The 54,631-nt window shown below is 71.7% G+C and carries 57 protein-coding genes and 1 pseudogene (1 of these 58 running past the window's edge); 27 read left to right on the forward strand and 31 right to left on the reverse strand.

The annotated features are described in order from the left end of the window. From NH2_RS14565 to NH2_RS14595, 8 genes are all read right to left on the reverse strand, one after another. Positions 1 to 637 carry the 5' portion of an NAD-dependent epimerase/dehydratase family protein gene (locus NH2_RS14565; RefSeq protein ID WP_067653753.1) on the reverse strand. The gene continues 437 nt to the left of window position 1, outside the view, so only the first 637 of its 1,074 coding nucleotides appear in the window; its start codon is at positions 635 to 637; the stop codon falls past the left edge of the window. A gap of 282 nt (positions 638 to 919) precedes the next feature. Next, positions 920 to 1,021, reverse strand: a complete 102-nt coding sequence (locus NH2_RS28195; RefSeq protein WP_003402602.1) for a 30S ribosomal protein bS22 — start codon at positions 1,019 to 1,021, stop codon at positions 920 to 922. A 159-nt stretch (positions 1,022 to 1,180) separates the two neighbouring features. Continuing rightward, positions 1,181 to 1,477, reverse strand: coding sequence for a helix-turn-helix domain-containing protein (locus tag NH2_RS28200; RefSeq protein WP_439951752.1), 297 nt, complete (start codon positions 1,475 to 1,477; stop codon positions 1,181 to 1,183). 145 nt (positions 1,478 to 1,622) lie between these two features. After that, complete coding sequence (gene proC, locus NH2_RS14575; RefSeq protein WP_067653757.1) at positions 1,623 to 2,441, reverse strand: pyrroline-5-carboxylate reductase; 819 nt, start codon at positions 2,439 to 2,441, stop codon at positions 1,623 to 1,625. A gap of 29 nt (positions 2,442 to 2,470) precedes the next feature. Next, positions 2,471 to 3,358: a thioesterase family protein gene (locus tag NH2_RS14580; protein ID WP_084505551.1), complete on the reverse strand. Its 888-nt coding sequence runs from the start codon at positions 3,356 to 3,358 to the stop codon at positions 2,471 to 2,473. Positions 3,359 to 3,452: 94 nt separating this feature from the next. Next, complete coding sequence (locus NH2_RS14585; protein ID WP_067653760.1) at positions 3,453 to 4,319, reverse strand: sugar phosphate isomerase/epimerase family protein; 867 nt, start codon at positions 4,317 to 4,319, stop codon at positions 3,453 to 3,455. A 13-nt stretch (positions 4,320 to 4,332) separates the two neighbouring features. Continuing rightward, positions 4,333 to 6,420 carry an Rv0497 family membrane protein gene (locus NH2_RS29410; RefSeq protein WP_067653761.1) on the reverse strand — a complete coding sequence of 696 codons (2,088 nt, stop codon included), beginning with the start codon at positions 6,418 to 6,420 and terminating at the stop codon, positions 4,333 to 4,335. Continuing rightward, positions 6,417 to 7,445 carry a Ppx/GppA family phosphatase gene (locus NH2_RS14595; protein WP_067653763.1) on the reverse strand — a complete coding sequence of 343 codons (1,029 nt, stop codon included), beginning with the start codon at positions 7,443 to 7,445 and terminating at the stop codon, positions 6,417 to 6,419. Before NH2_RS14595 ends, NH2_RS29410 begins: the two co-directional genes overlap by 4 nt. A 66-nt stretch (positions 7,446 to 7,511) precedes the next feature. Between NH2_RS14595 and NH2_RS14600 the strand changes: the two genes are divergently transcribed. Further along, positions 7,512 to 8,375: a DUF3109 family protein gene (locus NH2_RS14600; RefSeq protein WP_439951750.1), complete on the forward strand. Its 864-nt coding sequence runs from the start codon at positions 7,512 to 7,514 to the stop codon at positions 8,373 to 8,375. 53 nt (positions 8,376 to 8,428) lie between these two features. Next, positions 8,429 to 8,794, forward strand: coding sequence for a hypothetical protein (locus NH2_RS14605; protein WP_067653765.1), 366 nt, complete (start codon positions 8,429 to 8,431; stop codon positions 8,792 to 8,794). A 327-nt stretch (positions 8,795 to 9,121) separates the two neighbouring features. Here NH2_RS14605 and NH2_RS14610 read toward each other — a convergent pair whose 3' ends face one another. The 8 genes from NH2_RS14610 to NH2_RS14645 all read right to left on the reverse strand — a co-directional run bounded on the left by NH2_RS14610 (position 9,122) and on the right by NH2_RS14645 (position 17,949). Beyond that, positions 9,122 to 9,811, reverse strand: a complete 690-nt coding sequence (locus NH2_RS14610) for a winged helix-turn-helix domain-containing protein (RefSeq protein WP_067653767.1) — start codon at positions 9,809 to 9,811, stop codon at positions 9,122 to 9,124. Positions 9,812 to 9,875: 64 nt separating this feature from the next. Further along, positions 9,876 to 11,105: a sensor histidine kinase gene (locus tag NH2_RS14615; protein WP_067653769.1), complete on the reverse strand. Its 1,230-nt coding sequence runs from the start codon at positions 11,103 to 11,105 to the stop codon at positions 9,876 to 9,878. Between the two features lie 109 nt (positions 11,106 to 11,214). Further along, positions 11,215 to 13,269: a CocE/NonD family hydrolase gene (locus tag NH2_RS14620; RefSeq protein WP_067653771.1), complete on the reverse strand. Its 2,055-nt coding sequence runs from the start codon at positions 13,267 to 13,269 to the stop codon at positions 11,215 to 11,217. A gap of 143 nt (positions 13,270 to 13,412) precedes the next feature. Further along, positions 13,413 to 14,150 carry a phosphoglyceromutase gene (locus tag NH2_RS14625; protein ID WP_067654154.1) on the reverse strand — a complete coding sequence of 246 codons (738 nt, stop codon included), beginning with the start codon at positions 14,148 to 14,150 and terminating at the stop codon, positions 13,413 to 13,415. Beyond that, complete coding sequence (locus tag NH2_RS14630; RefSeq protein WP_067653773.1) at positions 14,147 to 15,121, reverse strand: ROK family protein; 975 nt, start codon at positions 15,119 to 15,121, stop codon at positions 14,147 to 14,149. Before NH2_RS14630 ends, NH2_RS14625 begins: the two co-directional genes overlap by 4 nt. Positions 15,122 to 15,172: 51 nt before the next feature. Further along, positions 15,173 to 15,667, reverse strand: coding sequence for a type III secretion system chaperone family protein (locus tag NH2_RS14635; protein ID WP_067653775.1), 495 nt, complete (start codon positions 15,665 to 15,667; stop codon positions 15,173 to 15,175). Further along, positions 15,664 to 17,073 carry a D-inositol-3-phosphate glycosyltransferase gene (gene mshA, locus NH2_RS14640; protein ID WP_067653777.1) on the reverse strand — a complete coding sequence of 470 codons (1,410 nt, stop codon included), beginning with the start codon at positions 17,071 to 17,073 and terminating at the stop codon, positions 15,664 to 15,666. The genes NH2_RS14635 and mshA overlap by 4 nt, the downstream gene beginning before the upstream one ends. Before the next feature lie 54 nt (positions 17,074 to 17,127). Then, complete coding sequence (locus NH2_RS14645; RefSeq protein WP_067653780.1) at positions 17,128 to 17,949, reverse strand: alpha/beta fold hydrolase; 822 nt, start codon at positions 17,947 to 17,949, stop codon at positions 17,128 to 17,130. 89 nt (positions 17,950 to 18,038) lie between these two features. Between NH2_RS14645 and NH2_RS14650 the strand changes: the two genes are divergently transcribed. Together NH2_RS14650 and mscL are read left to right on the forward strand one after the other, a co-directional pair. After that, the gene (locus NH2_RS14650) at positions 18,039 to 18,773 is read left to right on the forward strand and encodes an SDR family NAD(P)-dependent oxidoreductase (RefSeq protein ID WP_067653782.1); all 735 of its coding nucleotides are present in this window, start codon (positions 18,039 to 18,041) and stop codon (positions 18,771 to 18,773) included. 73 nt (positions 18,774 to 18,846) lie between these two features. After that, positions 18,847 to 19,329: a large conductance mechanosensitive channel protein MscL gene (gene mscL, locus NH2_RS14655; protein ID WP_067653784.1), complete on the forward strand. Its 483-nt coding sequence runs from the start codon at positions 18,847 to 18,849 to the stop codon at positions 19,327 to 19,329. On the opposite strand, the gene NH2_RS14660 is transcribed toward mscL, so the two are convergent. Continuing rightward, the gene (locus NH2_RS14660) at positions 19,326 to 20,471 is read right to left on the reverse strand and encodes a L,D-transpeptidase (protein WP_174552835.1); all 1,146 of its coding nucleotides are present in this window, start codon (positions 20,469 to 20,471) and stop codon (positions 19,326 to 19,328) included. The genes mscL and NH2_RS14660 overlap by 4 nt on opposite strands. Before the next feature lie 83 nt (positions 20,472 to 20,554). Continuing rightward, the gene (locus tag NH2_RS14665; RefSeq protein WP_245650593.1) at positions 20,555 to 21,646 is read right to left on the reverse strand and encodes a UDP-N-acetylmuramate dehydrogenase; all 1,092 of its coding nucleotides are present in this window, start codon (positions 21,644 to 21,646) and stop codon (positions 20,555 to 20,557) included. Positions 21,647 to 21,686: 40 nt separating this feature from the next. Between NH2_RS14665 and NH2_RS14670 the strand changes: the two genes are divergently transcribed. The 3 genes from NH2_RS14670 to NH2_RS14680 all read left to right on the forward strand — a co-directional run bounded on the left by NH2_RS14670 (position 21,687) and on the right by NH2_RS14680 (position 23,639). Further along, on the forward strand, positions 21,687 to 22,172 hold the full coding sequence (locus NH2_RS14670) for a DUF2505 domain-containing protein (RefSeq protein ID WP_067653789.1): 486 nt from the start codon (positions 21,687 to 21,689) through the stop codon (positions 22,170 to 22,172). 160 nt (positions 22,173 to 22,332) lie between these two features. Then, complete coding sequence (locus tag NH2_RS14675; RefSeq protein ID WP_067653791.1) at positions 22,333 to 22,851, forward strand: DUF2505 domain-containing protein; 519 nt, start codon at positions 22,333 to 22,335, stop codon at positions 22,849 to 22,851. Beyond that, positions 22,821 to 23,639, forward strand: coding sequence for an O-methyltransferase (locus tag NH2_RS14680; protein ID WP_245650580.1), 819 nt, complete (start codon positions 22,821 to 22,823; stop codon positions 23,637 to 23,639). Before NH2_RS14675 ends, NH2_RS14680 begins: the two co-directional genes overlap by 31 nt. Before the next feature lie 218 nt (positions 23,640 to 23,857). Here NH2_RS14680 and NH2_RS14685 read toward each other — a convergent pair whose 3' ends face one another. Beyond that, complete coding sequence (locus tag NH2_RS14685; RefSeq protein WP_067653793.1) at positions 23,858 to 24,454, reverse strand: type IV toxin-antitoxin system AbiEi family antitoxin domain-containing protein; 597 nt, start codon at positions 24,452 to 24,454, stop codon at positions 23,858 to 23,860. A gap of 132 nt (positions 24,455 to 24,586) precedes the next feature. Here NH2_RS14685 and NH2_RS14690 point away from each other — a divergent pair, with 132 nt between their 5' ends. Further along, the gene (locus NH2_RS14690; protein ID WP_084505552.1) at positions 24,587 to 25,318 is read left to right on the forward strand and encodes an LmeA family phospholipid-binding protein; all 732 of its coding nucleotides are present in this window, start codon (positions 24,587 to 24,589) and stop codon (positions 25,316 to 25,318) included. 2 nt (positions 25,319 to 25,320) lie between these two features. Here NH2_RS14690 and deoC read toward each other — a convergent pair whose 3' ends face one another. Continuing rightward, positions 25,321 to 25,989 carry a deoxyribose-phosphate aldolase gene (deoC, locus tag NH2_RS14695; RefSeq protein WP_067653795.1) on the reverse strand — a complete coding sequence of 223 codons (669 nt, stop codon included), beginning with the start codon at positions 25,987 to 25,989 and terminating at the stop codon, positions 25,321 to 25,323. Between the two features lie 71 nt (positions 25,990 to 26,060). Here deoC and NH2_RS14700 point away from each other — a divergent pair, with 71 nt between their 5' ends. Together NH2_RS14700 and purU are read left to right on the forward strand one after the other, a co-directional pair. Continuing rightward, positions 26,061 to 26,609: a GNAT family N-acetyltransferase gene (locus NH2_RS14700; RefSeq protein WP_067653798.1), complete on the forward strand. Its 549-nt coding sequence runs from the start codon at positions 26,061 to 26,063 to the stop codon at positions 26,607 to 26,609. A gap of 22 nt (positions 26,610 to 26,631) precedes the next feature. After that, complete coding sequence (gene purU, locus NH2_RS14705; protein WP_067653800.1) at positions 26,632 to 27,513, forward strand: formyltetrahydrofolate deformylase; 882 nt, start codon at positions 26,632 to 26,634, stop codon at positions 27,511 to 27,513. 3 nt (positions 27,514 to 27,516) lie between these two features. Here the strand turns inward: purU and NH2_RS14710 are convergent, their stop codons facing one another. The 5 genes from NH2_RS14710 to NH2_RS14730 form a co-directional block, all read right to left on the reverse strand. Beyond that, on the reverse strand, positions 27,517 to 28,524 hold the full coding sequence (locus NH2_RS14710; RefSeq protein WP_067653802.1) for an alpha/beta fold hydrolase: 1,008 nt from the start codon (positions 28,522 to 28,524) through the stop codon (positions 27,517 to 27,519). A gap of 69 nt (positions 28,525 to 28,593) precedes the next feature. Continuing rightward, positions 28,594 to 28,899 (reverse strand): DUF2516 family protein, encoded by a 306-nt coding sequence (locus NH2_RS14715; RefSeq protein ID WP_067653804.1) that lies wholly within the window; start codon positions 28,897 to 28,899, stop codon positions 28,594 to 28,596. A 57-nt stretch (positions 28,900 to 28,956) separates the two neighbouring features. Then, positions 28,957 to 29,607 carry a heparin-binding hemagglutinin gene (locus NH2_RS14720; RefSeq protein WP_067653806.1) on the reverse strand — a complete coding sequence of 217 codons (651 nt, stop codon included), beginning with the start codon at positions 29,605 to 29,607 and terminating at the stop codon, positions 28,957 to 28,959. Next, positions 29,604 to 30,086, reverse strand: a complete 483-nt coding sequence (locus tag NH2_RS14725; protein ID WP_067653808.1) for a helix-turn-helix domain-containing protein — start codon at positions 30,084 to 30,086, stop codon at positions 29,604 to 29,606. The genes NH2_RS14720 and NH2_RS14725 overlap by 4 nt, the downstream gene beginning before the upstream one ends. Positions 30,087 to 30,176: 90 nt before the next feature. Next, positions 30,177 to 31,508 carry a DUF445 domain-containing protein gene (locus NH2_RS14730; protein ID WP_084505553.1) on the reverse strand — a complete coding sequence of 444 codons (1,332 nt, stop codon included), beginning with the start codon at positions 31,506 to 31,508 and terminating at the stop codon, positions 30,177 to 30,179. Positions 31,509 to 31,712: 204 nt separating this feature from the next. Here NH2_RS14730 and NH2_RS14735 point away from each other — a divergent pair, with 204 nt between their 5' ends. From NH2_RS14735 to NH2_RS14750, 4 genes are all read left to right on the forward strand, one after another. Then, the gene (locus NH2_RS14735; RefSeq protein ID WP_067653812.1) at positions 31,713 to 32,387 is read left to right on the forward strand and encodes a TetR/AcrR family transcriptional regulator; all 675 of its coding nucleotides are present in this window, start codon (positions 31,713 to 31,715) and stop codon (positions 32,385 to 32,387) included. A 125-nt stretch (positions 32,388 to 32,512) separates the two neighbouring features. Beyond that, positions 32,513 to 33,940, forward strand: a complete 1,428-nt coding sequence (locus NH2_RS14740; protein WP_067653814.1) for an ABC1 kinase family protein — start codon at positions 32,513 to 32,515, stop codon at positions 33,938 to 33,940. Between the two features lie 31 nt (positions 33,941 to 33,971). Next, positions 33,972 to 35,225, forward strand: coding sequence for a saccharopine dehydrogenase family protein (locus NH2_RS14745; RefSeq protein ID WP_067653816.1), 1,254 nt, complete (start codon positions 33,972 to 33,974; stop codon positions 35,223 to 35,225). Next, a complete protein-coding gene (locus tag NH2_RS14750) occupies positions 35,222 to 35,854 on the forward strand; it encodes a class I SAM-dependent methyltransferase (RefSeq protein WP_067653818.1) in 633 nt (210 codons plus the stop codon). The genes NH2_RS14745 and NH2_RS14750 overlap by 4 nt, the downstream gene beginning before the upstream one ends. Here the strand turns inward: NH2_RS14750 and NH2_RS14755 are convergent. Next, positions 35,851 to 36,030, reverse strand: coding sequence for a hypothetical protein (locus NH2_RS14755; RefSeq protein WP_067653820.1), 180 nt, complete (start codon positions 36,028 to 36,030; stop codon positions 35,851 to 35,853). The genes NH2_RS14750 and NH2_RS14755 overlap by 4 nt on opposite strands. Before the next feature lie 106 nt (positions 36,031 to 36,136). Further along, positions 36,137 to 36,931 (reverse strand): GntR family transcriptional regulator, encoded by a 795-nt coding sequence (locus NH2_RS14760; RefSeq protein WP_067653822.1) that lies wholly within the window; start codon positions 36,929 to 36,931, stop codon positions 36,137 to 36,139. A 148-nt stretch (positions 36,932 to 37,079) separates the two neighbouring features. On the opposite strand from NH2_RS14760, the gene NH2_RS14765 reads away from it, so the two are divergent. From NH2_RS14765 to NH2_RS14790, 7 genes and pseudogenes are all read left to right on the forward strand, one after another. Continuing rightward, a complete protein-coding gene (locus tag NH2_RS14765; RefSeq protein WP_067653824.1) occupies positions 37,080 to 37,460 on the forward strand; it encodes a hypothetical protein in 381 nt (126 codons plus the stop codon). A gap of 227 nt (positions 37,461 to 37,687) precedes the next feature. After that, positions 37,688 to 38,311: a PPE domain-containing protein gene (locus NH2_RS14770; protein ID WP_084505555.1), complete on the forward strand. Its 624-nt coding sequence runs from the start codon at positions 37,688 to 37,690 to the stop codon at positions 38,309 to 38,311. Next, on the forward strand, positions 38,308 to 39,066 hold the full coding sequence (locus NH2_RS14775; protein WP_067653826.1) for an ESX secretion-associated protein EspG: 759 nt from the start codon (positions 38,308 to 38,310) through the stop codon (positions 39,064 to 39,066). The genes NH2_RS14770 and NH2_RS14775 overlap by 4 nt, the downstream gene beginning before the upstream one ends. A gap of 30 nt (positions 39,067 to 39,096) precedes the next feature. After that, a complete protein-coding gene (locus NH2_RS14780) occupies positions 39,097 to 39,942 on the forward strand; it encodes a polyphosphate kinase 2 family protein (RefSeq protein WP_067653828.1) in 846 nt (281 codons plus the stop codon). Between the two features lie 24 nt (positions 39,943 to 39,966). Then, a pseudogene (locus NH2_RS30310) lies at positions 39,967 to 40,041 on the forward strand (excalibur calcium-binding domain-containing protein); the annotation flags it as partial. Between the two features lie 198 nt (positions 40,042 to 40,239). Further along, on the forward strand, positions 40,240 to 40,983 hold the full coding sequence (locus NH2_RS14785) for a DsbA family protein (RefSeq protein ID WP_067653830.1): 744 nt from the start codon (positions 40,240 to 40,242) through the stop codon (positions 40,981 to 40,983). Beyond that, complete coding sequence (locus tag NH2_RS14790; protein ID WP_067653832.1) at positions 40,980 to 41,546, forward strand: vitamin K epoxide reductase family protein; 567 nt, start codon at positions 40,980 to 40,982, stop codon at positions 41,544 to 41,546. The genes NH2_RS14785 and NH2_RS14790 overlap by 4 nt, the downstream gene beginning before the upstream one ends. A 4-nt stretch (positions 41,547 to 41,550) precedes the next feature. On the opposite strand, the gene NH2_RS14795 is transcribed toward NH2_RS14790, so the two are convergent. Beyond that, entirely contained in the window at positions 41,551 to 42,654 is a 1,104-nt protein-coding gene (locus NH2_RS14795) for a S1C family serine protease (RefSeq protein ID WP_067653834.1), read from the reverse strand. A gap of 117 nt (positions 42,655 to 42,771) precedes the next feature. Here NH2_RS14795 and NH2_RS14800 point away from each other — a divergent pair, with 117 nt between their 5' ends. The 4 genes from NH2_RS14800 to NH2_RS29835 all read left to right on the forward strand — a co-directional run bounded on the left by NH2_RS14800 (position 42,772) and on the right by NH2_RS29835 (position 46,630). Beyond that, entirely contained in the window at positions 42,772 to 43,824 is a 1,053-nt protein-coding gene (locus NH2_RS14800) for an NAD(P)-dependent alcohol dehydrogenase (protein WP_067653836.1), read from the forward strand. Between the two features lie 57 nt (positions 43,825 to 43,881). After that, positions 43,882 to 45,060, forward strand: coding sequence for an AI-2E family transporter (locus NH2_RS14805; protein ID WP_067653838.1), 1,179 nt, complete (start codon positions 43,882 to 43,884; stop codon positions 45,058 to 45,060). A 386-nt stretch (positions 45,061 to 45,446) separates the two neighbouring features. Next, positions 45,447 to 46,139 (forward strand): hypothetical protein, encoded by a 693-nt coding sequence (locus NH2_RS29830; protein WP_067653840.1) that lies wholly within the window; start codon positions 45,447 to 45,449, stop codon positions 46,137 to 46,139. Further along, positions 46,121 to 46,630, forward strand: coding sequence for a hypothetical protein (locus NH2_RS29835; protein WP_067653842.1), 510 nt, complete (start codon positions 46,121 to 46,123; stop codon positions 46,628 to 46,630). The genes NH2_RS29830 and NH2_RS29835 overlap by 19 nt, the downstream gene beginning before the upstream one ends. On the opposite strand, the gene metE is transcribed toward NH2_RS29835, so the two are convergent. The 3 genes from metE to aceA form a co-directional block, all read right to left on the reverse strand. Next, the gene (metE, locus tag NH2_RS14820; protein WP_067653844.1) at positions 46,611 to 48,941 is read right to left on the reverse strand and encodes a 5-methyltetrahydropteroyltriglutamate--homocysteine S-methyltransferase; all 2,331 of its coding nucleotides are present in this window, start codon (positions 48,939 to 48,941) and stop codon (positions 46,611 to 46,613) included. The two genes, NH2_RS29835 and metE, sit on opposite strands and share 20 nt — an antisense overlap. A 192-nt stretch (positions 48,942 to 49,133) precedes the next feature. Continuing rightward, positions 49,134 to 49,997 carry a 3-hydroxybutyryl-CoA dehydrogenase gene (locus NH2_RS14825; RefSeq protein ID WP_067653846.1) on the reverse strand — a complete coding sequence of 288 codons (864 nt, stop codon included), beginning with the start codon at positions 49,995 to 49,997 and terminating at the stop codon, positions 49,134 to 49,136. A gap of 248 nt (positions 49,998 to 50,245) precedes the next feature. Then, entirely contained in the window at positions 50,246 to 51,535 is a 1,290-nt protein-coding gene (aceA, locus tag NH2_RS14830; protein WP_067653848.1) for an isocitrate lyase, read from the reverse strand. Positions 51,536 to 52,000: 465 nt separating this feature from the next. Between aceA and NH2_RS14835 the strand changes: the two genes are divergently transcribed. Both NH2_RS14835 and NH2_RS14840 read left to right on the forward strand, forming a co-directional pair. Then, positions 52,001 to 53,155, forward strand: a complete 1,155-nt coding sequence (locus NH2_RS14835) for a lipase family protein (RefSeq protein ID WP_067653850.1) — start codon at positions 52,001 to 52,003, stop codon at positions 53,153 to 53,155. A gap of 318 nt (positions 53,156 to 53,473) precedes the next feature. Further along, positions 53,474 to 54,490, forward strand: coding sequence for an XdhC family protein (locus tag NH2_RS14840; protein ID WP_067654165.1), 1,017 nt, complete (start codon positions 53,474 to 53,476; stop codon positions 54,488 to 54,490). The last annotated feature ends 141 nt before the right edge of the window (positions 54,491 to 54,631 follow it).

Raw genomic sequence — 54,631 nt, forward strand, 5'->3', positions numbered from 1 at the left:
GGCCGAAGACGGTCGGCGTCACCGGCGACCGCAGGTATTCGATGCCGCGGGCGGCGAGCCGGGGGCCGACGATCGGAGCCAGCCGCAGGGTGGCGATGGCGATATCCGGCCTGCGCCGGGCGAGCCCGCGGACGAAGCCCTCGACCTCGATCATGTCGCGGGCGAAGGCGCCGCTCGGCGGCCTGCGGGCCCCCATCTCCTCGGTGAACTTGGCCGGGTCCTTGGCGCTGCCGCCGTACACCGCCGAGGAGGAGCGCACCACGACGCGGCGCATGGTCGGCGCCTTCTGGCACACGGCGAACAACTGCATGGCGCCGAGCACATTGAGATCCTTCATGACCGCGCGCCCGCCGCCCGCGGGCGGATGCGTGAGCACGGCGGTGTGCACGAGGGTGTCGACCGCATTTCCGTCGACCACCTTGCGAATCAAGGGGTTTCGAATATCGGCGCGCACGAATTCGGCCCGGCCCATGCGGCGGCGCAGTTCGGCGCTCGGCATTACGGAATCGACCGCGAGCACCCGCTCGATCGCGGGGTCGCGGGCGAGCCTGGCGACGACATCGCCGCCGAAGAACCGGCTCGCACCGGTCACCATCACCACCGTGGGCTGGTGCCCGTCTCTCGTGTCTGCACCCATTCGCACCGGATCCCGCCTGATCGGCCCCCCAGGCATCTGTTCCGCGTTCCAGCCTAGCGGCTGTGAACTACAGCGCCGACAGTATTAACCAGGATCTAACGATGACTTCAGTCACCGGATACACGGCGCGACGAGACCAGGGATGAATCCGACCGCCCGCTCGAAATAACCCGGTTACAGCGGAAATTCGCGCTGGTGTTGCGACCTCAATAATTCAAACCGGAAAGAAAACGAAAAGCCCGCCACCGCGATCGGTGACGGGCTCACGCACGACGCGAGGGACTACTTGCCGAGTTTGCGCCGCTGCACCCGCGTGCGGCGAAGCAGCTTCCGGTGCTTCTTCTTCGACATGCGCTTGCGACGCTTCTTGATCACTGAACCCATAGGGTCGTCCTCGCGTTTCCTCTACTCGGCGCTCTGGGCGCGGCTGACACTGTTTCGCTCGCCCCGCCGGGCTCCGGACACACCGAAGCGGTGCCACCGGCGGGCGAACGCGAACCGACTGTTCATCCTACCGGGACACCGGAGCCACTCCGAATCCGCCTATCCGGCGTCGAAGTAGGACGTCTCCAGGTATTCGTGCACCGCCTTCGCGTGCACCCGGAACGACCGCCCCACCCGCACCGCGGGCAGCTCACCCGAGTGAACCAGGCGATACACCGTCATCTTCGAGACCCGCATCAACTCGGCGACCTCGGCCACCGTGAGGAATTGCGTACCACCGGCGAATACCGTTTGCCCCGGTGGGGGGCCGCCAGGTGGTCGCGTTCCACCGCGGGTGGACGACGAGCCCGGCCCGCCGGTTCCGTTGTTCGCAGACATCTTGTTCGCAGACATCATCGCACCATCGACCTCCGGCACGTCCGCGCCGCCGGCTTCCCCACCGGCGGAACAGACACGCACGTGCTCCTTGAAGCTTAGCGGGACCAGTGGTGTTGCTGCGACGGGAGTGAGAAATCGGGTTTCCCCAGCGTGAACCGCCCGGTCACTCCGCCGACGACCCCTGTTCCGCCGAGCGTCGCGCTGCGGCGTGCAGCGCCTCCAGAAAGGCCGAGCGTACGCCGGAACGCTCGAGTTCGCGAAGGGCGGCGGCGGTGGTCCCGGCCGGCGAGGTGACCGCGGCGCGCAGTTCGACGGCGCTCTGCTCGGCGCCCTCCAGCAGCGCGGCGGCGCCGAGCATGGTCTGCACCACCAGGGTGGTCGCCACATCGCGGGTGAGCCCGAGCCCGACGCCCGCGTCCACCATGGCCTCGACGACCAGGAAGAAGTAGGCGGGGCCGGAGCCGGAGACCGCGGTGACGGCGTCCATCTGCGCCTCGGCCACCGTCACCACCTTGCCGACCGCGCCGAGCAACGCGGTGACCAGCGCCAGATCCTCGGGCTTCGCGTGCCTGCCCGGCGCGAGTGCGCTCATGCCCTGGCCGACCAGCATGGGGGTGTTCGGCATGACCCGGACCACCGGCGAACCGGCGGGCAGCTTGGCCTCCAGCCGCGCGGTCGGGACACCGGCGGCCAGGGATACCACCACCTGGTCACCGTCGCCGCCGAGCATGGCCTTGCCGAGCGCGGTGAGCACGCCGTCGACATCGTTCGGCTTGACCGCGATCACCAGCACGTCGGCGCCGACCGCGGCGTCCTCGATGGAGCCGGTGACCCGGACCCCGAAGCGCTCGGCGATCAGCTCGGCCCGATCCTGGTGCGTCTCGACGACCACCAGATCCTTCGCCACCCGCCCGGATTCGAGCACGCCTGCGACCAGCGCCTCCCCGATCCGGCCGCCACCGATCACCGCGATTCTCGTCATGGGCCCAAGGCTAGCCTTACCGGCGCGGGCTACCGCTGCGGGATCAGCGCGAGCTGCCTGCTCTGCGCCACCACCGCCCCGGTGCTGTCCAGGACCAGCTGGTCCTCGTCGAACATGCGGCCGCCGATCTCGTGCGTGGTCGCGATGATCCGCAGCCAGCCCGGCGCCGGGCGCCTGCGCAGGTAGGTGGTCATCTGCACGGTCGGCGCCCAGCCGAAGTGGCCGCGGTTCATCGCCACCGGCGGGCTCATGTCGGCGGCCATCATGGCGAAGTACGCCGCCACCGCCGGGTCGTTCGCGTCGCCCGCGCGCGGCCGCATCCAGAGCCGCAGCCTCGGCTCGGCGGTGTGGTCGCCGTCCAGGAAGCGGGCCCAGCTGCGGTCCATGAAGACGTCGGCGCCCTTGGCCACGTTCACGATCTTGCCCATGGGCGAGCCGGGTTCGTAGCCGATGGCGTCGGCCGCGGGCTCGGCGGGCATGTCGCCGTGCTGCGGCGCGTAGATCGGCTCGGTGTCGTCCAGCGCGCCGAAGGTGAAGGTGGTGCGCACCCTGGTGCGGTCGCCCTGCACCAGCTCCGCGTCGACCAGGCAGATCTGCCTGCCCACCTTGCGGATGCGCACGGCGTACTCCACCTGGCCCGCGTCCGGCGCGCCGAGGAAGTCGGAGCTGGCGGCGATCGGGGCCATGGCGGTGAGCTCCGGCTCGACGGTGTGCAGCCAGCGGGTGGCGGCGGCGGCGCTGCCAGCGACCATGGTGCCGCCGTGCACCTTCGCGCCGATGGTCCAGATCGGCTCGATCTCGCCCAGGTAGCGCCCGGCGCCCGCCGCCTCGGCGGGGATCTCGGTGACCGCGCAGACCCGGCTGAACGGGGCGTCGGTGGCGGTGGACCGATCGAGATCGGCGGTCGACTGCGACATCGTCACTCCTGTCCCGCCGCGACCGGTGCGGCGCGACGTTCGTACAGCGTAAACCAGGCCACCGACGGCCCGCGCGGATGGTGGGCGGTCGCCCTCAGTTCTGGTTGGCGCCCGCTACCGGGCGGCCGCCGCAGTGCGCCCGCGCGAAGGCGAGCGTGCGGCGCAGCATGGCCGCACGCTCCTGCGCGGTCCGCGCGTTCTGGGTATTGATCTCGGCCACCACGTGCCCGCGGAACCCGCTGCGCAGCAGCTGGTCGCAGACCGCGGCGCAGGGCTGGGTGCCGTCGCCCGGCACCAGGTGCTCGTCGCTCGCCGCGCCGCGGCCGTCGGCCAGGTGCAGGTGCGCGAGGCCGGAGCCCATCCGCTCGGCCAGTGCCAGCGCGTCGGTGCCCGCGGTCGCGGTGTGCGAGAGGTCGAGGGTGTAGTTGCGGAAGCCGACGTCGGTGGGGTCGTAGGAGGGGCTGAAGGCGGTGAGCCCGCGGCCGGGGCCGCCGCGCCGCTCCAGCCGCCGCACCGCGCGCTCGCCGCGGCCGAACAGGGTGTCGGCGCGCATCGGGAACATGTTCTCCACCGCGACGATCACCCGGCTCCGCTGCTCCAGCCGGGCGACCTGGTCGGCGAAGCCATCGGCGTAGCGGCGCTGCCAGCGGAACGGCGGGTGCACCACCACGGTGTCGGCGCCGAGCTCCTCGGCGGCGCGCACGCTGCGGTCCAGCTTGGCCACCGGATCGGCGCCCCAGACCCGCTGCGAGATGAGCAGGCACGGCGCGTGCACCGCGAGCACCGGCATGTCGTAGCGCCGGACGTAGCCGCGCACGGTGGCCATGCTCTGGCTGGCCGGCTCGGCCCAGACCATGAGCTCGACCCCGTCGTAGCCGAGCTCGGCCGCGTACCGGAAGGCCGACTCGGTGTTCTCCGGGTACACCGAGGCGGTCGAGAGCCCGATCCTGATGGTCGTCATGCCTGCGCGCCCCTCAGCCGGTACTGAGCAGGAAGGCCAGCGGGCCGAGCGTCACGAAGGTGCCGACCACGACCGCGATCACCGTGCTCAGGATGTCGTCGGTGCGGCGAAGCACCCGGACCAGGGCGACCAGGCCGAGGATGACGATCGTGGCCAGCGCGAGCGCCACCCAGGGCAGCATCTCCCACATCCGCTCGAAGCCCTTGAACAGCAGCATCCCCGCGACCGCTGCGGCGGCGCTCTGACCGCCGAGGATCATCCACTCGCGGCGGTTGAGCTCCTGCTCGGAGAGGCGGGAGCGGCTGCTCGCGGCGGTCGCCGCCGGTGCGGCGGCGGTGCCGCGGCCGGGCAGCTTGTCCTTCAGGGAGCGGGTCAGGCCGCCGAGCCCGGCCAGCACGGCCGCCTTCGGGTTCCGGCCCTTGCCCTTGCCGCGCTTACCGCGGCCGGGGGCCTCGAACTCGCCGGATTCGTACTCGACGTCGTAGTCCGGGCGGTACTCGCCGGACTCGTACTCGTCGTACTCCCCCGTCTCGAAGCGGTCGTTCTCGAACTCGGGGTCGTAGTCGTCGTACTCGTCGTCGAAGTCGCGGCGCTCGGACTCGCCCTTGCGGAGCAGGTCGCCCGCGACCGTCTGGCCGGAGATCAGCGGCTGCTCCTGCGGCGGGGGCCAGCCGGACTGCGGCGGGGCGTCGGCCTCGGGGGGCGGTGCCGGGGGCGCGGGCATGCGTCTGCGGGCCGACCAGGCGGGGAGGCCGCCGGGCGGCGGCGGGGTGCGCGGGACCGAGCCGGATTCCGGCTCGTCGCGCAGGGACCAGGCGGCGGTCGACGGTGCCTCGTCGTCCGGGGCAGGCGGTTTGGGGCCGTACGGGCCCGCGCCGTTGCGGGCGTCGAGGTCAGGGCCGTTGAAGGCGCCGTTGCGGCCCGGTGCCGGGCCGAGGTCGGGGCCGTTCGGGCCGGGGAGGGGAGCGCCGAAGCCATTGCGGCCCGGCTCGGGGGCGCCGCCGAAACCGTTCGCGCCGTTGCGACCCGGCTCGGGCGGAGCGCCGAAGCCTCTGCGGCCCGCGTCGGGGGCACTGCCGAAGCCTTTGCGGCCGGGGTCGGGAGCGCCGAGGCGACCCGCGGTGCCGAAGGGACGCTCGGCCGGGGGCGGGCCGTTGCGGTTCTCGCCGCCGAAGTCCGTGCGCGGCCCGAAGGCGCCACCGGCCTCGGAGGCGGAATCCGGCTGCCCGCCGCCGAACTCACCGCGCCGCCCCGCGGCGAACGGCGTGATCCGGGTGACCTCGGTCGGCCGCCCCGCATGCGGCGCCGGGTCGATGCCACGCGCTCCGCCACGCGCGTTCTCCCTGGCCGCGCGCACCGCCTCCTCGGCCGCCCGCGCCGTCTCGGCCCGCGCCGCCTCCGCCGCCAGCGCCTCCTCGACCCGCGCCGACTCCGACTCCTGTTCGGCCTGAGCCGCTTCCGCCGCCTCGGCGGCGCGCCTGCGCTCGGCCCGGCTCAGCCGCGGGCTCTCGGAGGTGTCGATCCCGATCCCGCTCGGCTGCGGGGCGCCGGTCTCCTCCGGCTCGTCGTCGTCGGCCCTGCGGCGCCTGCGTCGCCCGGATCCGGTCTCCGGCATGGGGAACGACGGCTGCTCGTCCTCGTCCCTGACCCGGCGCCGCCGCCCCGGCTCCGGCGCGGCAGGCGCGGCGCCGAGCGGGTTGTAGTAGGCGATGGGGCCGGAGACCGGCGAGTAACTCGGCAGGTCCGAGGCCGGGCCGGGCGGCGGGTAGGCGGGCGCCGCGGTGGAATTCGGCGGCCCGTAGGCGGAACGGGCGGGCGGGGACGAGGTTTCGGGGTCCTGGCCGTACGGCGTCAGCCCGTACGCCGCGAGATCGAAGCCACCGCCCGACGGCGGCTCCGGCGGCGCGGGCTCCGGCTCCGGCTCCGGCGCCGCGTGTGACGAGCCGCCCGGCGTCACCGCGGGTTGGTCACCGGTCAGATCGGCGACCGAGATCCCGCGGCCGGCGCGCCTGCGCCTGCCACCCGACGATCCCGGCGAACCGCCCTGGCCGTTGCGGGCCAGCAGTTCGGCGACCGAGAGCTGTTTGGGGTCCTCACTCATGACGGCACCGTTTCGATCGGACCCGCCGACTCCGCGGGCCCGGAGCGCGCGGTCTCGATGACCTCGCGTCCGGACAGCAGTGCGTCGACCGGTCCGCCATTCATGTCAGTATCCAGTTTGCGCAGGATCAGCCCTTCGCGCAGCGCCCAGGGGCAGATCTCGAGCGTATCCAGCGACAGTGCTCGCATACTCGCCTCCGCGACCAGCGCGCCGGCCACCAGTTGCTGCGACCGGTCCGAACTCACGCCTTCCAATTCCGCCCGGTCCGCCGCCGTCATCCGGGAGATGAACGCGATCAGCTGACGCAGGCCCGAACTCGTGAGTGTACGGCGCACCCGGGGTCCCGCGCCGGACGGTGCCGCTCCGGTCAATCGCGCGAGCGAGCGGAAGGTCTTGGAGGTGCCCACCGCGAGGTCCGGTTTGCCCGGTTCCAGCAGTTGCCTTGCGGGCGCGACGAGTTCGGCGTCCAGCCAGTCGCGGAGCACCGCGATCCGGCGCTTGCCCGGCGGATCCTCGTGCAGCCAGTCCCTGGTGAGCCTGCCCGCTCCGAGCTGTAGCGAGAGCGCGGCGTCCGGCGCCTCGTCGCAGCCGGTGGACATCTCCAGCGAGCCGCCGCCGATGTCCAGGTTGATGATCCGGCCCGCGCTCCAGCCGTACCAGCGGCGCACCGCGAGGAAGGTCAGCCGCGCCTCGTCGACGCCGGTGAGCACCTGGAGGTGCACCCCGGTCTCGGCGCGCACCCGGCCGAGTACCTCCTCGGAGTTGCCCGCCTCGCGCAGCGCCGAGGTGGCGAAGGGCATGAGCATCACGCAGCGCGAGGTCTCCGCGATGCTGGCGAATTCGCCGACGGTGTCGATCAGCTTGCGGGCGCCCGCCTCGGTGATGCAGCCGGCGTCGTCCATGTTCTCGGAGAGCCGCAGCGTCGCCTTCGTCGAACTCATCGGCATGGGGTGCCCACCACGATGCGCGTCCACCACGAGCAGGTGGACGGTGTTGCTTCCGACGTCGAGTACTCCGAGCCGCACTCCGAATAGGGTACCGGTACCGTCCGGCCTGCGAGCGCCACGGCGGAGCTGTTAGCGTCTGGCATCGTGACGGCAGGCGCATCCGCGAGTGACCCGGCCCCGCCCCCACCAGGGCGGAAGCTGGATCCCGCGCCCGAGGTCGAGCTGGACTTCCCGCGCGAATGGATCGAGTTCCAGGACCCAGCTAACGACGAGCACCTGATAGTGGCCGATCTCACCTGGCTACTTTCCCGATGGACCTGCGTCTTCGGCACGCCTGCCTGTCAGGGCATCCTCGGCGACCGCCCCGACGACGGTTGCTGCTCGCACGGCGCCTTCCTCGCCGACGACGACGATCGCAAGCGGCTGCAGCGCGCCGTGAAGCTGCTCACCCCGCAGGACTGGCAGCTCATGCCGGAGGCGATGGACGAGCGCGGCAAGATCAGCAAGGAGCGGTACCTGGAGCAGGACGAGCTGGACGACGAGCCCGCGCTGCGCACCAGGCGCTACGAGGGCGCCTGCATCTTCCTGAATCGCCCCGGGTTCGCCGGCGGCGTCGGCTGCGCGCTGCACACCATGGCGCTGCGCCGCGGCATCGAGCCGCTCGAGGTCAAACCCGACGTGTGCTGGCAGCTGCCCATCCGGCGCACCCAGGAGTGGGTCGACCGCCCCGACGGTGAGCAGATCCTGCGCACCGTCGTCACCGAGTACGACCGCCGCGGCTGGGGCCCCGGCGGGCTCGACCTGGACTGGTACTGCACCGGCTCCCCCGACGCGCACGTCGGCGCCCGCCCCGTCTGGCAGTCGTACGCCCCCGAGCTCACCGAGTTGCTCGGCGCCGATGCCTACGCCGAGCTGGCCCGCCACTGCCGCCGCCGCGAGGGGCTCGGCCTGATCGCGGTGCATCCGGCGACGACGCACGCCGGGCGTTTGCCGGATCCCGAGGAGTAGGCGTCACCGCCAGGACATGCGAACTTCACCTGCGTAGGGTTCACTAGTCCCCCATGTTCGGAAACACCCTGTTCACAAAGGCTCGCTTCAGCAAGGCCATCGCGGCCGCGGCCATCGGAGCGGGTGCCTGCCTGGCGCTCGCCGGCCCCGCGTCCGCCGACGATGTCGACCCCACCAGGTTCGGCGACTACACCCACACCTTCGTCAACGGCACCGACCCCGCCGCGGCGGCGCGCGCCGCGCAGGAGGGGAAGAACATCGTCGTCAGCCCCTACGGGACGTCGCACACCATCGCCTGCAAGGGCAACGGGACCACCATTCCCCTCTACGAATGCCTGCAGGAGGACGATCTCGGCTGGATCACCCTGCAGAAGATCGATCTCCCCGCCATCGGCCCCGCCTGGGTCTACATTCCGTGATGCTTGGCGCGCCTTCGGCGCGCGTGTTCGCGGCCTCTGAGGCTCGCGTTCGAGCACTCGAGACTCGCGCCTTCGGCGCATGCGCTTCGAGTGCTCGAACGCGAGCCGGCCGCGAACGGGGCTCGTAAGACTCGCCCCTCCGCATGCGTACCGCCGGGTCGCCCTTTCGCATGCGTCCCACCGGCTTGCCCCTTCGTGGGGGTCCCAGCGGCTTGCCCCTTCGTGGGGGGTCCTCCAGCTCGCCCCTTCGTGGGGTTCTCCAGCTCGCCCCTTCGTAGGGGTCAAACCGGGCGTCCGCGTCTGTACGGGCGCCCGGTTTCGTAGAGCTCAGGCTTCGAGTTTGTAGCCGAGGCCCCGGACGGTGACCAGGTGCTCCGGCTTGGCCGGATCGGCCTCGATCTTCGAGCGCAACCGCTTCACGTGGACATCGAGCGTCTTGGTGTCCCCGACGTAGTCCGCACCCCACACCCGGTCGATGAGCTGCCCGCGGGTGAGCACGCGACCCGAGTTGCGGAGCAGGTACTCGAGCAGGTCGAACTCCTTGAGGGGCAGCGTCACCGGCTTGCCGTTCACCAGGACGGTGTGCCGGTCGACATCCATGCGCACGGGCCCGGCCTCGAGCACGCCGCTCTCGGTGCCGCCGTCGAGGTCGTCGCCCGCGCCGCGGCGCAGGACCGCGCGGATGCGGGCGATGAGCTCGCGGGCGGAGTAGGGCTTGGTGACGTAGTCGTCGGCGCCGAGCTCGAGGCCGACGACCTTGTCGATCTCGCTGTCCCGCGCGGTCACCATGATGACCGGGACCCCGCTGCGGGTGCGCAGCTGCTTGCAGACGTCGGTGCCGCTCATGCCGGGGAGCATGAGGTCGAGCAGCACGATGTCGGCGCCCGCCCGGTCGAACTCGGCGAGCGCGGATGGCCCGTCGCCGACGACGGTGACCTCGAAGCCCTCCTTGCGCAGCAGGAACGCGAGCGGGTCGGCCAGCGACTCCTCATCTTCGACGATCAACACACTGGTCATGCGAGTTCCTCCACGCAATCTTCTCGGCCAGGCGCTTCGGCGGCCGCCCCGATCACCACAACGGTCATCGACGTGCCTCCACACCATTGACTCGACCCGGCGCCGGGCGCGGGCTCGTTTCCTTCTTGCCCGCCCCCGGCGGCACCGGGCGCTGCTCGGCCTCCGCCTCGAGGTGGGCGGGTATCCGCAGGGTGAACGTGGATCCGGTCCCCAGCTTGCTCCACAGGGTGATCTCCCCATTGTGGTTGGCGGCGACGTGCTTGACGATCGCCAGCCCGAGCCCGGTGCCGCCGGTGGCGCGGGAGCGCGCCTTGTCCGAGCGGAAGAAGCGCTCGAAAACGCGCTCCTGGTCCTCTTTGGCGATGCCGATGCCGCGATCGGTGACGGCCATGGCCACGTGGTCGCCGCGCAGCGAGCGGCTCACCGAGACGTGCGAGCCGGTCGGCGAGTAGGCGATGGCGTTCTCCACCAGGTTGGAGAGCGCGGTGACCAGCAGCGTCTCGTCGCCGAGGACCTCGAGCCCGCTCGGGCGGTCGGTGCTGACGGTGATCCCGGCCGCCTCGGCGGCGGTGCGCGAGCGGTCGACCGCGGAGTTCACCACGGTGTCCACATCGACGACCTCCAGCTCGGGCAGCTTCTCGGCCCCCTGCAGCCGGGAGAGCGCGATCAGCTCGGTGACCATCTTGCCCAGCCTGCTCGACTCGGCCAGCACCCGCCTGCCGAAGTGCCGCACGGCCTCGGGGTCGTCGGCGGACTCGAGCAGCGCCTCGGCGAGCAGGCTCATGGCGCCGACCGGGGTCTTGAGCTCGTGGCTGACATTGGCGACGAAATCGCGCCTGGTGGCCTCCATCCGGGCCTGCTCGGAGTCGTCGTCGGCGAAGAGGACGGTGAAGTTGTTCTCCCGGGAGAGCGGCCGGGCGACGCCGCGCACGGCGATCCGGCTGCGGCCGGGCAGCGGGTTCTTGGCGGTGAGGTCGAACTCGGCGGGCTCGGCGTTCTCCAGCACCTTCTCCACGGCGGCCCAGGCACGTTCGTCCAGCAACCGATTGCGGACCAGCCCGAGTTCCTCGGCGCGGGGATTCACCAGGACGACATCGCGGTACTCGTCCACCACCGCGATTCCGCTTTCCGAGGCGAGCACGATGAGGTCGAGCACCTGGGAGGTGGTGAGCCCGGCCTCGGCCTGCCGCTTCTCGGCCTGCCTGGCGTTCACATAGGGGATGACCAGCCCGCCGACCGCGAGCCCGACGACGGCCGCGAGGACAGCCAGCAGGACGGCCTGGGGAACGCTCACACCGAGAATCGTACGGTCGCCGACGGTTCAGCCAACGGTCGGTACACGAAGTTTCCCGCAGGTCACAGCCACTTCCAACCGTGTTGGCCAGGCGTTAACGCAATGTTGGCTATCCCCAGCCGGGTTCACCCTTCAGCGGAACGTTCACGAAGCTCGGGCGTGTCGGATCGAGCTGGACGTGCTGCGGCAACAGCCCGGTATCGACCAGCATCGGCAGGATCGGCAACCCCTTGGGGAAGTTGCCCGCGTAGACGTCGACCCGGAGCCGATGGCCGGGCTGCAACACTGCCTCGGTACCGGTCAGGGTGATATCCAGGATGGTCGGCTCGCCGGGGACGGTGGGCAGCCGGTCCTCCAGCGAGGCCAGCGGCCGCGGGTCGGTGTAGTCGCCGTTGGCCGAGCGGCTGCTGCGGCTCTCGTCGATCTTGCGCAGCGAGGCCATGAGCTGGCCGGAGGAGAGCACGGTGGAGCGGCCGTCCGGGGCGACGTCGTTGATCGTCACCACCCAGTTGCCGTCCACCGCGTCCTGAACGGTGTTCAGCCGCACCGCGACCGGGCCGGAGATGGTGGTCGGCGCCGTGACCGGCGGGCTGGTGAAGGTGAGCCCGTTGGTCTCCTGGATGCGGGAATCGGCGGCGCAGCCGTTGATCACCGCGAGCACGCCGGCGGTGGCCTGCGCGGCGTCGTTCGAGCAGATCCCGGTGAGGCCGGGCGCGACGGTGAGCCGCTGGGTGCTGCCGTCCTCGGCGGGGAAGAGCGAGCCGTCGTACCGGCTCTGCGCGGTGCCGCTCGGCGCGCCGGAGAGGTACATCCTGCGGTGCTCGGCGGCCTGCTCCGGCGGGGCGGAATCGCCGAAGCCGTCCTGGGTGATCCAGCCGCCGCCCTGCTGCCGCAGTGTCACCGGGCCGTACCGGTCGATGCCGTTGTCGATGTCCTTGAGCCAGCGGTCGAACCAGGCGCGCTGCAGCACGTCCAGCCGCGGCGGCAGCCCCGGCCTGCTGTACTCGTTGCCCGAGTTGATGTGGTAGGTGTTGCCCATGAGCAGCTGCTTCTGCCCCGGCGGCGCGGCGATGGCGTTGTAGACCTTCGACTCCGAGTAGGTGAACAGGTCGTGCCAGCCGCCGGTGACGAAGGTCGGGACGGTGATCCGCGACGGGTCGCCGAGCCACGCCCGCCGCTCCTCGCTGTTGTCGGTGAGCATGCTGCGCACCCGCGGGTCCAGGTCCTCGACCCTGGTCTTGACGTAGGCGTCCAGGAAGACGTCGAGGTAGGTGAAGGGCGAGGCCATCCGGTCGGCCAGCCACTCCTGGTCGAAGTTGCCGGTGACGATCGACTCGACGTTCGGGATCCACTTGGTCCCGTTGATCAGCACCAGCCACAGCGGGATGAAGGCGAAGCCGAAGCCGCCGCCGGGGGCGAGCACGTCGGCGAGCAGGTCGCTGCCCGGTACCACCGGGAAGATCGCCTGCAGCGCGGGCGGTGACTTCTCCGCCGCCTGCAGCTGGTTGATACCGGAGTAGGAGAGCCCGGTCATACCGACCCGGCCGTTCGACCACGGCTGCTTCGACGCCCAATCGATCACCTCGATGGTGTCCTGCTGCTCGCGGTCGCGCAGCATGTCCCACTCGCCCTGCGAGAAGCCGGTTCCGCGGACGTCGACAACCAGCTGGGAGTAACCGCTGCGCACCAGGTCGCGGTCGACCCCGAAGTTGCGCAGTTCGCCGCCGCCGAGCGCCTTGGTCAGGTCGGTGAGGCCGGAGAGCGGGGTGCCGGTCATGTCGAAGTCGCGCAGCAGCTGCAGCACCACGTCCGAGATGCCGGGAATCTCGCCGACGTGGTCGCCCAGGTTCGACACCAGCTTGGTGTACGGGGTCATGTTGAGGATGGTCGGCGTCGCCACGGGCGCCGGGATTCCCGCCGCGTCGGCCGGGCGGTAGAGGTTGGCCCTCAGCACGGTGCCGTCACTCATGGTGATCGGTACGTCCCAGGTGATGTTGATGTTCGGGTACTGCTGCGGCCCGTCGTGGGCGGCGTGCCAGGCCGCGCCCGCCGCGCCGCCGTCCGGGCCGGTGGGAAGCGGCGCCGCCGATGCCGCAGGCCCGAGGAGCGGAAGAAGGAGTGCGGCGGCCAACCCGGCCACCGTCGCCCGGAACACGTTTCGCATCAGCTGGGATCCGCCTCTCCGATGAGTAGAACGGCGGAATTCTCGCACACTTACTGGCGGGTAAGAAGACCCTTCGGCTGCCTCTGCCGAAAAGGGCGAAGCCCGGCTCGCCCTGGCGAACCGGGCCTCGCCTGCTGTCAGGGCTACTTGCCACCCTGGTTCGCGACCGCGGCGGCGCCCGCGGCGGCGGCCTCCGGGTCGAGGTACTCGGCCGGGCGCACCGGCTTCAGGTTCTCGTCCAGCTCGTAGCGGAGCGGGATGCCGGTGGGGATGTTCAGCCCGGCGATATCGTCGTCGGAGATGCCGTCCAGGTGCTTGACCAGGGCACGCAGCGAGTTGCCGTGCGCGGCGACCAGCACGGTCTTCCCGGCGACCAGCTCCGGCGCGATGGTGGACTCCCAGTACGGCAGGAAGCGCTCGACCACGTCGAGCAGGCACTCGGTCTTCGGCACGTCGATGCCCGCGTAGCGCGGGTCGCCCTCCTGGCTGTACTCGTTGCCGGGGTCGATCGGCGGCGGCGGGGTGTCGTAGCTGCGCCGCCAGAGCATGAACTGGTCCTCGCCGTACTGGTCGCGGACCTGGGCCTTGTTCTTGCCCTGCAGGTTGCCGTAGTGCCGCTCGTTGAGCCGCCAGTCCCTGACCACCGGGATCCAGTGCCGGTCGGCGGCGTCCAGCGCGATATTGGCGGTGCTGATCGCGCGGCGCAGCAGCGAGGTGTAGACGACGTCGGGCAGGATTCCGTGCTCGGCGAGCAGCCTGCCCGCGCGCTTGCCCTCGGCCACACCCTTGTCGGTGAGGTGCACGTCCACCCAGCCGGTGAACAGGTTCAGGGCGTTCCATTCGCTCTCGCCGTGGCGCAGCAGCACGAGGGTGTACGTCATGCGGGCCATTCTGGCACGTCACCGGCGTTCGCTCCCGGCCCGGCGGCGAGCACCGCGGCGCCGGCCAGGGTGGCGCCCGCGGTGATCTCCGATGGCAGCACCCGCAGCGGGCGCAGGAAGCCTAGCCTGGCGTGCCTGGTGACGGCGGCGCGCAGTGGCTTCCAGAGCGGCTCGCCGGACGCCGCGAAGCCGCCGCCGATCACCACCAGGTCGATATCGAGGGTGGCCGCGGCGGAGGAGACGGCGCGGCCGAGCGCGGTGCCCGCGCGCTCCAGCGCGGCCAGCGCGGTGGAGTTGCCCGCCGCCGCCGCGGCCGCGAGCTCGGCGCCGCTGCTCCCGCGCCACCCCCGCGACCTGGCCCAGCGCACCGACGACAGGCCGCTCGCCACCGCCTCCACGCAGCCGAAGCCACCGCAGGCGCACGGCACCTCCTCGCCGGGCACCACGATGTGCCCGACGTGCCCGGCGTTCCCGGTGCGACCTGCCAGCACCCGGCCCCCGGCCAGGATGCCGCCGCCGATCCCGGAGGAGACGGTCATGGCGAGTGCGTCCGCGACCCCGCGCAGCGCGCCCGCCCGCTGTTCGGCAAGGGCGAGGCAGGCGCCGTCGATGGCGAAGCGCACGGTGGCGCCCGGGAAGAGCTCGCGCACCCGCGCCACGATCGGGAAGCCCGCGCGCCACTCGGGGATATTGAGCGGGCCGGTGACCCCGGCGGTCACGTCGACCGGGCCCGCGGCGCCGATCCCGACGCTCTCGACCTCCGCGCCGCCCGCGACATCGAGCAGGAGTTCCCGGCAGACCTCCCAGACCCCGCTCGCGGGCACATCGACCCGGTGCACGGCGCCGAGCCCGAACTCCGCGCCGGGCGGCGGCCCGCAGTCAGCCGGCGGCCGGGCGGTGGCCGGGGAGTCCGCACTCACCCGCGCTGCGGCGAACTTGGTTGCCCCGATATCGAGTGCGAGCCGCATCATCGCGGGCACCGCGGAAAAAACACCCTCACCGGGCGATTGTCCCCGCTCCGCTCAGCCCCTGTCGGCGGAATCCACCAGGTGCTCGAAGGCGCGCAGGTTCTGCAGCGACTCGCCGCGCGAGACCCGCCACTTCCACTCCTTGCGGATGGACTCGGCGAAGCCCAGCTCCAGCAGGGTGTTGAAGTCCTGATCGACCGCCTCCAGGATCTGGCCGAAGAGGCGATCCAGCTCGTCCGCGGTGACGGCGTGCGCGGAGATCCGGCCGACGAGGTAGATGTCGCCCACCTTGTCCAGCGTGTACGCCACGGCGTAGAGCCTGCGGTTGCGGCGCAGCAGGTACTTGTAGACGCCCTCGAAGTTCTCGTCCGGCTTGCGGCAGACGAAGCTCTCCACCCGCAGCCCGTGCGTGCCGACGGTGAGCATGACATTGGTCTTGAGCTTGCGCTCGCCGGGCAGCACCACCACGAAGGTGCCGTCTCCGGGTCGGGTGTACTCGATCTCCCGCTCGCGCAGGGTCTCCTCGATCAGCTGCGCCGTTCCGGTCATCGGCGTACTCCCATCCGGCGCCGCCAGAGCGCCCGCGTCCTCGCCTGCCCCGGCTCGCCGACGACGGGCTCGGGCCGTGCTGCCTCCTCGCCGCTTACCCGCGCCGGGGCCGCGGAATCAGCGCCGCGCAGCCTCGGGCCGGAGCGGCGCCGCCCGCCGAACTCGTCCAGCGCGGCATCGTAGCAGGTCAGAAGGCCGTCGGCGGTGTGCTCCCAGGAGAACCCGGCGGCGTGCTCGACCGCGGCGGCGCCCATGGCGCGCAGCCCGGGCCCGTCGTCGAGCAGCGCGCCGAGCGCGTCGGCCCAGTCCGGGGTGCGGTGGCCGGGGACGAGCAGCCCGGTCTCGCCGTGCCGCACCGCGGTGCTCAGCCCGCCGACGTCGGCGGCGAGCACCGGGGTGCCGCTGGCCTGTGCCTCGATGGCGACCAGGCCGAAGGACTCGTTGTGGCTGGGCACGGCCACCAGGTCGGCGGCCCGGTACACCTGCACCAGCCGCTCCGGCGGCTGCGGCGGAAGGAAGATCACCCGATCGCCGATGCCGAGCGCCGCGGCCAGCTCGATCAGCGCGTCCGGGCGCTGTAATCCGGTGCCGGAGGGCCCGCCGACGATGAGCACGCGCAGCCTGCGGCCGGGGTCGCGGCGGAGCAGCTCGGCGGCGGCCCTGACCAGCACGTCCGGCGCCTTGAGCGGCTGGATCCGGCCGATGAAGGCGACGATCCGCTCGTCCGCGGGCAGCCCGAGCTCGCGCCGGGCGGCGGCCCGGTCACCCGGGTGGTAGCGGGTGAGGTCGGCGCCGGGCGGCACCACGTCGACCCGGTCCGGCGCGGCGCCGTACAGCTCGATGAGCTGCCGCGCCTCCTCTACGGTATTGGCGATCAGCCGGTCGGCCTCGGCGATCACCTGCTTCTCGCCGATCTCCCGGCTGGCGGGCTCGGGGGTGTCGCCCTCGGCGAGTGCGGCGTTCTTCACCGCGGCCAGGGTGTGCGCGGTGTGCACGAGCGGCACCCGCCAGCGGTCCCTGGCCAGCCAGCCGACCTGGCCGGAGAGCCAGTAGTGCGAGTGCACCAGGTCGTAGTGGCCCGGCGCCTGCCGCGCCTCCTGGCGCAGCACCTCGGCGGTGAACGGGCACAGCTGGGTGGGGAGATCGTGCTTGTCGAGCCCCTCGAACGGCCCGGCGACCACATTGCGCACCAGCACGCCGGGCGCGGCCTCCTCGACCGGCGGCAGGTTCGACGACGTCGCGCGGGTGAAGATCTCCACCTCGACCCCGCGCCGGGCCAGCTCCCGCGCCGTCTGCAGCACGTAGACGTTCATCCCGCCCGCATCGCCGGTACCTGGCTGGGCCAACGGCGACGTGTGGACCGACAGCACGGCGATGCGACGCGGACGATGAATCACACCCTCCATAGTGCACCGGTGACCGATACCCGCCACCACAGTCTCGGCGGTTGGTGAGAGCGGTCACAGGGAGTCGGCGAACTCCGTCACCTCGGCCACCCAGCGGGCGCGATCCTCCAGGAAGAGCCCGTGCTTGGCGCCCTCCCAGTACGACCCGCGCGCCTTCGGCGCGGTCTCCGCGATGTACCTGCCATTGGCCACCGGCACCACCGGATCGTCGGTGCCGTGCAGGACGAGCACCGGGATATCCAGCGCGCGCAGCGTCGCGGTGTTGTCCACGGTCCGGTAGAAGAGCGCCTTGCGCACGGCGGGCGGAGTGGCCAGGCTCGCGCCGAAGAGCCGCTGCGCGTCCACCCCGCGCTCCCGGCTCGGCCCGGTGTTCGCATCGCCGAAGGCGCCGAAGGCCCGCAGCGCCCGGCCCGGGCTCTCCTCGAAGACGCCCGGCATGGCCGCGGCGAGCGCGGGGCCGGGCTCGGCGCCGGGCACCCCCCTGCCGATATTCGCCATGGACCCGGTATAGATCGCGCCCGCCACCGCGCCGGTGCCGTGCGCGGCCAGGTAGTCGGTGAGCACGATGCCGCCGTAGGACCAGCCGAGCAGTACGGCGTCACGCTCGATTCCGGCGTCGGCGAGCACGGCGGCGACGTCGGCGGCCCAGTTGGCCGGGTCGTCGTAGCCGGTCGCCGGGGCACCGGAGTAGCCGTGCCCGCGCGAGTCGACCGCGATTACCCGGAAACGCCGCGCCAGATCGTCTCCCGCCCCGCCCCAGCAGCGCAGATCGGCCGACCAGCCGTGCAGCAGCACCAGCGGCCGCGCGCCGTCGGGGCCGCTCGACCGGTACACGATGCCGGTGCCGTCCGCGCTGATCACTTCCCGTATCGCCATGACCAGAGGCTAGCCCCGGCCCGGCACTGCCCGGTCTCGCCGTACCCGGCCGGCCCGCCGCCGGATATCGCCCGCCTACGATCGAGACCATGAGCAGCCTGAATGCCGTCGTGACCGGAGCCAGCTCGGGAATCGGCGAGGCCACCGCGCGGCAACTCGCCGCCCAGGGGTACCACGTCTACGTGGGCGCGCGGCGGCTGGACCGGCTGCGGGCGCTGGCCGAGGAGATCGGCGGCACCGCGCTGGAGCTCGACGTCACCTCGGACGAGTCGGTCGCCGCCTTCACCGCCGCCATCCCGGCCGTTTCGGTGCTGGTGAACAACGCGGGCGGCGCCAAGGGGCTGGCCCCGGTCACCGAGGCCGACCTGGACGACTGGCGCTGGATGTGGGAAACGAACGTGCTCGGCACGCTGCGCGTCACCAAGGCGCTGCTGCCCGAGCTCATCGAGTCCGGCGACGGGCTGATCGTCACCATCACCTCGGTGGCCGCCTTCCACGCCTACGACAACGGCTCCGGCTACACCTCGGCCAAGCATGCCCAGGCGGTGCTGCACCGCACCCTGCGCGGGGAGCTGCTCGGCAAGCCGGTGCGGCTCACCGAGATCGCGCCCGGCGCGGTGGAGACCGAGTTCTCGCTGGTCCGCTTCGGCGGCGACGCCGAGAAGGCGGCCAAGGTGTACGAGGGGATCGACCCGCTGGTGGCGCAGGACATCGCGGAGATCGTCGGCTTCGTCGCCTCCAGGCCGCCACACGTGAACCTGGACCAGATCACCGTGGCGCCGCGCGACCAGGCCCCGCCGAGCCGGTTCGCGCGCCGCTCCTGACCCAGCGGGGCGGGGTGCCACCCACTAGCATCGGACCGGTTCGGGCAGTAGAGACAGTGGGAGTGATCCGGTCGTGTTCAAAGGTTTCCGCGATTTCCTCTTGCGGGGCAATGTCATCGATCTCGCGGTCGCGGTGGTCATGGGCACCGCCTTCACCGCGGTCGTCACCTCGTTCTCCAGCGGGCTGATCAACCCGCTGCTCGCGGTTTTCGGCGGCACCGACGAGCTCGGGCTCGGGTTCCGGCTGGTGTCGAGCAAGCCGGCCACCTTCGTCGAGATCGGCCCGATCATCAGCGCCATCCTGAACTTCATGATCGTCGCGGCGGTGCTCTACTTCGTGCTGATCATGCCGATGCGGCACCTGACCAACCGGTTCGGCACCAAGAAGGCGGCCGAGCCCACCGAGACCGAGCTGCTCATCGAGATCCGCGACCTGCTCGCCCAGCGGGACGCCGAGGTGGCGCGGCACGAGGCCGACCACCGGCGGGTCGAGGCCGAGGTCGAGGCGGACGCCGCTGCCGACAAGGGCGCCGACCCCGAGCCGCCGCGGCGCTAACCGCTGAGCGCGGACATGGACGTCCAGGTCGGCCAGTCGATGGCCCAGTCGTAGATGTCGCCGTCGGCCGCGGAGAGCGCGATCGAGGTATTGGTGACCTCGACCGGGTCGCCGTAGCGCGCGGTCGGGAAGTAGGCCGCGGCGTCCGCCGGGGACAGGTTGATGCAGCCGTTGGTGACATTGGCCGAGCCCTGCGCCGCCAGCGACTCCGGGTTGGCGTGGATGAACTCGCCGTTGTTGGAGATCCGCACCGCCCAGCGCTCGCGCACGTTCTCGTAGTAGGGCGGGTTGGACATCATGAAGTCCTCGTACTTCTCGGTGACCACGTGGATTCCCGAGCGGGTGACATTGCGCGGCTCGTTGCCCTCGCCGTAGCTGGCGGCGAAGTCGAAGACGGTGCCGCCGTCGCGCAGTACCCGGATCCGGTGCGTGCTGGCGTCGGCCTGCACGATCTGGCTGCGGCCGATGCTGAAATCGGTGGTCAGATCGCTGTCGCCGTACGCGCCGCCGCCCAGCGCCACCCCGTAGAGCTTGGCCTCCACGTGCACCGTCGTGCCCGGCTGCCAGTAGCTCTTCGGCCGCCAGTGCGCGCGGGCGCCGCCGTCGTCGGGCAGCCAGGCCCACGCGCCCTCGGTGGGCGGGTCGGTGCTGACGGTGAGCGCCTTCTCGGCCGCCGCCTTGTCCGGCACCGGGCCGGTGAACTTCAGGATGATCGGCGCCGCGATGCCGACCTCCTGGCCGTCGCCGATATTCAGCGTGGCCGGGGTGGTCCCGCTCGGCGCCAGCGTGCTGAACCCGCCCTCGATCGGCACCGGCTTGCCGTCGGTGCCGATGGCGGTTCCGCTCCAGGTGTAGGTGGCGTCGTAGCCGAGCGGCTCGGTAACGGTGTACTCGCGCCGATCCTGGCTCAGCTCGCCGGTGATCTGCCTGCCCGCGGCATTGCTCAGCGCCACCCGGTCGATGGTGCCGTTCCGCACGGCGACCGAGACCCCCGCGGTCGGGCTGACGCCGGTGGCGTCGGCGCCCGGGTTCAGCGTGACCTCGGCAACCGGCTCGGCGGCCTGCGGCTGCGACCCGGAGCCGCCGGAGCCGCAGCCCGCCAGCAGCAGCGCGAGCACGGAGAACACGACAGCCGCGAGCACGGCCACTGACCTTCGGGAAGCCTGGCGTATGCGCACTTCCTCGAATCTACGCGCGGCCGCGCGCTACGCCGGTGCGATCGCCGTCACACGGTGAGCCCGACCGTCACCGGCTCGGGGTGCAGCCGCACGCCGAACCGCTCGGCGACCCCGTCGCGCACGGTGTGCGCCAGCGCCACCAGGTCGGCGGCGCTGGCGGCACCGCGGTTGGTGAGCGCCAGCGTGTGCTTGGTCGAGAGCCGGGCCGGGGCGTCGGCGCCGGGGAAGCCCTTGCCGAACCCGGCCCGCTCGATGAGCCACCCCGCGGAGAACTTGACCCCGTCCGGCGCGGGGTAGACCGGCACCGGCACGTCGCCGACCGTGGCCGCGATGGCCGCCCGCACCCGCTCCACCTCTGGCTCCGGCACCACCGGGTTGGTGAAGAACGAGCCTGCGCTCCAGGTGTCGTGGTCGGCCGGGTTCAGCACCATGCCCTTGCTCGCGCGCAGCCGCAGCACCGCGTCGCGGACCTCGGCGGCGGGCCTGGTCTCACCCTCCTCGGCGCCGAAGGCCGCGGCCAGCTCCCGGTAGCGCAGCGGGGCGCTGGCGCCGGTCGGGTCCAGCGCGAACTCCACCGCGAGCACGACGGCGGCATCCGAGTGCTTGAGCACGCTGGTCCGGTAGCCGAAGCCGAGCTCGGCGGGGTCGGCCCAGCGCACCGCACCGCTCGCCCGGTCCAGCAACCGGACCCGGCGCAGCAGCCCGGCCACCTCGACGCCGTACGCGCCGACGTTCTGTACCGGCGTCGCGCCCGCGGAACCCGGGATGCCGGAGAGGCACTCCAGCCCGCCGAACCCGGCCGCGACGGTCCGCGCCACCACGTCGTCCCAGACCGCACCGGCCTCGGCGAGCACCGAGTCGGTGCTCAGCTCGACCCCCGCGTTCGCGATCCGCACGACGACGCCGGGAAAGCCATCGTCCGCGATGAGCAGATTCGAGCCGCCCGCCAGCAGCAGCACCGGGATCGCCGCCGCGTCCAGCGCGCCGACGGTACGGATCAGGGCCGCCTCATCGGCACATTCGGCCACGGTCGCGGGGCCGCCCACGCGCAGCGTCGTCAGCCCGGCCAGCGGCACGTCGGGGCGCACTTCGGCACCGGAATCGGCCAGCAGTTCGCGTACCTCGTCCGAGGAGACCACCCGAGTAGATCGCACGCTGGAGACGGTAGCGTGTCCGACCATGGCGACCCCCCTGGCGTACACCGCCCGCTACTCCCATCCGGCCGCGGCCGTGCGCGCGGCGATCGCCGACGAGCAGTACTGGAAGGACCGGGTCGCCGAGGTGGGCGGGCCGAACGCCAGGCTGGACCGGGTCACCGTCGAGGGCGATCGGGTGCACGCCGAGCTGGTGCAGGCGATCGCCGCCGAGCTGCTCCCGGCCGCCATCACCGCGGTGCGCCCCGGCGACCTGGTCATCCCGCGGGTCGAGGAGTGGACCGGCGATACCGGCACCTTCACCGCCAAGGTCGAGGGCGCGCCCGCCGAGGTGCGCGGCAGCATCGCGCTCGCCGCCGACGGCTCCGGGTCGGTGGCGACCATCACCGGCACGATCGAGGTCAAGGTGCCGCTCTTCGGCGGGAAGATCGAGGCGGCCATCGCGGAGCGGCTCACCGAGCTGCTCGGCAACGAGGCCGAGTTCACCGACACCTGGATCGCCGCGCACTGACCGCGCCGAGCGGCGAACCACGCGGCGGGGCGCGGACGCCCGATCGCCGAGCACCGTGGCTGGGGCACCGCACCACGCCGCGGGCGGGCGGTTTGTGGGCGTTCCCCACATCACCCGCCGTGTGCCGGGCGCGGGGCGGGCACCGGTAACGTGTCCGCTCATGGCTCGCCGACTCGACTACTCCGCTCGCTACCCGCTGCATACCACCAAAGAGCTGTATGCGGCGCTGTCGACCCGCGACTACTGGGAGGCCAGGGTCGAGGAGATGCGGAAGTACTCGCCGAACCACGTGGTCAGCGTCGACGCCGCGGAGACCGGCATCGAGGTCGTGCTCGAGCACATCATCCCGCGCGAGATGCTGCCGGAGATGGCGCAGACCGTAATCCGCAAGGACATGGTGATCACCCGCAAGGAGAGCTGGGGCCCGTTCCGCGAGGACGAGGTGCACGGCAAGTACACCGCCTCCATCCCGGCCGGGCCGGGCAGCCTGAACGGCACCATCCGGCTCTTCCCGACCGAGACCGGGAGCACCATCCGCTTCTCCTCCGAGGCCAAGGTCTTCATCCCCATGGTCGGGCCGCGGCTGGAGCAGCTGATCCTGGTGAACCTGGTCGACCTGTTCCGCGGCGAGGCCGAAGAGACGCTGAAGTGGCTGGAAGCGGGCACCCCGGCGCACTGAACCGGCGGCCGGTCGGCACCGTCACCCGCGGCACCACCGGGGTGAACCGGCTGCGCCGCAGCGACCGGCAGCTGGTGGCCGACCCGCTGGTCCGAGCCCGGCTGCTCGGCGCCGCCGACCCGCTGGTGGTCGATCTCGGCTACGGCGCGCAGCCGTGGACCACGCTGGAGCTCGCCGCCCGCTTGCGGGCGGTGCGCGCCGACGTCCGGGTGACCGGGCTGGAGATCGATCCGGAGCGGGTGGTGCCCGGCCGCGACGGCATCACCTTCGCGCGCGGCGGGTTCGAGCTGGCCGGGCTGCGGCCGATCCTGGTGCGCGCCTTCAATGTGCTGCGGCAGTACCCGGAGTCCGCGGTGCCCGCGGCCTGGGGCACCGTGCTCGGAAAGCTGGCGCCGGACGGGCTGCTGGTCGACGGCACCTGCGACGAGCTGGGCAGGCGCTGCGCCTGGATCCTGCTCGACCGCACCGGGCCGCTGACGCTCACCCTGGCCTGGGATCCGTTCACCGTCGAGCGGCCCTCCGATATCGCGGAGCGGCTGCCCAAGGCGCTCATCCACCGCAATGTGCCCGACGAGCCGATCCACGCGCTGCTCGCCGCCGCCGACCGGGCCTGGGCGCAAGCCGCGCCGGTCGCCCCCTTCGGGCCGCGCTTCCGCTGGCGGGTGGCCGCGGAAGCGCTTGCCGCGCAGGGTGTCCCGCTGCGCGTCTTCCGCCGCCGCCTGCGCGACTGCGTGCTGACTGTCCCGTGGGATTACGTCGCGCCGGCCACCGCGCCACCGGCATCCTGAGCGTGCTGGTCCCACGCGGTGCCCGCGCGCGTCCCGCAACGGCGGTCGAGCCATGTCCCCCACTCGCGCGCGTCCCGCAACCGCGGCCGAGCCTTGTCTCCCACTCGCGCGCGTCCCGCAACCGCAGCCGAGCCTTGTCTCCCCCGCGCGCCCCGCACCGACAGCCGAGCCAGGTCGCGGCCATCGCATCGCGCCACCCGGCACCGACGGCCGCGCCACTACACCGCCGCCAGCGCCCGGTGCACCCGGGCGGCGGCCCTCGGCGCGAGCCCGGTGCCCGCGGCCCTGATCTCCACCGCCGCGCACCGGCCGATGGCGACGGCATCCGCCACCACCTCGTCCAGCGCCGCCTGCGCGATATCGCCCTCGGCGAGGTCGAGCACGGTGCGCACCGGCGTGGTCACCAGGAACGGCCCGGCCGACTCCACCTCGGCACCGGTCAGTGTCCGGCGCAGCACGACGACCCGCGGCGTCACCGGCGGCCGCCCCGCGGGCACCGAGAGGTGCAGGAACCGTGGCCGCAGCCGCCCGAGCCCGTGCAGATCGGCGGCGCTCTGGTGCGAGACCGCCACCTCGTCGTCGAACCAGGCCGCCCACATGGCGTACTCGTCGAGCGGCCCGACCGGCGACCCGGCGATCCGCAGCATCCCCATGGCGGCCCGCGCAATCGAGCCGTCCTCCAGCCCGGCGCGCACCCGCGCCTCACACCCGGCGCGCATCACCTGCCGCGCCGTGAAGAACCCGGCGTGCCGCGCCGCCAGTTCCCGCAATTCCGCCCAGCCGTGCAAGCGGCGGCTCGCATCGTTGCCCGCCATGATCCGAGATTACGCCGTAAGGCTGTGCCTCATGTCACATTTCGCCCGGTTCCGTCCCCGCGGTCCGAGCTTGGCCGAGCCTTCACCGTGTCCACAGAACCGGCTCAGAATCGTGCGGAAGAATCGAGCGGCATGAGCACAGCACCGTCCCTCGCCCGGCGCACCCACCGGCGGCGTCCGCTGGTGATCGCCCTCGTCGTGGTCGTTCTCCTGCTCGGCACCGCCGTCGTCGGCACCGAGGCCTACGCCAGGCACCGGATCTCGCAATGCATCAGCTCCCAGTTCGAGCGGGAGATGGGCTCGACCATCGATGTCTCCTTCGGCCCCAAACCCCTGCTGCTCACCTACATCGACGGCAAGGTGCCCGAGGTGACGGTGGACAGCAACGACAACCGCTTCGGCCCGGCCGAGGGCATGATCGTGCACGCCACCTTCACCGACGTCGTGCTGAACGACGACGGCGGCGGCAGCGTCGGCGCCTCCTCCGCCGACGTCACCTGGAGCAACGAGGGCATCGCCCAGACCCTCACCGGCATGGTGAGCGGGGTGAAGTCCGCCGCGAGCAGCGGCACCGTCACCATGGATGTGCTCGGCGGGCTGGCCCAGCTCGAGGTGCGCCCGCAGGTGCGCGGCGACCGGGTGGTGGTCGACACCACCGGCGCGCAGTTCCTCGGCATCGGGCTCCCCACCGACCTGGTGCAGGGCATCGTCGACCTCTTCACGGAGAGCCTGCAGGCCTTCCCGATCGGCATGCGCGCGGACCGGATCGCCGTCACCGACAGCGGCATCGACGTGCACCTCACCGGCGGCCACTTCGACCTGGCCGCGAACAGCCAGAACAGCGACCAGGAGGTCCGCTGCTGAGCTCAGGCCGGAAAGCCGTCCAGCACCGCGCGCGAGCCGGAGAGGCCGAGCCGGGTGGCGCCCGCGGCAAGCAACTCCGCCGCGGCCGCCGCCGTGCGGATGCCGCCGCTCGCCTTGACCCCGAGCCGCCCGCCCACCGTCGCCGCCATCAGCCGCACCGCGGCCACGCTCGCCCCGCCCGCCGGGTGGAAGCCGGTGGAGGTCTTGACGAAATTCGCGCCCGCCCGCTCGGCGGCCAGGCAGACCTCGACGATCGCCTCGTCGCTCAGCGCGGCGGATTCGATGATGACCTTGAGCACCGTGCGCTCGCCGACCGCCTCGCGCACCGTGACGATATCGGCGAGCACCGCCGCGTAGTCACCCGCGACGGCGGCGCCGACGTCGATCACCATGTCCACCTCGTCCGCGCCCTGCTCCACCGCCAGCCTGGCCTCGGCCCCCTTGACCAGCGAGTGGTGCTTCCCGGAGGGGAACCCGGCGACCGTCGCGACCACCAGCCCCGGCGCCCGCACCGGCAGCATGGCCGGCGAGACGCAGATGGCGAGCACCCCCAGCTCGCGCGCCTCGGCGATCAGCGCGGCGACCCGCTCCACCGTCGCCTCGGGGGCGAGCAGCGTGTGGTCGATGACGGCGGCGACTTCGGCCCGGCTCGGCCACGCGGGTTCTGCCATGAGGTGAAAGTCTGGCACACGGGCGGCGAATTGCATTGCGTGCCTCCGCCGCTGGAGGGGAGACTCGAACGGTGCTGATCCGCCGCGAACGCGCCGCCGATATCGCCGGGATCGCCGCCGTGCACCGGAGCGCGTTCGCCGAACGCGCCGCGGTGCCCGCCGGCCCCGACTCCGCCCCCGGCGCCGCCCCCGACCCGGTCGAGGTCGGGCTGGTCGGCGCGCTGCGCGGCGGCGACGCCTGGATCCCGACGCTCTCGCTGGTGGCCGAGGAGTACGGCGCCGTCCTGGGCCACGTCTGCCTCACCAGGGCCGCGGTCGGGCCGTTCCCGGTGCTCGCGCTCGGCCCGCTCGGGGTGCTGCGGGAGCGGCAGCGCGTCGGCATCGGCGCCGCGCTGGTGCACGCGGCGCTCGGCGCCGCCGACGCGCTGGACGAGCCGCTGGTCGGGCTGCTCGGCAGCCTGGACTACTACCCGCGCTTCGGCTTCGCCCCGGCCGCGCGGTACGGCATCGCGCCGGACCGCCCGGAGTGGGCCACGCACCTCCAGGTGCGCCCGCTCACCGCCTTCGAGGACCGGATCGCGGGGGAGTTCCGCTACGCGGACGCCTTCTACGAGCTCTGACCCGGTTTGCAAGGATGGGCGGATGACCTCCGCCCCGAACGACCGGCGCTTCGTGCTGACCCTCGGCTGCCCGGACCGCCCCGGCATCATCGCCAGGATCACCTCGTTCATCGCCGAGTTCGGCGGCTCCATCGTGGAGGCCGGCTACTACTCCGACCCGGACAATGCCTGGTTCTTCACCAGGCAGGCCATCGCGGCGCACACCGTTCCGTTCGAGCTGGGTGAGCTGCGCGACCGCTTCGCCGGGGTGGCGGCCGACTTCGGGCCGGGCACCGAGTGGCAGCTGCACGACACCGGCGAGCGCCGCCGCGCGGTGCTGCTGGTGAGCAAGGACGCGCACTGCCTGCACGACCTGCTCGGCCGGGCCACCTCCGGCGAACTCCCCGCCACCATCGAGGCGGTGATCGGCAACCACCCCGACCTCGCCGGGATCACCGAGGCGCACGGGGTGCGCTTCCACCACGTGCCCTTCCCCAAGGATCCGGCCGAGCGCGGCCCCGCCTTCGCCCGGGTGCGCGAGCTGGTCGACGCGCACGACCCGCACGCCGTTGTGCTCGCCCGCTTCATGCAGGTGCTCCCCGCGCACCTGTGCCAGCACTGGGCCGGACGGGCGATCAATATCCACCACAGCTTCCTGCCGTCCTTCGTCGGCGCGCGCCCCTACCACCAGGCCTTCGCCCGCGGGGTGAAGCTGATCGGCGCGACCTGCCACTACGTCACCGCGGAGCTGGACGCCGGGCCGATCATCGAGCAGGACGTCACCCGGATCGACCACGCCGACGAGGTGCGCGACATGGTGCGCCAGGGCCGCGATATCGAGCGCGTCGTACTGGCCCGCGGGCTGCGCTGGCACCTGGAGGGCCGGGTGCTCGTGCACGGCCGCCGGACCGTGGTCTTCTCCTAGGACCTAGCCCGCGGCCCGGACCCGCTCGTCGTCCGCGGCGGCGAGCACCCGGGCCAGTTCCTCGTTGAACTGCGGGTACGCCTCCACATTGCCGAGGTGCCCGGTGGGAAGCACGGCCTGGCGCTGCAGATTGCCGGACTCGCGGAGCAGCTCGGCGATCCGGTCGGCGTGCACCCGCGGGGTCAGGTGGTCGTGCTCCCCCGCCAGCACCGTGGTCGGCACCGAGAGGTGCCGCGCCGCGTCGCCCAGGTCCATCTCGGCCAGCAGCAGCCCGAACTTGGCCCGCACCAGCGACGGGCAGGAGCGCACCACGCCCATGCTGTAGTCGAGCAGCTCCCTGGTGGAGCTCGGGTGCATGATGCCGCGGAGGAAGAGCCAGCGGATCGGCGCGACCGGCGGGAAGAGGATCGGCAGCCCGAGTCCGATCCGGCCGACCACGAGCGGCAGCGCCAGCTTGCGGCGCAGCAGGCGCACGGTGCGGTTGAACCAGGGCAGCACGGTGGTCTCGGCGACCAGCCGGCCGGAGGCGGTATTTGTCAACAGCACGGCCCGCGCCTGCTCGCGCACCCGCTCCGGGTAGCGCGCGGCCCAGGCCTGCACCGTCATCCCGCCGAGGCTGTGCCCGACCAGCACCGCGCGCTCGCCGGGCGCGAGCGCGGCGTCGAGCACCGCGACCAGGTCGTCGGCGAGCACGTCCATGCTGAGCTTGCCGCGCCCGAGCTCGCTGCCACCGTGGCCGCGCTGGTCGTAGGCGATCACCCGGTACTCGCCGGCGAAGGTGTTGATCTGCGCGTTCCAGTACTCGATGGCGCAGGTCCAGCCGTGGATCAGCACCACGGGCTTCGCGTTCTCCGGGCCGTAGGCGTACACCCGCAGCCGGGTGCCGTCGGCCGCGCGCACATCGAGCGTGCGGTGCGGGGCGGTGGGGCGGTTCAGCAGGGCGGTGGCGTAGGTGCGCGACCGCAGCCTCGCCCGGTACCCGGCCATCCTGCGCAGCGTCTTCGCACGCATGGGACACTCCTTTGTGTTACTGATACTTACAGTAACCCCGAAGGAGCGCGGGAGCCAGCCCCGCAGCCGCTACCAGCGCGGCCCGCGCTGCACCTCGTCCACCTTCGGGCGGACGTCGGCGAGGTAGATGCCGGTGGCGATGATCGAGATGAAGGCGAGCAGCCCGAGGCCGCCGAAGGAGAGCAGCAGGAGCAGCAGCGCGACCGCCAGAATCCCGGACCAGATCGGCTTGGTGAGCTTGTCGACCGCCGTGAAGGCATCGGAACGCTGGCGCAGGGCGTGGATCAGCGCGAATGCCGTCGCCCCGAACGCGAGCGCCCAGAGCACGAGCATGATGATCCCGGTCAGTCCGTTCACCGTGTTCACGCCACCCATGATAGGGGTGTGCCCCCGCGTCCAGGCAGGACGCGGGGGCACACGGAGCAGCGGGGGTCACACCTCGTCGGGGGTGACCTTCTCGACCGGGGCCTTCTTCTTGGCCGGAGCCTTCTTGGGCGCCTGCCCCTCGGTCGGCGCCACATCGGTGGCCACCGAGACCACCTCGGCCTCGACCACCGGCGCGGCGTCGACGACCTCGGCCGCCTTCTCCTCGGCGGCCTTGGCCTGGCGGCCGAGCAGGTCGCTGACCCGGCCGACGACGCCCTCGGCGCTCTTCACGGTGTCGTTGTAGATGGTCTCGACGCGCTGGATGCGCTCGTCGACGACCTGGTTGCTGGTGCGCAGCCGGTCGACGGTCTCCTCGCCGCGGGAGGCGAGGTCGGCGTAAATGTCCAGCGCCTGGCGGTAGTACTGCTCGGCGATCCGGCGCAGCTCCTCCGGGGTGAACTTCTCGCGCAGCGCGGCCAGATCCTCCGGCAGCTCGGACGGCAGCCCGGACAGCCGCGTGCGCAGCGTCTCGAACTGGGCCTGCACCTCGGCCCTGGTGAGCCGCTCGCGGGCCTCGTCGACCCGGGTCTGCACGTCGGCGGCCACGGCGCGCTCGCGCACCTGGCCGACCGCGTCGAGCACTGCCGTGTACACGGCGTCACCGGCGCCGACGGTGGCGAAGAGGGGCTTGGTCACGGTGGCGTTCTTCTCGGTCATGGTGTTTCGTTCTCCTGGCTCCGCGGGGCCTGTTCGATCAGGCCGTCGGTATTCGTGCGTGGAACGTCGTCGTCCCGGCCAGTCCCCGAGCCGTTGGTGCCGTTCTCCCGGCGGAACGACTCGTAGATGTCGAGGAGCACCTGCTTCTGCCGCTCACTGATCGTGGTGTCGGCGAGCAGGGCGTCCCGGATCGGACTGTGTGGCCGTTGCTCGAGAAAGCCGGCCCGTACGTACAACACCTCCGAGGACACCCGCAACGCCTTGGCGATCTGAGCGAGCACCTCGGCGGAGGGGTTGCGCAGCCCGCGCTCGATCTGGCTGAGGTACGGATTGCTCACCCCGGCCAGAGCGGCGAGCTGTCGCAGCGACACCTGCGCGGCCTCCCGCTGCGAACGGATGAAACCTCCGATGTCCTGCGCCGCATGCACGACGCGTGCCGCTTTCTCGCCGGCTACGGACATCTCGGGATCTTCTGCCATCACTCACCTTCCGGTGGGTTGTACGGGATCGAGTGTAGGCGAAGGTGCTAGCTCTTGCAAGCGCCCCGCTAGCGAAAGTGCTAGCTCCGCTCAGCCGCCGAACATCAGGTGCGACACGGTGTAGATGGCCAGCCCGGCGAGCGAGCCGACCACGGTGCCGTTGATCCGGATGAACTGCAGGTCCCTGCCGACCTGCACCTCGATCTTCTTGCTCGCCTCGTCCGCGTCCCAGCGCGCGACGGTATCGGTGACCAGGGTGGAGATCTCCGCCGCGTAGTTCCCGACCAGGTAGCGGGCGCCGCGGTCGATCCAGTCGTCCACCCGGCCGCGCATCGCCTCGTCGTCGCGCAGCCGCTCGCCGAGCCTGCGCACGTTCTCGTCCACCTTGCGGCGCAGCGTGCTGTTCGGGTCGTCGGCCGACTCCAGGATCAGCCGCTTGGCCGCGCGCCAGGTGGCCTCGGCCATGCCGGTGATCTCGGCCCGCCCCATGACCTGGCTCTTGATCCGCTCGGCCTTGGCGATCATGGCCGCGTCGTGCTGCAGGTCGTGCGCGAACTCCTCCAGGAACTTGTTCGCCGCGAGCCGCACCTCGTGCTCCGGGTCGGAGCGCACCTTCCAGGTGAACTCCACCAGCTCGCGGTAGATGCGCTCGGACAGCATGACATTGACGAACTTCGGCGCCCACTGCGGCGCGTCCCGGTTCACGATCCGGTCGATCGTCTCCTGGCTGCCGAGCGCCCACTGGTGCGCGCGCTCGGCGAGCAGGTCGAGCAGCGCCAGCTGGCGGTTGTCCGCGAGCAGCTCGGCCAGCACCCGGCCGATCGGCGGCCCCCACTGCGGCTCGGCGATCCGCTTGACGATGGTGTTGTCGATGATCTGCTCGACGTCGGAGTCGCGCAGCGCCCCGACCACCGCGCGCAGCAGCGTCGAGCTCTCCTGCGCGACCCGCGCGGCGTTCTCCGGCTGCGCCATCCAGCGCCCCACCCGCAGCGACACCTGCGCCGAGGCGAGCCGCGCCGACACCACCTCGGGAGCGAGGAAGTTGGTGCCGACGAAATTGCCGAGGCTGGCGCCGAGCTGGTCCTTCTTCTTCCGGATGATGGCGGTGTGCGGGATCGGCAGGCCGAGCGGGTGCCGGAACAGCGCGGTCACCGCGAACCAGTCGGCCAGCGCGCCGACCATGCCCGCCTCGGCGGCGGCGCGCACGTAGCCGACCCACGGGTCGCCCTGGCCGCGCGATTCCAGCCAGCGGCAGAACAGGTAGACGACGGTGGCCAGCGCGAGCAGACCGGTCGCGACGACCTTCATCCGGCGCAGGTCGCGCTTCTTGGCCTCCTCGTCCATCAGGCTGCCGAGTCCCGGGGGCGCGGGCTTTCCGCCAGCCGGTTCGAGCACCGCCGTGGTGCCGGGATCTGTGTGCATGGGTCCATTCTGTCCATCTCGGGGCGGAAGTGCCCGGATATGTGTTACCGGCCGCATCGTCGACGATTCCTCCCTATCCCGCGCATCGCGAACTAGGCTGGAGGCCGCACCGGCACCCAGAGCATCCGACAACACGACCGAGGAGTCACGCTGTCCACCGAAGACCTCGTCGAACTCGGCGAAGTGATTGATCGACCGCCCGCGGTGCGGACCGGCCGGATGGACGGCCGGAAACGCCGCTGGCGCCAGCACAAGATCGACCGCCGCGAAGAACTCGTCGACGGCACGCTCGCCGCCGTCCGGGTACGCGGCAGCACCGCCGGAATGGACGAGATCGCCGCCGAGATCGGCGTCTCGAAGACGGTGCTCTACCGCTACTTCTCGGACAAGAACGACCTGGTCCGGGCCACCATGCAGCGCTTCATCGAGACCACCCTGATGCCCAGGGTCTACGGCGCGATCAGCCTGGACGCGGACGAGTACCAGCTGGTGCGCTCGGCGCTCGCGGAGTACGTCGGCACGGTCGACGAAGACCCCGAGGTCTACCGCTTCATCATGGGCAACGGCTCGGCGGATCAATCCTCGCTCGCCGAGTTCGAGCGGCTCTTCGCCGAGGTGGTCGCCGCGGTGATCACCGACCGCGCCACCGAGAAGGGCATCGACACCGAGGGCGCCATGCTCTGGTCGTATGTGCTGGTCGGCGGGATCCAGCTGGCCACGCACTGGTGGACCACGCACAAGACCATGGACCGCGACCAGGTGATCGACTACCTGACCATGATGACCTGGAGCGCCATCGAGGGCATGGCGCGGGCGGGCGGCTCGCGGGCGGCCTTCGCCGCGCAGCCGCACGTCCTGCCGGATCCGCCGCAGTCGTAGAACCGACCGGTAACTTCGCCGGAGTGGCCCGGGTCACAGACGTTCTCGACACGTCGGCGACTCCGGTTAGGCTGATGCCGAGCGGGTGGCCCATGTCACCGCGCGGGCACCAACGGAGGTTCTCGATGGCGAAGCACGTGCCGACGTCCCGGCTCGCGCGCGGCACCAAGCTCGGCGCGGTCGCCGCCGGTTCCATGATCCGCTCCCGCCGCACCCGGCTCTCCATGCGCGGGCGCTCCGAGGCGGTGCGCGCCAAGATGGCCGAGGAGTCGATGATCCGCACCACCGAGCAGGTGGTCATGGTGCTCGGCACCATGAAGGGCGTCGCCATGAAGCTGGGCCAGATGATGTCGGTGCTCGACCTGGACCTGGTGCCGGAGGCGCACCGGGAGCGGTTCCAGCAGCGGCTCGCGGTGCTCCGCGATGCCGCGCCCGCCGTCTCCTTCGACGCCATGCGCGCGGTGATCGAGGAGGATCTGGGCAGGCCGCTCGGCGAGATCTTCGCCGAGTTCGGCGACGAGCCGGTGGCGGCGGCCTCGATCGGCCAGGTGTACCTCGGCGTGCTGCACGACGGCCGCCGGGTCGCGGTGAAGGTGCAGTACCCGGGGATCGACGCCGCGGTCCGCGCCGACCTGAAGAACCTGGCCATGTTCCGCAAGGTGCTGCAGTCCGCCATGCCATGGGTGACGCCCGCGGTGCTGGACGAGCTGCGGCTCAATATGGAGGGCGAGCTCGACTACCGGGCCGAGGCGCGCACCCAGCAGCAGATCGCCGCGCTCTACACCGACCACCCGTTCATCGTGGTGCCGCGGGCCGTCCCGGAGCTGAGCACCACCCGGGTGCTGGTCAGCGAGTACATCGACGGCCGCGGCTTCGACGAGGTGCGGAAGCTGCCCGATGCCGAGCGGAATCGGATCGGCGAGATCATCTACCGCTTCTACATGGGGTCGCTCTTCACCTTCGGCGAGTTCTGCGGCGATCCGCACCCCGGGAACGTGCTGCTCGCGGCGGACGGCCGGGTCGGCTTCCTGGACTTCGGGCTGTACAACCGGATGGACGCCGACCACGTGCGGTTCGAGATCACCTGCCTGCGCGCCGCCGCCGAGGACCGCGCCGAGGACCTGCGCGAGCTCATGATCCAGCGCGGCGTGATCGACTCGCCGGAGGAGATCGGCGCCGAGGAGTGCCTGGAGTACGTGCTCTCCGCCTCCGAGTGGTGTCTGGTGGACGAGGAGCTCACCATCACCCCGGAGCTGGCCAGCGGCGCCTTCCTGCTCGCGGTGGACCCGCGGGCCGGCGAGTTCACCGGCATGAAGCAGCAGAACCTGCCGCCGGAGCACCTGTTCTCCCGGCGCGCCGACTTCCTCACCTTCGGCATGCTCGGCCAGCTCGGCTGCACCGCGAACTGGCACCTGGTGGCCCGCGAGTGGCTCTACGACGAGCCGCCGGTGACCGAGCTCGGCAAGGCGCACCACGCCTGGCTGGCCGAGCGCCCGGCCGGGCGCCGTCCCACCACCCCGCCCGCCGCCCGGCGCAAGGCCAAGCGCTCCTGACCTGTCCGAACCATCGAAGGGGACCGCACCCATGCCCGAAACCCGTGAACTCGACCTGGTGCTCTTCGGCGCCACCGGCTTCGTCGGCAAGCTCATCGCCGAGTACCTGGCCGGGGCCGCCCCCGCGGGCGCCAGGATCGGGCTGGCCGGGCGCACCAGGAGCAAGCTGGAGCAGGTGCGAAGCGGGCTCGGGCCGGTCGCGGCGGAGTGGGAGCTCATCGAGGCGGACGTGAACGACCCGTCCACGCTGAACGCCATGGTCGCCAGGACCACCGCGGTGCTCACCACGGTCGGGCCGTACCTGCGCTACGGCATGCCGCTGGTGGCGGCCTGCGCGCACGCGGGCACCCACTACGGCGACCTGACCGGCGAGGTGTCCTTCGTCCGCGAGGCCATCGACCGGTACCAGGACATCGCGGTGGCCAGCGGCGCCAAGATCCTGAACTCCTGCGGCTACGACTCGGTGCCCTCCGACCTCAGCGTGTACCAGCTGTACAAGCGGACGGTCGCGGACAATACCGGCGAGCTCACCGACGTCACCCTGATCGCCGCGGTGAAGGGCGGGGTCAGCGGCGGCACCGTCGACTCGCTGCGCGCCATGGTCGAGGAGGCCGCGGCCGACCCGGCCAAGGCCAAGCTGCTCACGCACCCGTACGCGCTGAGCCCCGACACCGAGCGCGAGCCGAAGGTCGGCAGGCAGACCGACCAGACGCTGCAGCGCGCCGGCGCCATCCACCCCGGGCTGCCCGGCTGGGTCGGCACCTTCGTCATGGCGGCGCACAACACCAAGATCGTGCGACGCAGCAATGGCCTGCTCGGCTGGGTGTACGGCAAGAACTTCCGGTACCGCGAGGTCATGAGCGCGGGCCGCTCGCCGCTCGCCCCCATCGCCGCCGCCGCGCTGGCAGGCGGCACCGTCGCCGGCGTCGCGACCACCGCGCTGCTGAGCCGCTCCGCGGTGGGGCGCAAGGTGCTCGACACCGTGCTGCCCGCGCCTGGCACCGGCCCCAGCGAGCAGACCAGGAGGAACGGCTGGTTCCGGATGAAGACCTACGCCGACACCACCTCCGGCACCACCTACCTCGCCACCTTCGAGGGCAAGGGCGACCCCGGCTACCAGGCCACCGCGGTGATGTTCGCCGAGACCGGGCTGGCGCTGGCCTTCGACCGGGAGAAGCAGAGCGAGCTGACCGGCATCCTCACCCCCGCCGCCGCCATCGGCGACGCCCTCACCGACCGGCTGCGCGCGGCCGGGATGACCATCGAGGTCGAGCCGGTCCGGTGAACCTCGCCCGCCGCACCATGAACGCGCCCGCGCTCGCCGCCGTCTACGAGCGCGCCTGGCGCCCCGCGCTGTTCTACCTGGCCAGCGGCCGCAGCATGGATACCGACCGCCGCGACGCGGCGCGCACGCTGCGGCTCTGCGGCCCCAAGCGCGTCCTCGACCTGGCCTGCGGCCCAGGCAATTTCACCAGGCACCTGAGCCGCGAACTCACCGGCGAGGGCAGGGTCATCGGACTCGACTACTCCGAACCCATGCTCGCCCAGGCGATCCGCGACAATACCGCCGCCCGCGCCGCCTACGTCCGCGGCGACGCCCGCACCCTGCCCTTCGCCGACGGCGCCTTCGACGCCGTCTGCTGCTTCGGCGCCCTCTACCTCATCCCCGACCCGCTCCGAGCCACCCGGGAGATGATCCGGGTGCTTGCCCCCGGCGGACGCATCGCGATCAGCACCAGCCACCGCGCCCCCGGCTGGTTCGGCACCGTGAGCACCGCGGTCGGCGGCGCGGGCGGTCTCCGAGTCTTCGACACGGCCACCTTCCCTGCCCTCTTCGCCGAAGCGGGCCTCACCGACATAGACCAGCAAATCCACCGCCTGCTGCAATACGTCAGCGCGACCCGGCCCGCCTAGCTCCCGCTCAACTCCAGCATGCGGCGCAGAACGCCGGGCGCGAAGGTGATCTCGACTTCCGTTGCCGCACCCTCGAACACGAAGGTCACGTACCCCGGCCTGACCTCCCGCCCCAGCCGCACCGCGCACCGCTCGTCGACGATCAACCACCCACCGCCGGTCAATGGATCCACCATGGCACCCCTCCCCACTCCCCTTGGACGGGCTGCGCCAGAGCCCATGTGGATTGTTCCAGCGGTGCCCCGGGTGGTGTCAATGTGGTAACGGCGTGTCGTCGGCGCGTCAGACCGCGAACCAGCGGTCCGGTTGCTGGACAACGTCATCCACCCGCACCAGGGCACCGTCGGCGGTGTGCCGGGCGGAGCGGCGCACGAGGACCGCGGCCGGGTCGGGCAGCCCGAGCTGCTCCCGTTCCCAGGCGCTCGCGAGCCGGGCGGTGACCCGGTCGTGGCCGAATGCCACCCGGACACCGGCCACCTCGGCGAGGTACCGGCCCGACCCGCCCGGCAGCGCCTCCGCCCGCGCCAGCAGCGGCGCCCTTTCCGCCAACCCGGGCGCGAACCACGAGGTCACCAGTGCCGCGACCCCGGAATCGCCGCGCACCAACCGGACTCGCGCCACCGGTGCGCCCGGACCGGGGAACTCCGCGCGCAGCGAGTCCGGCGCGGGTTCCGCGCCTGCGCGCAGCAGCCGGACGGCGGGGTCGGTCACGGCGCCGCCCGCGAGGCCGGGCTCGGCGTCGGCCACCACATCCGGGGTGGCGCCGAGCGCGGGCCAGCGGTAGCCCTCCCCCGGGTAACCCAGATGTAGCCCCGGCTCGTCCCTCGCGATGGCCGCCACCGCCCGCTCGACGACGAAACTGCCCGACTGCGGCCGAGTTTCGACCAGCCCGAGCCGCCGCAGCTCGCGCAGCGCCTTGTTGGCGGTCAGCCGGGCAACGCTCCACTGCGCCGCCAGCTCGCGCTCGGACGGCACCTCGGCGCCCGGCGGCAGCTCCCCCTCCTCGATGCGGCCGGCGAAGTGCCTGGCGATCTGCAGATACTTGGGCAGCGCCGGATTGTCGGCAGCCTCGCTCACTAGTCCCCTCCCCCTCGGCGATCGGCGCCAGTCTAGGCGACAGGCTCGGTGCGCCAGATCAGCCGACACCGGCGTTTCCGCCGCCCACGGGTGCGTACCCGCCGGTACAGTGCCCATGAGCAGGGGTAACGCCAGATGGGTGGGGCACATGGGAATTCCGGATACCGGGCAGTCCGCGGCGCGCGCGCTCTACGCCGCGGCGCGGGAGGGTGGCGCTGAGGTCGTCGCGCTGGACGAGGACGTCGCGAGCGGGCTCGCCGCCGCCTGCGACGACCTCGTCGCCGAGCTGGAGCGGATCGCCGAGCGCGGGCACGGGCTCGACACCGTGCGCGGGTTCCCCGCCCTGCCCACCGGCACCGGGCTGGCGCGCGGGTTCGGCGCGAAGGGGCAGGAGTTCCTGGCCACCGTGACGGCGTTCCAGCAGACGGCGCTGTTCTACAAGGCCGCGTACCTGGCGGCGGGGCGGCGCTTCGCCGATGCCGAGGCGGCCGCGGGTGCGGCCTTCGCCCTTGCCGGGGGCAGATCGTGAACCGCCGCCGTCGAGATGTGCCGGTCCCGAACGGGTTACGCCGCGCCGCCGCCGTGTGCCCCGGGTCCAACGGCACGCCGGCGCCGAACGGCGCGGCACGCGCGAGATCCGGCACCGCCGCCAGACGTCCCGGGACCCCCGCCGGACCACCCCGCGGCTCCACCCGCGCACGGTCCCGTGCCACCGCCACCATTCGCCCCATCGCGGCGGGGAACTGAGGCGGGACCATGGCCGACCACGCGGCCAGGGCCGCCGCCGACGCCATCGGGATGCGCAGCCGCGCACTGAGCGGCGCGGGCGCCACCGACCCGCCCTACGCCCCGGTCCGGGAGCGCTTCGCCGGCTACCCGCATCGCGAGATCTGGGAGCGGGTGCACGAGCAACTCGACCCCGCCGCCCTCGGCCGCGCCGCCACCGGCTGGCAGGGCGCAGCGGACGCGCTCGGCGCGGCCTTCCAGTCCTTCGCCGACGCCACCGCGCCGCTCTTCGCCCGCTGGTCCGGCCACTCGGCCGCCGCCGCAGCCACCGCGACGAGGGAGTTCACCGCGGCGGGCAGCGCGGCGAGCGACGTCTGCCGCACCATCCAGCGGCTGCTCGAGCTGAATGCCGAAGCGGCGCAGACGGTCCGCGCTGCCATCGTGCCGCCCCCGGAGTACCTGGCCCTGCCGGACCCGGTGGCCGAGGCGGTACACGGCGGCCGCAGGCGCATGGAGTACGAGGTGCTCGCGGCGACGGCGCTCGCCGACGCCCAGGACACCATGACCAACGTCTACACCCCGACCATGCCCGCCACCGGCGACGCGGTCCCCCGCTTCACCGCCCCGCCCCCCGGCCCGGACGGCGCGCGGTGAAGTGGGTGCTCGACCCGGACGAGTTCAGCTACGTCTGGGAGAACGAGACCGGGCTGGACCGCAGGCCGTACCCCATCAATATGGCGCCCGCGGGCACCGCCCGCAGCGAGCGCGAGCACGCGGCGCTGCGGCTCCCGCAGCGCTTTCCGCGCCAGGCCGACCCCGACCTGGCCGCCGCGCTCATGGTCTGCGCCCGCCCGGACGCCACCACGGTCACCGTCTCCGGCGAGCGCACCGTGCGTACCCGGAACAACGGGAGCGCCCCGCACACCGAGCGCATCCTGCTCTACGCCGCCGTGGTGCACCACCACGCCGGCATCGTCGCCGCCGGTCCGAAGCAGGTCACGGTGGTCATGTGCCACGCCCGCACGCTCGGCGAGCGGCTGGTCAAACTGATCGGCTCGGCGCAGGCGGGCCGCAACCCGGTGCTGCGCGAGCCGCAGGACGCGGTGCTGCACGGCCACGCGGAGACCTTCGGCTCCGGCGCCCGCCCCGGCGCCGACCGCACCGGCGAGCCGGACCAGGGCGCCGCCCGCTTCCGGAAGATGCTGCGCCGCCCGGTGGACGGCCGCGGCTTCGTCACCGTCACCGTCTCGCCGGACGACCCCATGTCGCCGCCGACCAGGCACCGCAGCTGGCTCGATCTCAGCGGCGACGGCCGGTACCTGCTCACCACCGCGCACGACCTCACCCTGACCCCGGTCGACGACGAGGAATTCGCCGCGCAGCTGACCAGGCTGGCCCAGATCCGCTGACCCCGGCCGCGCACGTGGTAGGTGTGGGGGATGTCGCCGAGATGGACAACACCCGCCGCCGCCGCGCTGCGCGCCGACGGCCTGCGCGTCGCCGATCTGGACACTTCGGCGACGCCGGGCTTCACCGGCGACAAGGTGGCCGGGCAGCAGCTGCTCGCCGAGCGCACCGCGGTGCTCTCCGCGCTGCAGGAGAAGCTCTACGCCAACGGCCGCTCCGGCGACCACCGCAATGTGCTGCTCGTGCTGCAGGGCATGGACACCGCGGGCAAGGGCGGCATCGTCAGGCACGTGATCGGCTCGGTTGATCCGCAGGGCGTCGACCACGCCTCCTTCGGCGTGCCGACGCCGGAGGAGCAGCGCCACCACTACCTCTGGCGGATCAGGAAGGCGCTGCCGCGCGGCGGCCAGCTCGGCGTCTTCGACCGCTCGCACTACGAGGACGTCCTGGTGGTCCGGGTACACGACCTGGTGCCGCCCACCGAGTGGGAGCCGCGCTACGACGAGATCAACGAGTTCGAGCGCGGGCTGGTCGACGAGGGGACCTCCCTCGTCAAGGTCGCCATGTTCGTCTCCCTCGACGAGCAGAAGAAGCGGCTCCGCGAGCGGCTGCAGCGCCCCGACAAGTACTGGAAGTTCAACCCGAGCGATATCGACGAGCGCGCCTTCTGGCCGCAGTACCAGGCCGCCTACCAGGCCATGCTCGACCGCACCGGCACCGAGTACGCGCCGTGGCACGTCATCCCCTCCGACCGCAAGTGGTACTCCCGCCTCGCCGTCACCGAGCTTCTCATCGATGCACTCGCCGCCCTCGAACTCGACTGGCCCGCCGCCCAGTTCGATGTCGCGGAGCAGTTGACGAGGTTGGAGCAGGCTTAGGGGGCCTCGCCGTATCAGGCGTGTTTGTCGCGTGCGGCGACGCTCCAGCGCGGCGAACCCGGTTACCGCAGCGAGCTCGATCGGGACGGCGACGGGACGGCCTGTGACACCTGCTCGGTGCCTGTGACACCTGATCGGCGACCGCGGGCACCCCCACCCGCCCCCGTTCGACTACGGAAAATCTCAGGTCACTACGCCAGGATGGGTCGCGATGCCCCCGGGCCGCGTTCGGTGACGCGGCACTACGATCGGTGCGGCAGCGATCGGAAGCCGGACGAAAGGCGTGGTGAACGCAGGGTGAGCAAGGAACGCAAGAATCCGCTGGCAGCCGCCGAGGCCGCCGACCGCAAGCGCAAGCTCCTCATCCAGGTCGCGGTCGCCGTCGTGCTGGTCGGGCTGGTGGCCGCCATCGGCATCAGCATCGCCATCAAGAACGCCGCGAACAACGACGAGGGGCCGACCCCGACCATCGCGGCCACCGCCCCGCAAAACCCGGCGGGCATCACCGGCACCATCACCGATAGCGGCTACATCCGCATCGGCAAACCCGACGCCACCACCACCGTCCGCGTCGTCGCCGACCTGCAGTGCCCCGCCTGCAAGGCCTTCGAGGCCCAGTACGGCCCGGTCCTCGAGGACGCCGTTGCCAACGGCACCGCCGCGGTCGAGTACAACATCATCGCCTTCCTCGACCGCGCGTCGAGCACCGAGTACTCCTCGCGCGCCGCCAACGCCGCCTACTGCGTCGCGGGCACCGACCCGGCCAAGTTCCAGAGCTGGCTGAAGACCATGTACGCCCAGCAGCCGGCCGAGGGCACCGCGGGCCTCCCGGACGCCTCACTGCTGCAGATCGCGCAGACCGTCGGCTACACCGACCCCTCGATCGAGCAGTGCATCACCGACCGCACCTACGACAAGTACGTCGCGGCCCGCACCGACGACACCCTGAACGGCGGCGTGCAGTCCACCCCGTCGGTGTTCGTGAACGGCACCCAGGTCACCCCGGACCAGCTGGCCGGCGCGATCACCGCCGCGCAGTGACCGCGGCCCCGCCCCGGTCGGCCTGGATCCTGCTGCTCACCGGCCTGCTCGGCTGGCTGGCGGCGGTCGCGCTGACCGTGGAGCGCTTCAAGCTCTTCACCGACCCCGGCTACACGCCGTCGTGCAGTTTCAACCCGGTGCTCTCCTGCGGCTCGGTGATGACCACCGACCAAGCGGCGGTCTTCGGCTTCCCGAATCCGCTGATCGGCGTGGTCGGCTTCTCCGTCGTGGTGACGCTCGGGCTGCTCTCGGTGGCGGGCGTCGCCTTCCCGCGCTGGATCTGGGGCGGGCTCTGGCTCGGCACCCTGCTCGGGCTGATCTTCGTCGGCTGGCTGATCTTCCAGAGCCTGTACCGGATCAATGCGCTCTGCCCGTACTGCCTGGTCGTGTGGGCGATCATCACGCCGCTCCTCGCGGTCGTCACCGAGCAGCTGTGGGGCCGCTCGGCCGGGCCGCTGCGGATCCTGGCCGAGTGGCGCTGGACCTTCGTCGCGGTCTTCTACGCGACCGTGCTGGTCCTGGTGTTCCTGCGCTTCCAGGACTACTGGCTCTCCCTGGCCTGACCGCTCAGCGCGGCGGGCTCTCGGCAAGCACCACCTCGACCACCCGGCGCCCTGCGCTCTCCAGCACCTCCAGCCGGACCACGTCGGCCGGGCGCCTGGCGTCGATCTCGGCGCGCAGCGCGTCCGCGCCCGCGACCGGGCGGCCGTCCACCGCCACCACCACGCTGCCGTCGGCGAGCCCGGCGTTCCAGGCCGGGGTGCCGTAGAGCACCACGTCCAGCCGGGCGCCGCCGGGCGCGTCGGAGATCAGCACGCCGAGCGTCGCGGTCGGCCCGACGTGCACCGTTCCGGTCGAGACGCCCGCGCGGATCTGCCGGACCACGGCCATGGCCCTGTCGATCGGCACCGCGTACCCGTTCGGCTCCCGCCCGGCGGGCAACGGCTCCTCGGCCCGCCCGGAGGCCGCGGTGATCACCCCGACTACCTCGCCGTTGCGATCGGCCAGCGCCCCGCCGGACTGCCCCGCGGTCACCGCCGCCGCCACCTCGACCATGCCGCGCAGCGCGAGCCGGGTGTAGTCGGCGGAGTTCTGCGCGATGATCGTGCTGTTCAGGTCGGTGATCCGGCCTGCGACCGCGGTGGGCGCTCCGCCGACGCCGCCCGCATTGCCGAGCGCGAGCACCTCGTCGCGCAGCCGCAGCCGGGCCGAGGAGCCGAGCCGCGCGGTGGGCAGCCCGCCCGCGCCGGTGAGCGCGAGCAGCGCGATATCCGCTCCTGCGTCGTAGCCGAGCACCTCCGCCGGGTACTCCACACCCGTCCCCACGTCGGTGACCAGTACCGTCTCCGCGCCCTTGACGACGTGGTGGCTGGTGAGCACCTCGCCGTCCGCGCCGAGCACGATGCCGGAGCCGGCCGCGGCGGCGCCGAACGGCCGCAGCGTGACCGCGATGTTCACCAGCGCGGGGCCGACCGTCGCCGCCACCGCCGCCGGGTCCAGCGGCGGCGCGGGCGGCGCGACCTCGGCCGGGACCCGATCCGGGCCGGTGAAGGCGTCGAGCAGGTCGGCGCGGAAGCCGAGGAAACCGGCGACGGCCAGCGCCACCACCAGGAACAGCGCGGCGCCGCGCCCGCCGCGCTCGGGTTCGCGCGGCTGCCATCCGTCGTCCATGGTCGTCCCATCTCCGCCCGGCTCGAAACCTCCATTGTGGCCGCTGACGGCGCTCCGCACCCGCCGAGCGGAGCGGCCGGTTGGCAAACCGCGGCATGCGACGGTAGGCATGTACGCATGAGCATCGCTGCCGGCTACGCCGTGTCCAGTCCGGAAGGCCCGTTCGAGAAGGTCACCATCGAGCGCCGCGACCTGGGGCCGCACGACGTGCTGATCGACGTGAAGTACGCGGGGATCTGCCACTCCGACATCCACACCGTGCGCAACGAGTGGGGCGGGACCAAGTACCCCTGCGTGCCCGGTCACGAGATCGCGGGCATCGTGGCCGCGGTCGGCTCGGCGGTCACCAGGCACGGCGTCGGCGACCGGGTCGGCGTCGGCTGCATGATCGATTCCTGCGGCCGCTGCGGCCCCTGCCTGGACGGCAACGAGCAGTACTGCGAGCGCGGTGCCGTCATGACCTACAGCAGCCCCGTGGACGAGACGGTGCAGGCGGGCGGGGTCACCCTCGGCGGGTACTCGACGCAGATCGTGGTCACCGAGAATTTCGTGCTCTCGATTCCGGAGGGCATCGGGCTGGATGTCGCGGCCCCCCTGCTCTGCGCCGGAATCACCACCTATTCGCCGCTGCGGCACTGGAACGCCGGGCCGGGCAAACAGGTGGCGATAATCGGGATGGGCGGGCTCGGGCACGTCGGGGTGAAGATCGCCGCCGCGCTCGGCGCGGAGGTGACGGTGCTCAGCCAGTCGCTGCGCAAACGCGACGACGGGCTGCGGCTCGGCGCCACCGGCTACTACGCCACCGCCGAGCGACAGACCTTCAAGGACCTGCGCAACCGCTTCGACCTGATCATCAACACCGTCTCCGCCGACCTCCCGCTCGACAACTACCTCAAGCTGCTGAAGCTGGACGGCACGCTGGTCGCGCTCGGCCTGCCGGAGAACCCCGCGAGCATCCGGCCCTACCTGCTCGCCAGCCAACGCCGCTCGCTCTCCGGCTCGATGATCGGCGGCATCGCCGAGACCCAGGGGATGCTGGACTTCTGCGCCAAGCACGGGATCGGCGCGGAGATCGAGCTCATCTCCGCCGACGAGATCGACGCCGCTTACGACCGGGTCGTCGCCAGCGACGTGCAGTACCGCTTCGTCATCGACGCGGGCACCATCTGAGCCAGGCACCGCGGCTCCGCGCGGCGAGGGCCGGACGACCGGGGTACCTTCGGCGCTGTGGCCGCTGAGCAGGCGCCGGAGAGCGGCGACACCACCAAGCCCGACCCCGGCGAACCACCCCCGTGGCTGCTGCGCGCCTTCCTGCTCGGCGCCGCCACCATCGCCGGGCTGATCGCCGGATTCTGGGCGCTGCAGAAGCTGCAGGGGCTGCTGACGCTGCTGCTGGTCTCGCTCTTCCTGGCCTTCGCCATCGAACCGGCGGTGAACTGGCTGGCCGCGCGCGGCTTCCGGCGCGGCCCGGCGACCGGGCTGGTGTTCCTGGCCCTGCTCGCCATCGTGATCGGCTTCGGCTGGACGCTGGGCGCGCTGCTGGTCGCGCAGGCCACGACGCTGGTGCAGAACGCGCCGGACTACGCCGACCAGGTGGTGGACTGGGTGAACCGCACCTTTCACCAGAACCTCTCCGGCACCGACATCCAGAAGTACGCCACCGAGTGGAGCTCCACCGCCGAGGGGTACCTGGTCGGGCTGGCCGGCAATGTCTGGGGCATCGGCGCCACCGCCGTCGGCGTGGTCTTCCAGGGCCTCGGAATTCTGCTCTTCACCTTCTATTTCGCCGCCGACGGCCCGCGCTTCCGGCACGCGGTGTGCTCGCTGCTCCCGCCCGCCAAGCAGGCGCACGTGCTGCGCGCGTGGGATATCGCGGTGGAGAAGACCGGCGGCTACATCTACTCCCGCGGCCTGCTCGCGCTGGCCTCGACGCTCGCGCACTACGTCGTCATGCGCGTCCTCGACGTGCCGTCGGCGTTCGCCCTTGCGCTCTGGGTCGGCGTGGTCTCGCAGTTCGTCCCGACCGTCGGCACCTACCTCGCGGGCGCGCTCCCGGTCATCGTCGCGCTGGTGTACGGCCCGACCACCGCGCTCTGGCTGCTCGGCTTCATCGTGCTCTACCAGCAGTTCGAGAACTACGTCCTGCAGCCGCGGGTCACCGCTACCACCCTCGACATGCACCCCGCCGTCGCCTTCGGCGCCGTCCTCGCAGGCGCGGCGCTGCTCGGCCCGACCGGCGCCCTGCTCGCCATCCCGGTCACCGCCACGGTGCAGGGGTTCGCCGGCGCCTACATCCGCCGCTACGAGGTGCGCCCGGAGGCAGCGGTGACCCCCGACCCGCCCGCACCGGCCCGCACACTGAGGACCCGCCTCACCGAACTGCTTCGCCAGGATCGACAGCCCTGATCGAGCACTACCCCCGGAGACGAAGAATGGGCGGCTGGCCCCGCTCGAAAGCAGGGCGAGAACGCCCATTTACCAGGTGTACGGTAGCACGCCATGGGGGTTGTGGAGAAGGGTGGGCAAGAAGGCTTCGTCACCAGGTTGCGTGAAGTGACCTCGACGGACGCGCCATGGCATCGGCGGTTATGGCGCTGTGGCACAATACAACTCGCTCGGGAGCTGCTCGACGAGAGCGTCGCGCCCGGGGTGCCGGTCAGCGCCGTGGAGGATCTGCGCAGCTACGCGACGCATGCGTTGAAGACGGATCCCGGACTCGGCGGTCTGCGAATGCGGTCGGGAAGGCCGCGGCCGCGATCCGGCCGGGTATCACCACCGGCAGCCACGCCTACGTGTCGCTCCAGGAGCACGTCAGACGTTCCGAGGCGGCTTACCTGCACAACTGGGCCAACGAGTTCGATCGAGGCAGGGCGTTCGACATCGATGGCGCGGCCCGGCGGGTAGCCGCGCACATTCTCGACGCCGGATACCACCGGAGCAGCCTGCACACCTGGATTACCGACCTGCAGAAGCAGCCGGAAAGCTCCACGGTCCCCGACTTCCTCCGGGGCGCCGCCGACCGGCTGGCCCGGCCGGAGCGCGGTTACACCTTCTGCGTTCCGGTCGCCAACAAGCCACCGTTCACCATTGATGCCGCAACCGCGCCGGACTGGTTGACGAGCACCGACACCGCGGGCTGGAAGAAGCGGTATGCCCCGGACGCCGTGGCGGTGCGCCACCAGGGAGCCTTCCTCCTCGAGGTCGCGGCGCGCGATGTCAACTCGGCGGCTGACCGGGCTCGGGCCAGGATTGCCAACCTGCAGACCAAGTTCACCGTCGGCAGTAGGGCAACGATCCAGATCGCACCGTGGATGTGGTCGATGGATAAGGCGGCAGCCTTCACCACCCACACCACCAACCGAACCCTGGATGTTCGGTCGTTCGAACGGCTGGGCCAGCTACCCCACCTTCGGGCGACCCCGATATCGCCGCCGCCGAGCGCTTCACGCTCATCGTCGCCGCGAGCATGCCACGCGGCGAACTGACCCGGCTGGCGCACGCCTACATCCGCGAGAACAACGACGCACTCGCGGCCGAACTCCGCGAATGCCCGGACAATCTGAGCCGTGCCCGTCGGTTCCAGCAGCGGTTGTGCGCCGGAGAGTTTGCCATGGCGAAAGCGACCGACGACCTCGCGATCACCCGGCTCCGGCCGTTCCTGACGGACCCCGCCGCCGAGATCCGCAAGACGACAGCCATTCTCACCAGGGAGTTCGCGCGCTTCTATCGCAAGCGCAACGCGATCGTGCACGGCGGGCGAACGCACGCCGACCACCTGCATCCGCTCGCGGAGACCATGTCTCCGCTGATCGGCGCGGGCATCGACCGCATCGTGCACGTGGGCCTGCGATACGGCGTGCGCCCGATCGCCCTGGCAGCGATGGCGGCGGCCAACCTGGACTACCTGCGTCCGGCCACCGCCGCCGACCCGGGCAACCTGCTCGACCTGCTAGAGGTCAGAAACCACCCGTCGTGACCGGTTCCGCCCGCTCGGCGAGCACCCGCCGCCGCACCCGCCGCGCCGCCGCGACCATGTTCCGCAGCGAGGGATCGAGCTGCCAGTAGTGCCTGGTCTTCAGCCCGCCGTCCGGGTTGGCCCACAGCCGCTCGGCGCCGACGGCCTTCGCCGCGGCGGTGAGCAGCTCGTCGAGTTCATCGATATCGGGGATGCGGGCGGAGCGGCTCTCGTAGACGCCGGGGCCGACGCCGTGGCTGAGGCCGTTGCCGGTGGCGTAGTCCTCGGCGAGGGCGTCGATCACCCACTCGATGGAGCGGGTGGCGATGATGGCGGTGACGTCGGCGTCGAGCTCCTCGATGGCCTGCACCACCTCGGCGCGGCCGGAGTAGCCGATGTGCGTGTGGATCTGGGTCTCCGGGCGGATCCCGGAGGTGGCCAGCCGGAAGGCGGCGACGGCCCAGCGCAGGTACTCGGGGCGGCCCTCGGGGCGGGCGGGGAGCAGCTCGCGGATGGCGGGCTCGTCCACCTGGATAATCTTGATGCCCGCGCGCTCCAGGTCGGTGAGTTCGTCGCGGATGGCTAGCGCCACCTGGTCGGCGGTCTCGTAGAGCGGCTGGTCCTGGCGCACGAAGGAGCGGGCGAGCATGGTCACCGGGCCGGTCACCATGCCCTTGACCGGGCGGTCGGTGAGCGACTGCGCGTAGCTGGTCCACTCCACCGACATCGGCCCCGGCCGGGAGACGTCGCCGTAGACGATCGGCGGCCGCACGCAGCGCGAGCCGTACACCTGGACCCAGCCGAAGCGGGTGGTCGCGAAGCCGTCGAGCAGCTCGGCGAAGTACTGGATCATGTCGTTGCGCTCGTGCTCACCGTGCACGAGCACATCGAGCCCGATGTCCTCCTGCAACCGGATGGTCGCCTCGATCTCGGCCTCCACCTGCTTGCGGTACTCCGCGTAGGAGATCTTGCCCGCGCCGAGGTCGTGCCTGGCCTGGCGCAGCCGCGCGGTCTGCGGGAAGGAGCCGAGCGTGGTGGCGGGCACCGGCGGCAGGTTCAGCGCCTCCTGCTGGGCCTCGCGGCGCGCCGCGTAGGGCTCGCGGACGCGCATGTCGGGCGTGATGGCGTAGACCCGCTGGCGCACGGCGTGCTTCTGCTTGAAGTGCACCTCGGTGGGGCGCTTGCGCCACCTGTCCGACGGCCCCTCGGTGAGCGCCTTGGCCAGCGAGACGACCTCGCCCACCTTCTGCTTCGCGAAGGCGAGCCGGTCGGCCACATTGCCCTCGATGTCGTACTCGGCGAGCACGTCGTAGGGCACGTGCAGCAGCGTGGTTCCGGTGGAGACCACCAGGTCGGGGCAGACTTTCGCCAGCTCCTGCAGATAGGTCAGGGTGACGTAGCGGTCGGCACGCCAGACGTTGAGCCCGCTGATCACGCCCGCGTACAGCCGCTTGCGCCGGATGCCGGGGATCGCGGCCAGCTCCTCGGGGGTGATCCGGTAGGTGGCCAGGTCCAGCCCGATGGCCTCGACGCCGGACTGCGCCAGGATGCGCAGCGCCTCGCCGAAATTGCCGTACTGGCCGGTCACCAGGATGCGCGGGCGCAGCGGCGCCTTGGACAGCCGCTGGTAGGCCAGCTCGAAGGCGGCCAGCTCCTCGGCGCTCCGCTCGCCGGTGAAGCACGGCTCGTCCAGCTGCACGCAGGTGGAGCCGCGCTTGGCCAGCAGCTCGAAGAGCTGCTCGTAGAACGGGAGCAGCCGGTCGAGCAGGCTCAGGGTGTCGAACTCCGGCTCGCCGGGCACGTGCCCGGCCTTGGAGAGCAGCAGCAGCGAGACCGGGCCGAGCACCACCGGGCGCAGCTCGATGCCGCGCGCCATGGCGCGGTCCCACTCGTCGAGCAGGTACTCGGGGTGCAGCGAGAACTCGGTATCGGCGTCCAGCTCGGGCTGGCGGTAGTGGTAGTTGGTGCCGAAGTACCTGACCAGCTCCAGCGGGGGCAGGTCGGGGCGGCCGCGCGCCATGAGGAAGTAGAAGTCGAGCGGGTGCAGGTCCTTCCGCTCTTCCTCGAACCGGCGCGGGACGGCGCCGAACAGCAGTGCGTTGTCCAGCACGTGGTCGTAGAAGGAGAAGGTGTTGCCCGGCACCTGGGTCAGGCCGGTCGCGGCCAGCTCGGCGAACTGCCGCTCCTGGATGTCGCGGCCGGTCGCGATCAGCTCGTCGCGGGTGAGGGTGCCGCGCCAGTACGACTCCAGCGCCCGCTTGAGTTCCCGGTGCGCACCGATCCGGGGGTAGCCCAGAACACTCGACCCGAAGCCATCCGTGACGTTGACCATGCGAAACTCCTGTGCTTATCTGCCGCGCCTCCGGCGCGGCGGGTTCACGGCCCCTGGGAGGCTCGCGTCCGAACGGTCGAGACTCGCGCCTGCGGCGCATGCACTTCGACCGCTCGGACGCGAGCCGGGCCGTGAACCGACGGGGCAGGGTTTACAGCCGTGGTCCGTTTCACCGTCGAAGCGGCGAAAACATCAATACTGGTAGAAGCCTGCGCCGGTTTTCTTACCGAGCAAGCCGGCCTCGACCATACGCATGAGGAGCGGGGGCGCGCTGTAGAGCGGCTCCTTGAACTCGGCGTACATCGAGTCGGCAATGGACTTCACGGTGTCGAGCCCGACCAGATCGGTCAGCGCGAGCGGCCCCATCGGGTGCGCGCACCCGAGCACCATGGCCTTGTCCACGTCCTCCTTGGTGGCGAAGCCGGACTCCACCATGCGGATCGCGGAGAGCAGGTACGGCACCAGCAGCGCGTTGACCACGAAGCCGGAGCGGTCGGAGGAGCGCACCACCTGCTTGCCGAGCACCTCGGCGGCGAACGTCTCGGCGCGCGCGGTCACCGGCGAGCTGGTCTTGAGCGTGGTCACCAGCTCGACCAGCGGCAGCACCGGGACCGGGTTGAAGAAGTGCATGCCGACGACGCGCTCGGGGTTCGCGGTGGCGACGGCGATCTTCATGATCGGGATGGACGAGGTGTTGGAGGCGAGCACCGCGTCCGGGTCGGTGACGACCTTGTCCAGGTCGGCGAAGATGGCGGTCTTGACCTGCTCGTCCTCCAGGACCGCCTCGACCACCAGCTGGCGGTCGGCGAAATCGCCGAGGTCGGAGGTGAAGCGCAGCCGCCACGCGGTCTGCTCGCGCTCCCGCTCGGTGATCTTGCCGCTGCTCACGCCGCGATCCAGCGAGCGCAGAATGCGCGCGCGACCGGCGGCGGCCAGTTCCCTGGTCTGCTCGTACACCAGCACATCGACGTGCGCACGGGCGCACACCTCGGCGATGCCTGCGCCCATCTGACCGGCGCCGATAACACCCACGCGTTGAATCTTGTCGCTGCTCACGTCCCGCTCCTGTGTGTGATGGCCACGCCTCCGGCGCGGCGGGTTCGCGGCCCGGGAAGGTTCGCGTCCGAGCGGTCGAGACTCGCGCCTGCGGCGCATGCGCTTCGACCACTCGGACGCGAACCGGCCGCGAACCGGTGCTCGTCGGGCTCGCACCCCGTAGGGGCTGGTGGGTGCGAGCCCTCGCCATTTCGTTTATGCCGGAGGCGTGACCATTATCGGTACGCCACAGGCGTGACCGTTGGGGCTCAGTGGAACTGGCCCTCTTCGGTGGAGCCCTTCAGCGCCGCCGTGGAGGTGTTCGGATCGACGGTGGTGGCGATGCTGTCGAAGTAGCCCGCACCGACCTCGCGCTGGTGCTTGATGGCGGTGAAGCCACGCTCCTCGGCGGCCTTGAACTCGCGCTCCTGCAGGTCGACGAAGGCGGTCATGCCCTCGCGGGCGTAGCCGTGCGCCAGGTCGAACATGCCGTAGTTGAGCGAGTGGAAGCCGGCCAGCGTGATGAACTGGAACTTGAAGCCCATCGCGCCGAGCTCCTTCTGGAACTTCGCGATGGTGGCGTCGTCCAGGTGCGCCTTCCAGTTGAAGGAGGGCGAGCAGTTGTAGGCGAGCAGCTGGTCCGGGAACTCGGCCCGCACCGACTCGGCGAACTTCTTGGCGACCTCGAGATCCGGCACGCCGGTCTCCATCCAGATCAGGTCGGAGTAGGGCGCGTACGCCTTGGCCCGCGCGATGCAGGGCTCGATGCCGTTCTTCACGCCGTAGAAGCCCTCGGCGGTGCGGGTGCCGTCCAGGAACTCGCGGTCACGCTCGTCCACGTCGGAGGTCAGCAGGGTCGCGGCCTCGGCGTCGGTGCGGGCGATGACCACGGTCGGCACGCCTGCCACATCGGCCGCCAGGCGGGCGGAGGTCAGGGTGCGGATGTGCTGCTGGGTGGGGATCAGCACCTTGCCGCCGAGGTGGCCGCACTTCTTCTCGGAGGCCAGCTGGTCCTCCCAGTGCGAGCCGGCGACGCCGGCCGCGATCATGGCCTTCTGCAGCTCGTAGACGTTCAGCGCGCCGCCGAAGCCGGCCTCGCCGTCGGCCACGATCGGGGCCAGCCAGTTGGCAACCGAGGTGTCGCCCTCGACCTTGGCGATCTCGTCGGCGCGCAGCAGCGCGTTGTTGATCCGGCGCACCACCTGCGGCACCGAGTTGGCCGGGTAGAGGCTCTGGTCCGGGTAGGTGTGGCCGGAGAGGTTCGCGTCGCCTGCGACCTGCCAGCCGGAGAGGTAGATCGCCTTGAGGCCGGCGCGCACCTGCTGCACGGCCTGGTTGCCGGTGAGGGCGCCGAGCGAGTTGATGTAGTCCTCGTTGTTCACGAGATCCCAGAGGATCTCGGAGCCGCGGCGCGCGAGGGTGTGCTCCTCGACGACGGTGCCCTGCAGCTTCACCACCTGGTCCGCGGTGTAGTTACGGGTGATGCCCTTCCAGCGCGGGTTGGTGTCCCAGTCCTGCTGGATTTCCGCAGCGGTCTTCGGGGTGCCGGTGGTCGACATCTCTACTCCACTTTCTCGTCTGTGGGAACTCGCCGGTACGGGCTAACCGTCCGATCTGCTGGCGAGTCGCTTTACAGGCTTGCTAGGCCCTGGGGGTGTACTTCCACACTTTGGCACATCCCAAAACAGTCGTCTACCTGTAGTTATTGTGAATTCGAGCTAGCTTTGCGATGACTTCTGTTAACTCTGCGAAATTAGCCGCTTGATTGCAAACGGCGAAGCTACCCGACGGTAGCCCTGACGTGCGGTTTCAGCGTAACGCCCGTACTGTTTGGCTCCGCGTGCGGTTGCGGCGTTCCGCGGGGTTCCGTCGCCGCGCTGTGAGCACCTTCACAGCGCGGTGCGGACCGGGCGCGGCGGGGAAACCGGCTCGGGATGGCTGGCCGCGCGGGGCCGTGCGGCAGACTCGGCGGGTATCCGCGGCGGATCTCCTCGCCGCGGCGAGATCCACCGGACAGGAGCACGATGCGCAACCCCTGGACCGCGCCGGTGCGCGCCCTCGCCGCGGGCGCGTGCGCGCTCGCCTGCGCCGCCACCGTCGCCACCGGCCCCGCCGCCGCGCAGCCCGGCGCGCCGGGCACGCCGCTCGCGGTCGAGCCGCTGCCCGCGGCGGCGGCGATGCCGGGGGCGGCGCGCACGGCCCGGCTGCTCTACCGGAGCACCACCGTCGGTGAGCAGCCCGCGACGGCGAGCGCGGCGGTCTACTTCCCGGCCGGGACCGCGCCGGAGGGCGGCTGGCCGGTGATCGCCTGGGCGCACGGCACCGTCGGCCTCGGCGACGACTGCGCGTACAGCGTCGGCGGCCCGGCGGCGGTCGAGCGCGACCGCTCCTATCTCGGCACCTGGCTGGCGCAGGGGTACGCGGTGGTGGCGGCCGACTACGCCGGGCTCGGGGTGCCGGGCGAGCACCCGTACCTGAACGGCCGGGTCGCCGCGCACAACGTGGTGGACGCGGTGCGCGCCGCGCACGACCGCTACCCGGAGCTGTCGAACCGCTGGGCCGTCGTCGGCCAGTCACAGGGCGGCGGGGCCGCGGTCTTCACCGCGCGGTACGCCACCGAGTTCGGCGGGCCCGCGCTCGACTACCGCGGCGCCGTCGCCACCGGGTTGCCCGCCTACCTGGAGGAGGTGTTCCTCGCGCTCGGCCCGAACGTGCCGCCGGTCGCGCTCGGCACCCACCTCACCGCCTATGTGCTCTACGTCCTCGACGGGCTGCGCCAGACCCACCCCGAGCTCGACGTGCCGGGGCTGCTCACCGAGCAGGGCAGGAACTGGCTCGCCCGCGCGAGTACCGCCTGCATCGAGCCGCTCGCCGCCGAGCTGCGCGGCGTCGCCATCGGCGACCTCTTCGCGAAGCCGCTCGCGAGCCTGCCGGATGCGCACGGTGTGCTGGCCCGGCAATTCGGGCTGCCGGAGTCCGGCTACGACCGCCCGGTCTTCGTCGGCCAGGGGCTCTACGACACCGATGTGGTGACCCCGCAGGCGCTGCGCTGGGCCGCCGTCACCGCCGCGAAGGGCGAGCCGATCCGGCTGCACACCTACTTCCAGGACCACAGCGGAACTGTGAACGCGTCGCTCCCGGATTCCACGCCCTTCGTCCGCGAGCTCTTCGGCCGCTGACCGACCCATAGCTGCCCGCTACCGCTGAGCAATCGCTGTCCCCGGCCGCGACCCGTCCGGGGACAGCCGCAGGATCACCGCCCGTAACCCGCGCGCAATCCCGGCCGAATAGCGTCGCGAAGATGTACTACTCCGAAGGCCGGACTGTGCCGGAACACAATGCCGGGCGAGTGGCGGGCGTGCAGGTGAAAGGAGATTCCGGAGCCGGCCCCTATTTGTCCCGTGGGGACGATATGGTGTGCGTCACGTGCGACTACTTGGGGACGGGTGTCGATCACGATTTCCCGCCCGCGGCCGCACGCTGATCGGAGCAAGCTGATGCGCGACATCATCGACGACCTGCTGCGGATCTGGCATTCGGGCCGGACCGGCGGCTTGGCCACCATCGTGCGCGCTGTCGGCTCCACCTCGTTGCCGGTGGGGGCCGCCACGCTGATCGATCCGGAGGGGGGTGTATTCGGATCGATCGCCTCCGGCCGGCTGGAGGAGGCGGTTTTCGAGGGGGCGCTGCGCTCGACGAGGACCGGGCATCGGGCACTGCACCGGTTCGACGCTTTCTCCGGGATGGAGACCGCGTCGGATGGCGACGACACCGTCGATATCTTCATCGAGCCGTTCTCCCGATGGACCTTCCCGGAATTCCCCACGGTGGCCGCGGAGATCGCCGCGCACCGCCGGGTCACCATTTTCACGGTGGTCTGGAATCCGGATCCGGATGTCATCGGGCAACATCTGATCACCGATAAGAAGCACGCCACCGAGCTGGTCGCGCTGCCGGAGTCGGATGTCTTCGTCTCGTCGTTCTCGCCGCCGCCGCGGCTCATCATCTTCGGCGCCAATGCCTACGCCGCCGCGCTCACCGCGCAGGCCGCCCTGATCGGCTGCCGGGTGACGATCTGCGATTCCCGGCCGGAGTTCGCGGTGCCGGAGTCGTTCCCCGGCGCCGAGGTGGTCTGCGACTGGCCGCACCGCTACCTGAACACGCTGGCCGCGCAGGGCGAGATCGAGAGCGACACCGGCATCGTGGTGCTCGCGCACGAGCCCAAGTTCGAGATTCCGCTGCTCACCGTCGCGCTCCGGCTGCCGGAGCTTGGCTATCTGGCGGCGCTCGGCTCCTCGACCGCGCACGCCCGCAGGCTGGACGATCTGCGCGCGGGCGGGTTCGACGAGCGCACGCTGGCCAAGCTGCACATTCCGGCCGGGCTCACGATGGGCGCGCGGAATCCGGCCGAGACCGCGGTCTTCATCACCGCCGAGCTGCTCGCGGCGCGCGGCGGGCAGGCGGAGCGGCGCGCGTCGTGGTCGGAGCGGACCGCCGTCGGGTTGAGCGGGTAGCACTCGGCGCGGATGGTTCGCCGCCCCGGGTTGGCTGCGCCAGGGTGGGGGTGCGCGGCATGCGGCCCGTGCTGACCCGGACCGCCAATGCCGCGGCCGGAGCGGGCTGATTCGCCGGTCGGCTTGCGCCGGATGCTCAGG

This window comes from Nocardia harenae NBRC 108248 (assembly GCF_001612885.1).
GTDB lineage: Bacteria > Actinomycetota > Actinomycetes > Mycobacteriales > Mycobacteriaceae > Nocardia > Nocardia harenae.

What these genes read in the sequence shown, in the direction of transcription:
- NH2_RS28195 (WP_003402602.1), bottom strand. Translation starts at nt 1,021, where the DNA reads ATGGGTTCAGTGATCAAGAAGCGTCGCAAGCGCATGTCGAAGAAGAAG.
- NH2_RS28200 (WP_439951752.1), bottom strand. Translation starts at nt 1,477, where the DNA reads ATGATGTCTGCGAACAAGATGTCTGCGAACAACGGAACCGGCGGGCCG.
- proC (WP_067653757.1), bottom strand. Translation starts at nt 2,441, where the DNA reads ATGACGAGAATCGCGGTGATCGGTGGCGGCCGGATCGGGGAGGCGCTG.
- NH2_RS14580 (WP_084505551.1), bottom strand. Translation starts at nt 3,358, where the DNA reads ATGTCGCAGTCGACCGCCGATCTCGATCGGTCCACCGCCACCGACGCC.
- NH2_RS14585 (WP_067653760.1), bottom strand. Translation starts at nt 4,319, where the DNA reads ATGACGACCATCAGGATCGGGCTCTCGACCGCCTCGGTGTACCCGGAG.
- NH2_RS29410 (WP_067653761.1), bottom strand. Translation starts at nt 6,420, where the DNA reads ATGAGTGAGGACCCCAAACAGCTCTCGGTCGCCGAACTGCTGGCCCGC.
- NH2_RS14605 (WP_067653765.1), top strand. Translation starts at nt 8,429, where the DNA reads ATGTTCGGAAACACCCTGTTCACAAAGGCTCGCTTCAGCAAGGCCATC.
- NH2_RS14610 (WP_067653767.1), bottom strand. Translation starts at nt 9,811, where the DNA reads ATGACCAGTGTGTTGATCGTCGAAGATGAGGAGTCGCTGGCCGACCCG.
- NH2_RS14620 (WP_067653771.1), bottom strand. Translation starts at nt 13,269, where the DNA reads ATGCGAAACGTGTTCCGGGCGACGGTGGCCGGGTTGGCCGCCGCACTC.
- NH2_RS14625 (WP_067654154.1), bottom strand. Translation starts at nt 14,150, where the DNA reads ATGACGTACACCCTCGTGCTGCTGCGCCACGGCGAGAGCGAATGGAAC.
- NH2_RS14630 (WP_067653773.1), bottom strand. Translation starts at nt 15,121, where the DNA reads ATGATGCGGCTCGCACTCGATATCGGGGCAACCAAGTTCGCCGCAGCG.
- NH2_RS14635 (WP_067653775.1), bottom strand. Translation starts at nt 15,667, where the DNA reads ATGACCGGAACGGCGCAGCTGATCGAGGAGACCCTGCGCGAGCGGGAG.
- mshA (WP_067653777.1), bottom strand. Translation starts at nt 17,073, where the DNA reads ATGGAGGGTGTGATTCATCGTCCGCGTCGCATCGCCGTGCTGTCGGTC.
- NH2_RS14645 (WP_067653780.1), bottom strand. Translation starts at nt 17,949, where the DNA reads ATGGCGATACGGGAAGTGATCAGCGCGGACGGCACCGGCATCGTGTAC.
- NH2_RS14650 (WP_067653782.1), top strand. Translation starts at nt 18,039, where the DNA reads ATGAGCAGCCTGAATGCCGTCGTGACCGGAGCCAGCTCGGGAATCGGC.
- NH2_RS14670 (WP_067653789.1), top strand. Translation starts at nt 21,687, where the DNA reads ATGGCGACCCCCCTGGCGTACACCGCCCGCTACTCCCATCCGGCCGCG.
- NH2_RS14675 (WP_067653791.1), top strand. Translation starts at nt 22,333, where the DNA reads ATGGCTCGCCGACTCGACTACTCCGCTCGCTACCCGCTGCATACCACC.
- NH2_RS14685 (WP_067653793.1), bottom strand. Translation starts at nt 24,454, where the DNA reads ATGGCGGGCAACGATGCGAGCCGCCGCTTGCACGGCTGGGCGGAATTG.
- NH2_RS14690 (WP_084505552.1), top strand. Translation starts at nt 24,587, where the DNA reads ATGAGCACAGCACCGTCCCTCGCCCGGCGCACCCACCGGCGGCGTCCG.
- deoC (WP_067653795.1), bottom strand. Translation starts at nt 25,989, where the DNA reads ATGGCAGAACCCGCGTGGCCGAGCCGGGCCGAAGTCGCCGCCGTCATC.
- purU (WP_067653800.1), top strand. Translation starts at nt 26,632, where the DNA reads ATGACCTCCGCCCCGAACGACCGGCGCTTCGTGCTGACCCTCGGCTGC.
- NH2_RS14710 (WP_067653802.1), bottom strand. Translation starts at nt 28,524, where the DNA reads ATGCGTGCGAAGACGCTGCGCAGGATGGCCGGGTACCGGGCGAGGCTG.
- NH2_RS14715 (WP_067653804.1), bottom strand. Translation starts at nt 28,899, where the DNA reads ATGGGTGGCGTGAACACGGTGAACGGACTGACCGGGATCATCATGCTC.
- NH2_RS14720 (WP_067653806.1), bottom strand. Translation starts at nt 29,607, where the DNA reads ATGACCGAGAAGAACGCCACCGTGACCAAGCCCCTCTTCGCCACCGTC.
- NH2_RS14725 (WP_067653808.1), bottom strand. Translation starts at nt 30,086, where the DNA reads ATGGCAGAAGATCCCGAGATGTCCGTAGCCGGCGAGAAAGCGGCACGC.
- NH2_RS14730 (WP_084505553.1), bottom strand. Translation starts at nt 31,508, where the DNA reads ATGCACACAGATCCCGGCACCACGGCGGTGCTCGAACCGGCTGGCGGA.
- NH2_RS14740 (WP_067653814.1), top strand. Translation starts at nt 32,513, where the DNA reads ATGGCGAAGCACGTGCCGACGTCCCGGCTCGCGCGCGGCACCAAGCTC.
- NH2_RS14745 (WP_067653816.1), top strand. Translation starts at nt 33,972, where the DNA reads ATGCCCGAAACCCGTGAACTCGACCTGGTGCTCTTCGGCGCCACCGGC.
- NH2_RS14755 (WP_067653820.1), bottom strand. Translation starts at nt 36,030, where the DNA reads ATGGTGGATCCATTGACCGGCGGTGGGTGGTTGATCGTCGACGAGCGG.
- NH2_RS14765 (WP_067653824.1), top strand. Translation starts at nt 37,080, where the DNA reads ATGGGAATTCCGGATACCGGGCAGTCCGCGGCGCGCGCGCTCTACGCC.
- NH2_RS14770 (WP_084505555.1), top strand. Translation starts at nt 37,688, where the DNA reads ATGGCCGACCACGCGGCCAGGGCCGCCGCCGACGCCATCGGGATGCGC.
- NH2_RS14780 (WP_067653828.1), top strand. Translation starts at nt 39,097, where the DNA reads ATGTCGCCGAGATGGACAACACCCGCCGCCGCCGCGCTGCGCGCCGAC.
- NH2_RS14795 (WP_067653834.1), bottom strand. Translation starts at nt 42,654, where the DNA reads ATGGACGACGGATGGCAGCCGCGCGAACCCGAGCGCGGCGGGCGCGGC.
- NH2_RS14800 (WP_067653836.1), top strand. Translation starts at nt 42,772, where the DNA reads ATGAGCATCGCTGCCGGCTACGCCGTGTCCAGTCCGGAAGGCCCGTTC.
- NH2_RS29835 (WP_067653842.1), top strand. Translation starts at nt 46,121, where the DNA reads ATGCCACGCGGCGAACTGACCCGGCTGGCGCACGCCTACATCCGCGAG.
- metE (WP_067653844.1), bottom strand. Translation starts at nt 48,941, where the DNA reads ATGGTCAACGTCACGGATGGCTTCGGGTCGAGTGTTCTGGGCTACCCC.
- aceA (WP_067653848.1), bottom strand. Translation starts at nt 51,535, where the DNA reads ATGTCGACCACCGGCACCCCGAAGACCGCTGCGGAAATCCAGCAGGAC.
- NH2_RS14835 (WP_067653850.1), top strand. Translation starts at nt 52,001, where the DNA reads ATGCGCAACCCCTGGACCGCGCCGGTGCGCGCCCTCGCCGCGGGCGCG.
- NH2_RS14840 (WP_067654165.1), top strand. Translation starts at nt 53,474, where the DNA reads ATGCGCGACATCATCGACGACCTGCTGCGGATCTGGCATTCGGGCCGG.